52 protein-coding genes and 1 riboswitch (2 of these 53 running past the window's edge) are annotated in these 55,890 nt (G+C 62.8%); of the genes, 26 read left to right on the top strand and 26 right to left on the bottom strand.

The features are described 5' to 3' along the window. Window positions 1–332, top strand: the 3' end of a protein-coding gene (locus J2Z31_RS02020; protein WP_209600205.1) for an ABC transporter permease. It extends 460 nt beyond the left edge of the window; only the last 332 of its 792 coding nucleotides appear in the window; its start codon lies beyond the left edge, outside the window; the stop codon is at window positions 330–332. A gap of 129 nt (window positions 333–461) precedes the next feature. Continuing rightward, window positions 462–1,031 (top strand): S-(hydroxymethyl)glutathione synthase, encoded by a 570-nt coding sequence (gene gfa, locus J2Z31_RS02015; RefSeq protein WP_209600204.1) that lies wholly within the window; start codon window positions 462–464, stop codon window positions 1,029–1,031. Window positions 1,032–1,163: 132 nt separating this feature from the next. On the opposite strand, the gene J2Z31_RS02010 is transcribed toward gfa, so the two are convergent. The 9 genes from J2Z31_RS02010 to J2Z31_RS01970 all read right to left on the bottom strand — a co-directional run bounded on the left by J2Z31_RS02010 (window position 1,164) and on the right by J2Z31_RS01970 (window position 10,579). Continuing rightward, on the bottom strand, window positions 1,164–1,715 hold the full coding sequence (locus J2Z31_RS02010; RefSeq protein ID WP_209600203.1) for a thioredoxin family protein: 552 nt from the start codon (window positions 1,713–1,715) through the stop codon (window positions 1,164–1,166). A gap of 112 nt (window positions 1,716–1,827) precedes the next feature. After that, window positions 1,828–2,520, bottom strand: coding sequence for a ribulose-phosphate 3-epimerase (gene rpe, locus J2Z31_RS02005; protein WP_209600202.1), 693 nt, complete (start codon window positions 2,518–2,520; stop codon window positions 1,828–1,830). Further along, window positions 2,517–3,449 (bottom strand): CbbX protein, encoded by a 933-nt coding sequence (gene cbbX / locus J2Z31_RS02000; RefSeq protein ID WP_209600201.1) that lies wholly within the window; start codon window positions 3,447–3,449, stop codon window positions 2,517–2,519. Before cbbX ends, rpe begins: the two co-directional genes overlap by 4 nt. A gap of 125 nt (window positions 3,450–3,574) precedes the next feature. Next, window positions 3,575–3,964 (bottom strand): ribulose bisphosphate carboxylase small subunit, encoded by a 390-nt coding sequence (locus J2Z31_RS01995; protein WP_209600200.1) that lies wholly within the window; start codon window positions 3,962–3,964, stop codon window positions 3,575–3,577. A 26-nt stretch (window positions 3,965–3,990) separates the two neighbouring features. Next, window positions 3,991–5,451: a form I ribulose bisphosphate carboxylase large subunit gene (locus tag J2Z31_RS01990; protein ID WP_209600199.1), complete on the bottom strand. Its 1,461-nt coding sequence runs from the start codon at window positions 5,449–5,451 to the stop codon at window positions 3,991–3,993. 28 nt (window positions 5,452–5,479) lie between these two features. Next, entirely contained in the window at window positions 5,480–6,559 is a 1,080-nt protein-coding gene (gene fba / locus J2Z31_RS01985) for a class II fructose-bisphosphate aldolase (protein ID WP_209600198.1), read from the bottom strand. A gap of 4 nt (window positions 6,560–6,563) precedes the next feature. Then, window positions 6,564–8,642 carry a transketolase gene (tkt, locus tag J2Z31_RS01980; protein WP_209600197.1) on the bottom strand — a complete coding sequence of 693 codons (2,079 nt, stop codon included), beginning with the start codon at window positions 8,640–8,642 and terminating at the stop codon, window positions 6,564–6,566. A 10-nt stretch (window positions 8,643–8,652) separates the two neighbouring features. Continuing rightward, window positions 8,653–9,522: a phosphoribulokinase gene (locus J2Z31_RS01975; protein WP_209600196.1), complete on the bottom strand. Its 870-nt coding sequence runs from the start codon at window positions 9,520–9,522 to the stop codon at window positions 8,653–8,655. A 10-nt stretch (window positions 9,523–9,532) separates the two neighbouring features. Then, on the bottom strand, window positions 9,533–10,579 hold the full coding sequence (locus J2Z31_RS01970; protein WP_209600195.1) for a class 1 fructose-bisphosphatase: 1,047 nt from the start codon (window positions 10,577–10,579) through the stop codon (window positions 9,533–9,535). 102 nt (window positions 10,580–10,681) lie between these two features. Between J2Z31_RS01970 and J2Z31_RS01965 the strand changes: the two genes are divergently transcribed. The 6 genes from J2Z31_RS01965 to pqqE all read left to right on the top strand — a co-directional run bounded on the left by J2Z31_RS01965 (window position 10,682) and on the right by pqqE (window position 15,270). After that, window positions 10,682–11,623, top strand: a complete 942-nt coding sequence (locus J2Z31_RS01965) for a LysR family transcriptional regulator (RefSeq protein WP_209600194.1) — start codon at window positions 10,682–10,684, stop codon at window positions 11,621–11,623. 398 nt (window positions 11,624–12,021) lie between these two features. Further along, on the top strand, window positions 12,022–12,117 hold the full coding sequence (gene pqqA / locus J2Z31_RS01960) for a pyrroloquinoline quinone precursor peptide PqqA (RefSeq protein ID WP_026187092.1): 96 nt from the start codon (window positions 12,022–12,024) through the stop codon (window positions 12,115–12,117). A 45-nt stretch (window positions 12,118–12,162) separates the two neighbouring features. Next, window positions 12,163–13,074, top strand: coding sequence for a pyrroloquinoline quinone biosynthesis protein PqqB (gene pqqB / locus J2Z31_RS01955; RefSeq protein ID WP_209600193.1), 912 nt, complete (start codon window positions 12,163–12,165; stop codon window positions 13,072–13,074). After that, on the top strand, window positions 13,071–13,856 hold the full coding sequence (gene pqqC / locus J2Z31_RS01950) for a pyrroloquinoline-quinone synthase PqqC (protein WP_209600192.1): 786 nt from the start codon (window positions 13,071–13,073) through the stop codon (window positions 13,854–13,856). Before pqqB ends, pqqC begins: the two co-directional genes overlap by 4 nt. Continuing rightward, window positions 13,853–14,149 carry a pyrroloquinoline quinone biosynthesis peptide chaperone PqqD gene (gene pqqD / locus J2Z31_RS01945; RefSeq protein WP_209600191.1) on the top strand — a complete coding sequence of 99 codons (297 nt, stop codon included), beginning with the start codon at window positions 13,853–13,855 and terminating at the stop codon, window positions 14,147–14,149. The genes pqqC and pqqD overlap by 4 nt, the downstream gene beginning before the upstream one ends. Then, on the top strand, window positions 14,146–15,270 hold the full coding sequence (gene pqqE / locus J2Z31_RS01940) for a pyrroloquinoline quinone biosynthesis protein PqqE (RefSeq protein WP_209600190.1): 1,125 nt from the start codon (window positions 14,146–14,148) through the stop codon (window positions 15,268–15,270). The genes pqqD and pqqE overlap by 4 nt, the downstream gene beginning before the upstream one ends. A 68-nt stretch (window positions 15,271–15,338) precedes the next feature. Here pqqE and J2Z31_RS01935 read toward each other — a convergent pair whose 3' ends face one another. Continuing rightward, window positions 15,339–16,088, bottom strand: a complete 750-nt coding sequence (locus J2Z31_RS01935) for a class I SAM-dependent methyltransferase (protein WP_209600189.1) — start codon at window positions 16,086–16,088, stop codon at window positions 15,339–15,341. A gap of 223 nt (window positions 16,089–16,311) precedes the next feature. Between J2Z31_RS01935 and J2Z31_RS01930 the strand changes: the two genes are divergently transcribed. Next, window positions 16,312–17,397: a patatin-like phospholipase family protein gene (locus tag J2Z31_RS01930; protein WP_209600188.1), complete on the top strand. Its 1,086-nt coding sequence runs from the start codon at window positions 16,312–16,314 to the stop codon at window positions 17,395–17,397. 124 nt (window positions 17,398–17,521) lie between these two features. Here the strand turns inward: J2Z31_RS01930 and J2Z31_RS01925 are convergent, their stop codons facing one another. Together J2Z31_RS01925 and J2Z31_RS01920 are read right to left on the bottom strand one after the other, a co-directional pair. After that, a complete protein-coding gene (locus tag J2Z31_RS01925) occupies window positions 17,522–18,064 on the bottom strand; it encodes a hypothetical protein (RefSeq protein WP_209600187.1) in 543 nt (180 codons plus the stop codon). Window positions 18,065–18,321: 257 nt separating this feature from the next. Beyond that, window positions 18,322–19,608 carry a pilus assembly protein TadG-related protein gene (locus J2Z31_RS01920; protein ID WP_209600186.1) on the bottom strand — a complete coding sequence of 429 codons (1,287 nt, stop codon included), beginning with the start codon at window positions 19,606–19,608 and terminating at the stop codon, window positions 18,322–18,324. A gap of 204 nt (window positions 19,609–19,812) precedes the next feature. Between J2Z31_RS01920 and J2Z31_RS01915 the strand changes: the two genes are divergently transcribed. Genes J2Z31_RS01915 through J2Z31_RS01900 form a run of 4 tightly spaced genes read left to right on the top strand, consistent with a single transcriptional unit; the run spans window position 19,813 to window position 23,316 of the window. Then, on the top strand, window positions 19,813–20,331 hold the full coding sequence (locus J2Z31_RS01915; protein ID WP_209600185.1) for an A24 family peptidase: 519 nt from the start codon (window positions 19,813–19,815) through the stop codon (window positions 20,329–20,331). Between the two features lie 14 nt (window positions 20,332–20,345). Further along, complete coding sequence (gene cpaB / locus J2Z31_RS01910) at window positions 20,346–21,137, top strand: Flp pilus assembly protein CpaB (RefSeq protein WP_209600184.1); 792 nt, start codon at window positions 20,346–20,348, stop codon at window positions 21,135–21,137. Between the two features lie 20 nt (window positions 21,138–21,157). After that, the gene (locus tag J2Z31_RS01905; protein ID WP_209600183.1) at window positions 21,158–22,894 is read left to right on the top strand and encodes an AAA family ATPase; all 1,737 of its coding nucleotides are present in this window, start codon (window positions 21,158–21,160) and stop codon (window positions 22,892–22,894) included. Then, window positions 22,891–23,316: a TadE/TadG family type IV pilus assembly protein gene (locus J2Z31_RS01900; protein ID WP_209600182.1), complete on the top strand. Its 426-nt coding sequence runs from the start codon at window positions 22,891–22,893 to the stop codon at window positions 23,314–23,316. The genes J2Z31_RS01905 and J2Z31_RS01900 overlap by 4 nt, the downstream gene beginning before the upstream one ends. 14 nt (window positions 23,317–23,330) lie before the next feature. On the opposite strand, the gene J2Z31_RS01895 is transcribed toward J2Z31_RS01900, so the two are convergent. Further along, window positions 23,331–23,828, bottom strand: coding sequence for a pilus assembly protein N-terminal domain-containing protein (locus tag J2Z31_RS01895; protein WP_209600181.1), 498 nt, complete (start codon window positions 23,826–23,828; stop codon window positions 23,331–23,333). A gap of 275 nt (window positions 23,829–24,103) precedes the next feature. On the opposite strand from J2Z31_RS01895, the gene J2Z31_RS01890 reads away from it, so the two are divergent. The 4 genes from J2Z31_RS01890 to J2Z31_RS01875 all read left to right on the top strand — a co-directional run bounded on the left by J2Z31_RS01890 (window position 24,104) and on the right by J2Z31_RS01875 (window position 27,953). Continuing rightward, window positions 24,104–24,274, top strand: a complete 171-nt coding sequence (locus tag J2Z31_RS01890) for a Flp family type IVb pilin (protein ID WP_209600180.1) — start codon at window positions 24,104–24,106, stop codon at window positions 24,272–24,274. Window positions 24,275–24,376: 102 nt separating this feature from the next. After that, window positions 24,377–25,807 carry a CpaF family protein gene (locus J2Z31_RS01885; RefSeq protein ID WP_209600179.1) on the top strand — a complete coding sequence of 477 codons (1,431 nt, stop codon included), beginning with the start codon at window positions 24,377–24,379 and terminating at the stop codon, window positions 25,805–25,807. Between the two features lie 163 nt (window positions 25,808–25,970). Beyond that, the gene (locus tag J2Z31_RS01880; protein WP_209600178.1) at window positions 25,971–26,972 is read left to right on the top strand and encodes a type II secretion system F family protein; all 1,002 of its coding nucleotides are present in this window, start codon (window positions 25,971–25,973) and stop codon (window positions 26,970–26,972) included. Between the two features lie 9 nt (window positions 26,973–26,981). Beyond that, complete coding sequence (locus J2Z31_RS01875; RefSeq protein ID WP_209600177.1) at window positions 26,982–27,953, top strand: type II secretion system F family protein; 972 nt, start codon at window positions 26,982–26,984, stop codon at window positions 27,951–27,953. Window positions 27,954–28,026: 73 nt separating this feature from the next. Here J2Z31_RS01875 and J2Z31_RS01870 read toward each other — a convergent pair whose 3' ends face one another. From J2Z31_RS01870 to J2Z31_RS01845, 6 genes are all read right to left on the bottom strand, one after another. Beyond that, window positions 28,027–29,076: a chemotaxis protein CheB gene (locus J2Z31_RS01870; RefSeq protein WP_209600176.1), complete on the bottom strand. Its 1,050-nt coding sequence runs from the start codon at window positions 29,074–29,076 to the stop codon at window positions 28,027–28,029. 7 nt (window positions 29,077–29,083) lie between these two features. Next, window positions 29,084–31,195, bottom strand: coding sequence for a hybrid sensor histidine kinase/response regulator (locus J2Z31_RS01865; protein ID WP_209601039.1), 2,112 nt, complete (start codon window positions 31,193–31,195; stop codon window positions 29,084–29,086). Further along, window positions 31,179–32,822: a methyl-accepting chemotaxis protein gene (locus J2Z31_RS01860; RefSeq protein WP_209600175.1), complete on the bottom strand. Its 1,644-nt coding sequence runs from the start codon at window positions 32,820–32,822 to the stop codon at window positions 31,179–31,181. The genes J2Z31_RS01865 and J2Z31_RS01860 overlap by 17 nt, the downstream gene beginning before the upstream one ends. Continuing rightward, on the bottom strand, window positions 32,819–33,457 hold the full coding sequence (locus J2Z31_RS01855) for a chemotaxis protein CheW (protein WP_209600174.1): 639 nt from the start codon (window positions 33,455–33,457) through the stop codon (window positions 32,819–32,821). The genes J2Z31_RS01860 and J2Z31_RS01855 overlap by 4 nt, the downstream gene beginning before the upstream one ends. Then, on the bottom strand, window positions 33,454–34,350 hold the full coding sequence (locus tag J2Z31_RS01850) for a CheR family methyltransferase (RefSeq protein ID WP_209600173.1): 897 nt from the start codon (window positions 34,348–34,350) through the stop codon (window positions 33,454–33,456). Before J2Z31_RS01850 ends, J2Z31_RS01855 begins: the two co-directional genes overlap by 4 nt. A 212-nt stretch (window positions 34,351–34,562) precedes the next feature. After that, window positions 34,563–35,240 (bottom strand): LuxR C-terminal-related transcriptional regulator, encoded by a 678-nt coding sequence (locus J2Z31_RS01845; RefSeq protein WP_209600172.1) that lies wholly within the window; start codon window positions 35,238–35,240, stop codon window positions 34,563–34,565. Window positions 35,241–35,537: 297 nt separating this feature from the next. Between J2Z31_RS01845 and J2Z31_RS29105 the strand changes: the two genes are divergently transcribed. Beyond that, a complete protein-coding gene (locus tag J2Z31_RS29105) occupies window positions 35,538–35,852 on the top strand; it encodes an EAL domain-containing protein (protein WP_408022004.1) in 315 nt (104 codons plus the stop codon). A 21-nt stretch (window positions 35,853–35,873) separates the two neighbouring features. Here the strand turns inward: J2Z31_RS29105 and J2Z31_RS01835 are convergent, their stop codons facing one another. Together J2Z31_RS01835 and J2Z31_RS01830 are read right to left on the bottom strand one after the other, a co-directional pair. Beyond that, on the bottom strand, window positions 35,874–36,587 hold the full coding sequence (locus J2Z31_RS01835; protein WP_209600170.1) for a substrate-binding periplasmic protein: 714 nt from the start codon (window positions 36,585–36,587) through the stop codon (window positions 35,874–35,876). Further along, complete coding sequence (locus J2Z31_RS01830; RefSeq protein ID WP_209600169.1) at window positions 36,581–38,950, bottom strand: putative bifunctional diguanylate cyclase/phosphodiesterase; 2,370 nt, start codon at window positions 38,948–38,950, stop codon at window positions 36,581–36,583. The genes J2Z31_RS01835 and J2Z31_RS01830 overlap by 7 nt, the downstream gene beginning before the upstream one ends. A 321-nt stretch (window positions 38,951–39,271) precedes the next feature. Here J2Z31_RS01830 and J2Z31_RS01825 point away from each other — a divergent pair, with 321 nt between their 5' ends. Then, a complete protein-coding gene (locus J2Z31_RS01825) occupies window positions 39,272–39,976 on the top strand; it encodes an SDR family oxidoreductase (RefSeq protein WP_209600168.1) in 705 nt (234 codons plus the stop codon). A 112-nt stretch (window positions 39,977–40,088) separates the two neighbouring features. On the opposite strand, the gene J2Z31_RS01820 is transcribed toward J2Z31_RS01825, so the two are convergent. Further along, a complete protein-coding gene (locus tag J2Z31_RS01820) occupies window positions 40,089–40,916 on the bottom strand; it encodes an SIR2 family NAD-dependent protein deacylase (protein ID WP_209600167.1) in 828 nt (275 codons plus the stop codon). A 174-nt stretch (window positions 40,917–41,090) separates the two neighbouring features. On the opposite strand from J2Z31_RS01820, the gene J2Z31_RS01815 reads away from it, so the two are divergent. From J2Z31_RS01815 to J2Z31_RS01790, 6 genes are all read left to right on the top strand, one after another. Continuing rightward, entirely contained in the window at window positions 41,091–41,762 is a 672-nt protein-coding gene (locus J2Z31_RS01815; RefSeq protein WP_209600166.1) for a DUF1236 domain-containing protein, read from the top strand. A gap of 479 nt (window positions 41,763–42,241) precedes the next feature. Further along, entirely contained in the window at window positions 42,242–43,198 is a 957-nt protein-coding gene (locus J2Z31_RS01810) for a TAXI family TRAP transporter solute-binding subunit (protein ID WP_209600165.1), read from the top strand. A 68-nt stretch (window positions 43,199–43,266) separates the two neighbouring features. Continuing rightward, window positions 43,267–45,381 carry a TRAP transporter permease gene (locus tag J2Z31_RS01805; protein WP_209600164.1) on the top strand — a complete coding sequence of 705 codons (2,115 nt, stop codon included), beginning with the start codon at window positions 43,267–43,269 and terminating at the stop codon, window positions 45,379–45,381. Next, complete coding sequence (locus J2Z31_RS01800; RefSeq protein WP_209600163.1) at window positions 45,378–45,752, top strand: DUF1850 domain-containing protein; 375 nt, start codon at window positions 45,378–45,380, stop codon at window positions 45,750–45,752. Before J2Z31_RS01805 ends, J2Z31_RS01800 begins: the two co-directional genes overlap by 4 nt. 54 nt (window positions 45,753–45,806) lie before the next feature. After that, window positions 45,807–47,672: a sensor histidine kinase gene (locus J2Z31_RS01795; RefSeq protein ID WP_209600162.1), complete on the top strand. Its 1,866-nt coding sequence runs from the start codon at window positions 45,807–45,809 to the stop codon at window positions 47,670–47,672. Further along, on the top strand, window positions 47,669–49,006 hold the full coding sequence (locus J2Z31_RS01790) for a sigma-54-dependent transcriptional regulator (RefSeq protein ID WP_209600161.1): 1,338 nt from the start codon (window positions 47,669–47,671) through the stop codon (window positions 49,004–49,006). The genes J2Z31_RS01795 and J2Z31_RS01790 overlap by 4 nt, the downstream gene beginning before the upstream one ends. A 7-nt stretch (window positions 49,007–49,013) precedes the next feature. Here the strand turns inward: J2Z31_RS01790 and crcB are convergent, their stop codons facing one another. After that, window positions 49,014–49,403, bottom strand: a complete 390-nt coding sequence (gene crcB, locus J2Z31_RS01785; protein ID WP_209600160.1) for a fluoride efflux transporter CrcB — start codon at window positions 49,401–49,403, stop codon at window positions 49,014–49,016. Between the two features lie 179 nt (window positions 49,404–49,582). Next, window positions 49,583–49,659, bottom strand: a riboswitch (Fluoride riboswitch). Between the two features lie 311 nt (window positions 49,660–49,970). Continuing rightward, a complete protein-coding gene (locus J2Z31_RS01780) occupies window positions 49,971–51,185 on the bottom strand; it encodes a glycosyltransferase family 4 protein (RefSeq protein ID WP_209600159.1) in 1,215 nt (404 codons plus the stop codon). A gap of 188 nt (window positions 51,186–51,373) precedes the next feature. On the opposite strand from J2Z31_RS01780, the gene J2Z31_RS01775 reads away from it, so the two are divergent. Next, complete coding sequence (locus J2Z31_RS01775; protein WP_209600158.1) at window positions 51,374–53,917, top strand: NAD-dependent epimerase/dehydratase family protein; 2,544 nt, start codon at window positions 51,374–51,376, stop codon at window positions 53,915–53,917. Window positions 53,918–53,931: 14 nt separating this feature from the next. Here the strand turns inward: J2Z31_RS01775 and J2Z31_RS01770 are convergent, their stop codons facing one another. Both J2Z31_RS01770 and ftsH read right to left on the bottom strand, forming a co-directional pair. Continuing rightward, a complete protein-coding gene (locus J2Z31_RS01770) occupies window positions 53,932–54,504 on the bottom strand; it encodes a hypothetical protein (protein ID WP_209600157.1) in 573 nt (190 codons plus the stop codon). 130 nt (window positions 54,505–54,634) lie between these two features. Further along, window positions 54,635–55,890, bottom strand: partial view of an ATP-dependent zinc metalloprotease FtsH gene (gene ftsH / locus J2Z31_RS01765; protein WP_209600156.1) — the 3' portion only. Its footprint extends 589 nt past the window's final position; the window shows 1,256 of its 1,845 coding nt (coding positions 590–1,845); the start codon falls outside the window, past its right edge; the stop codon is at window positions 54,635–54,637.

Raw genomic sequence — 55,890 nt, 5'->3', positions numbered from 1 at the left:
GATTGATGCTCGGCGCCCTGGGGCTGCTGATCTCCTCCACCGTCCGTCAGCTCGAGAATTTCGCCGGCGTGATGAATTTCGTGATTTTTCCGATGTTCTTCCTCTCCTCGGCGCTCTATCCGCTCTGGAAAATGGCGGAAAGCTCGTCGCTCTTGCGCGACATCTGCGCCTTGAATCCGTTCACCTACGCGGTCGAACTGATACGTTTTGCACTCTATGGCGAGCTCAATCTGACCGCGCTCGTCTGGGTCAGCGCCTCATTCGTCCTGTTCATGCTGGCCGCCCTCTGGGGCTATGATCCGGCCCGCGCCATGCTCCGTTCGAAGGGGTAGGTATGGGCCGATCGCAATCGCGTCGCCGTTGAAAACCGACACTTTCCGCTATGTTGCCGCGGTCGGTATTTGCCTCGATCCTATTGGCGGATGAAAGAGGCAAATATGTCCAAAGCCGAGGAGGAACCAATGCTGAAGCTGCATCCGTCCATCGATAATGGCTTTCCGCCCGCCGGTCCGGGCTTTCAAGGCGGCACGCTCAAATGCAAGTGTGCCACCAATCCGGTGACCGTTCAGATCAGTTCCCAGACAGCGCACAACCATGCCTGCGGCTGCACCAAATGCTGGAAGCCGGAGGGCGCGGTCTTCTCGCAGATCGCCGTTGTCGGCCGCGACAACGTGACTGTCACCTCTGGTTCCGAAAGACTGCAGATCGTCGATCCGAGCGCAACGATCCAGCGGTACGCCTGCAGGGATTGCGGCACGCATATGTATGGTCGGATCGAGAACACCAAGCACCCCTTCTATGGCCTCGATTTCGTTCATACCGAGCTCAGTGACGAAACCGGTTGGTCACCGCCGCAATTCGCCGCCTTCGTCTCCTCCGTTATCGAAAGCGGGGTCAATCCCGAAAGAATGCCGGAAATACGAGCTCGGCTGACGGAGCTCGGGCTCCCGCCCTATGATTGCTTGTCTCCGGCGCTGATGGATGCGATCGCCACCCATATAGCCAAACAGACCGGCGCCCTGCCAGCGTGACGCGTCGCGCGCGCCGTGTCGCACGCGCATCGGAGACCTATCGTCTCCTCCCTCGGACTCCGCCAGTTGTTGACCTCCCTCATGGGAGGTCTCCCGACCGGCGGGGTCTGAAGCTTTTTCAACTTTGGTCCGCTACGCCTTCCATTTGATCGAGCAGCCCATGGAGGGCTGCTGTTCGGCCGGGCCTTTGCCGGTCTGCGAAACCATGACCATGGCCTCATAGAGGTCGCGCTTCAGATCTGGGGCGCCGGTCTCCTTGCGCGAGGCGTCCAGTCTACCGCGATATTGCAGTTCCATATCCTTGTTGAAGCCGAAGAAGTCGGGGGTGCAAGCGGCACCATAGGCTTTCGCGACGGTCTGGTTCTCGTCGTAGAGATAGGGAAAGGGCAGAGCGTGCTGCGCCGCGAAACGCTTCATGTTCTCGAAGGAATCCTCCGGATAGGCCTCGGCGTCATTGGCGTTGATTGCAACGAAGCCGATGCCGTGGTCCTCGAGGCCGATCGCGTCCCTGACGATGCGGGCGATGACCGCTTTCACGTAAGGGCAGTGATTGCAGATGAAGGTGACGACAAGACCGTTGGGACCCGAAAGGTCCAGGACCGAATAGGTTCGGCCGTCGGTTGCCGGCAGTCGGGCGTCGACCGCCTTCCAGCCGAAATCGCAGAGGGGTGGGATTGCTGCCATGCCGCCGTCACCTCGCCTTTCAACAACGGAATGAGGAAGTGTACGCGCATTCCGCCCGCTTACCGATCAATTGTGATTGATCACGATCCCGATCTTCGTCGAAGAGCCGGATTCAGCCGACCTGGAGTACAGCCGATCCCGGCTCATCCGCCGCGATGCGCAGCGCGCTTATGTTGCCGGCGTAAGCCTCCCGACCACCCCTGAAAACCGCCGAGCCGGCGACGAGCACGTCGGCGCCGGCCCGGGCGACGAGCGGCGCGGTCTCGGGCGTCACGCCGCCGTCGATCTCGATATGGATAGGGCGCGTGCCGATCATCGCCTTCACACGCCGCACCTTCTCGACGACGGATGGAATGAAGGCTTGGCCGCCGAAGCCGGGATTGACCGTCATCAAAAGGATCAGGTCGAGCCTCTCCAGCACATATTCGATGACGGTTTCCGGCGTCGAGGGGTTCAACGATACCCCGGCCTTGCAGCCGAGGTCGCGGATCGCCTGCAATGACCGGTCGAGGTGGGTGGTCGCTTCGGCATGCACGGTGATGATGTCGCAGCCGGCATCGGCGAAGGCGCCAAGGAAAGGGTCGGCCGGTTCGATCATCAGGTGGCAGTCGAAGATCTTGTCCGTCCGGTTCCGGACCGCCTTGATGACCGGCGGCCCGAAAGTGATATTGGGCACGAAATGGCCATCCATCACGTCAAGGTGGATCCAATCGGCACCGGCCCGACAGACGTCCTCGACCTCGTCGCCGAGCCGCGAGAAATCCGCCGAGAGAACCGAAGGGGCTACGATGGTCTTCCGGCTCATGACGAGATCTCCTGATTGGGCTCGACCATGCTGAAGACCCGGCTTGCCGAAATGTCCCGCGCGGTGATGGTCGACAGTTGCTCCGCGTCGACCGGTCCGGTGCTTTCCTCGAACAGGCGGTTCGCCTGTCGCAGTCGGGCCCGGTCGAGCGCGTTGCGGATCGAACGTGCGTTGGCGAAATGCGGCTGGCGCCGGCGACGGGCGATGTAGTCGCCCATCACGGCGCTCGCCTTGGCGTCGAAGTGGTATCCCTGCCGGCTGAGCAGGCTCTCGGCGATCGACAGCAGCTCCCCATCGTCATAGTCGGGGAAATCGATATGGTGGGCGATGCGCGAACGAAAGCCCGGATTGCTCTCGAAAAACCGGTCCATGCGATCGGCATAGCCGGCGAGAATGACGACCAGGTCTTCGCGGTTGTTCTCCATCACCTGCAGCAGGATTTCGATCGCTTCCTGGCCGTAGTCGCGCTCGTTGTCCGGGCGGTAGAGATAATAGGCTTCGTCGATGAACAGCACGCCGCCCATTGCCTTCTTCAGGACCTCCTTGGTTTTCGGAGCGGTGTGACCGATGTATTGCCCGACCAGATCGTCGCGCGTCACCGAGACCAGATGCCCCTTGCGGATATAGCCGAGCCGGTGCAAGAGATCGGCCATGCGCAAGGCGACGGTGGTCTTGCCGGTGCCCGGATTGCCGGTGAAGCTCATGTGCAGCGACGGTGCCTCGTGGCTGAGACCCATGGCACGGCGGGCCCGCTCGACCAGCAGCAAAGCGGCCGTCTCGCGGATTCGTTGCTTCACGGGTTTCAAGCCCACAAGTTCCCGATTGAGCTCGTCCAGGATGTCGGCAACGCCGGAAGCCTTATATTCCTCCGCGAGATCGACCGATGTCGGCAGGCTTTCAGTGTTTAATAGAGCTTTCGGCATCGCCATTGACCGCTCCTCTTAGATTACGATGATTTTAGGTCGGATCGAGCTAAAGTCATAAACGTGATCGATTCTAGGAAGTTAGCGCGGAATGCGGGCGGAAAACCGCGCACACTTTTCCTCATTCCGCGCTATTGCTGCGTTTCCCAAGTATAATGCTGGCTGCGACCGCGGCTTTCCGTCCGGGTCATCCGTAACGTCGGTTCGTTGTCGGGACGGTTGACGATGAAGGACATCGTCACGGTCTCCAGACCGCGGCTGGAATCGAAGGCGTTGAGGCGAATGTAGTCCTGTGGATGAGCCTTGCGGCAATCCTCCAGCTCCATCATCACGCCCTTTGCGTCCTTCAGGTCAAACATCGGATTGCCCCACATTTCCCAATAGGTGTTGCGGGGATGCGGGTCGTCGGTATGTTCGACGCCGATCGCCCAGCCCTTTGCGAGGCAATACTCCACCTGTGCCGTTATCTGCTCATCCGTCAGGTCCGGCAGGAACGAGAAGCATCCTTGGGTGATACGCATCTGGTCTCTCCTTAGTCCTATGTCTGTCAGGCGACGCTTACGGTCGGGACGAAGTCCGATGAGTCCGTCGGGGTATAGTTGAAGGTGATATTGCCCCAGGTCTCGAGGGCCGCTTCCAGCGGCTTGCACCACTTGGCCGCCGCGCGCAGGATTTCAGGACCCTCATGGGCGATATCGCGGCCTTCGTTGCGGGCGAGCACCATGGCTTCCAGCGCCACCCGGTTGGCGGTCGCGCCTGCCTGAATGCCCATCGGGTGCCCGATCGTGCCGCCGCCGAACTGCAACACGACATCGTCGCCGAAAAGATCGAGTAGCTGATGCATCTGGCCGGCATGGATGCCGCCTGAGGCCACCGGCATCACCTTCTTGATGTCGGCCCAGTCCTGCTCGAAGAAGAGTCCGCGCGGAAGATCGACCTCGTTCTTCATTTCGCGGCAGACATTGTAGTAGCCCTGCACGGTCAAGGGATCGCCTTCGAGCTTGCCGACGGCAGTGCCCGCGTGCAGGTGGTCGACGCCTGCAAGCCGCAGCCATTTGGCGATGACGCGGAAGGAGATGCCGTGGTTCTTCTGCCGCGTATAAGTGCCGTGACCGGCCCGGTGCATGTGCAAGATCATGTCGTTCTGCCGGCACCATTCCGAGATCGACTGGATAGCCGTCCAGCCGACGATCAGATCCACCATGACGATGACTGAGCCGAGTTCCTTGGCGAATTCGGCGCGGCGGTACATCTCCTCCATCGTCCCGGCGGTGACGTTGAGGTAGTGCCCCTTGACCTCGCCGGTGACGGCGGAAGCGTGGTTGACCGCCTCCATGCAGTAAAGGTAGCGGTCGCGCCAATGCATGAAGGGCTGCGAATTGATGTTCTCGTCGTCTTTCATGAAGTCGAGCCCGCCCTTAAGGCCCTCATAGACGACCCGGCCATAGTTCTTGCCAGAGAGTCCAAGCTTCGGTTTGGTGGTGGCGCCAAGCAGCGGTTTGCCGAACTTGTCGAGCCGTTCGCGCTCGACGACAATGCCGGTCGGCGGGCCCTTGAACGTCTTCACATAGGCGACGGGCAGACGCATGTCCTCGAGTCTTGCCGCTTTCAGCGGCTTGAACGAGAAGACGTTGCCGATGACCGAGGCGGTCAGATTGGCGATCGATCCTTCCTCGAACAGGATGAGGTCGTAGGCGACATAGCAGAAATACTGCCCCGGCGTTCCGGGTACCGGATCGACACGGTAGGCCTTGGCGCGGTATTGCTCGCAGGCCGTCAGGCGATCGGTCCACACGACCGTCCAGGTCGCTGTCGAGCTCTCGCCGGCAACGGCGGCGGCGGCCTCGATCGGGTCGACTCCATCCTGCGGCGTGATCCGGAAGAGCGCGATGAGATCGGTGTCCTTCGGCTCGTAGTCTCCGTTCCAGTAGCCCATCTGCGCGTATTTGAGCACGCCGGCCCTGTAGCGTTCCTTGCCCTTGATCTCTGTCTTTGCGTCGGCGTTCATGACAGTATCCTTTCCTCCTCTGGATGAGTCAGGCGGCTTGCGACCGCGCCGTCTGTGTTTTGAGTGAGCCGCTCGCGTAGCGGCGGGCCATATCGGCCATCGGCACGACCCTGATGCGGGATGCGTGGCCGGCGGTGCCGAATGCCTCGAAACGCGCCGTGCAGACGGCCGACATGGCGTCCATGGCGGGTGTCAGGAATTTGCGTGGGTCGAATTCGCTGCGGCTCGTGTCGGCCACACGGCGAATGGCAGCGGCTGCGGCGAGCCGCAGATCCGTATCGATGTTGACCTTGCGCACGCCGAAGCGGATGCCTCGCACGATCTCCTCGACGGGAACGCCGTAAGTCTCCCGCATCTCGCCGCCATGGGCGTTGAAGACGTCCCGCCATTCCTGCGGAACCGAAGAGGAGCCGTGCATGACGATATGGGTGTCCGGCAGCCGATCATGGATCTTCTCGATCACGTCCATGGCGAGCACCTCGCCGGTCGGCTTGCGGGTGAATTTGTAGGCGCCGTGCGAGGTGCCGATGGCGACGGCGAGCGCATCGACGCCGGTCTCGGCGACGAAGCGGGCGGCTTCGTCCGGGTCGGTCAGGAGCTGCGATCGGTCGAGCGCGCCTTCGAAGCCGTGGCCGTCCTCGGCTTCACCATACCCGGTTTCCAGCGATCCGAGGCAGCCGAGCTCACCCTCGACCGAGGCGCCGACGGTATGGGCGAGGCGACTGACTTCCGCAGTGATTGCGACGTTATAGGCGTAGTCGGCAGGGGTCTTCGCATCCTCCTTCAACGAGCCGTCCATCATCACCGAGGTGAAGCCGTGCTTGATCGCCGTGAGGCAGGTCGCGACGTTGTTGCCGTGATCCTGATGGATGCAGATCGGGATGTCGGGATACATCGCTTCAAGCGCTTCCATCATCTTGGCGAGCATGATGTCGTTGGCATAGGTGCGGGCGCCGCGCGAGACCTGCAGGATCACAGGCGCATCGCAGGCGCGGGCCGCTTCCATGATCGCCAGCCCTTGTTCCATGTTGTTGATATTGAATGCCGGCACGCCATAGGCGCGTTCGGCGGCATGATCGAGCAATTGGCGGAGCGTGATACGTGCCATTTGTTCAAGTCTCCTGCGATGTTCGGACGATATCTGTGCCCGTCTGTTGGCTGGCCGTAAGCGGCTTCTCTCGACCCACGCGGCCGAGGAGCTTCAAAGCTTCGGCGACGACATGATCGGCGGTGATGCCGAAATGGCGGTACAGGTCTCCAGCGGGTGCCGAGGCCCCAAAGCCGGTCATACCGACGAAGGCGCTGTCCGGCCCCATCCAGCGGTCCCAGCCGAGGCGGCCGGCCGCTTCGACGGCCAACCGCGGCGCATCTCCGAGGACCTCCATCTGATACGATGGCTCCTGGGCCTCGAATTTCTCCCAGCAGGGCATGGAGACGACCGCCGCCTCTATGCCTTTGTCGGCCTGCAGGCGTTCGGCAGCAGCGACGGCGATCTCGACCTCGGATCCGGTGGCGAGAAGCGTGATGTGGCGGCATCCGCGCGCCTCCTTCAGGACATAAGCACCGCGCGCCGACAAATTCTCGTCCCCGTCCGTGTGGCGCAGCATCGGCAGGGCCTGGCGCGAAAGAGCGAGGACGCTCGGCGTCTTCTTCTCGCCAAGCGCGATTTCCCAGCATTCTGCCGTCTCGATGATGTCGGCGGGGCGAAAGACGTTGAGGTTGGGAGTGGCGCGCAGCATGGCTAGATGCTCGACCGGTTGGTGGGTCGGCCCGTCCTCGCCGAGGCCAATGGAATCGTGGGTCAGCACATAGATGACGGGCAGTCCCATCAGGGCCGAGAGCCGCATCGCGCCGCGAGCATAGTCGGAAAATGCCAGAAAGGTGCCGCCATAGGGGACGAAGCCGCCATGCAGGGCAATACCGTTCATGGCGGCCCCCATGCCATGCTCGCGGATACCGTAATGCAGGTAGCGGCCTTTGAAATCGCCTGGCCCGATGGCCTTCGTCTGAGACGTCATCGTCAGGTTGGAGCCGGTCAGATCGGCGGAGCCGCCAATCGTCAAATCCGTCGCTCCATTGACGACCTCCAGCACCATCTGCGAGGCCTGCCGTGTCGCGACCTTGGTAGCTCTCTTGCGATGCGCCGCTCGGAATTTTGCCAGCGGCTCGGCGATTTCGCCGTCGAGCTGTCTTCCGACGATCTGTTGGTAGCGTTTCTTTGAGCGCGACGCGTCGAGGCGGATTTCCCATGCCTCGCGAGCCATGCGGCCGCGCATCGCCACCCCCTCCCAGGCGGTCTTGATCTCGGGCGAGACGAAGAAAGGCGGATGGGGCCAGCCAAGCTTTTCGCGTGTCGCGGCGATCTCCTTGTCACCGAGCGCCGCGCCGTGGGTCTTGTGCGAGCCTTCCATCGTGGCCGCCCCCTTGCCGATCCGGGTGCGGCAGGCAATGAGCGACGGCTTGCGGGTCCGCTGCGCCCGCGCGATCGCCTTGGCCACCGCCTCGGGATCGTGGCCATCGACGCTTTGCGCATTCCAGCCGGCGGCGCGGAACCGTGCAAGCTGGTTCATCGACGTCGAGAGATCGGTCGACCCGTCGATCGATATTCCATTGTCGTCCCAGAGCACGACCAGCTTGCGGAGCTTCAGATGTCCGGCGAGGTCGATCGCCTCGTGACTTATGCCCTCCTGCAGACAACCGTCGCCGGCAACCACGTAGGTGAAGTGATTGCAGAGCGCGCTGCTGAAGCGGGCGGCCATCATCTGTTCGGCGATCGCCATGCCGACGGCGGTGGCAATCCCCTGGCCGAGCGGTCCGGTAGTGGTCTCGATGCCGAGGGTATGGCCGTATTCGGGATGGCCGGCCGTCTTCGAGCCGAGTTGCCGGAAGGCCGTGAGCTCAGCCATCGGCATATCGGCAAAGCCGATCAGGTGATGGATGGCGTAGAGCAGCATCGAGCCATGGCCGGCCGATAGCACGAAACGGTCGCGATCCGGCCAGTCAGGCAGCGAGGGATCGATCTTGATGAAGCGGTTGAAGAGAACCGTTACTGCGTCGGCCATGCCCATCGGCATGCCGGGGTGGCCTGAATTCGCCTTCTGCACGGCATCCATGGCAAGAAACCGGATGGCATTGGCCATGTTGCGTTCCGATGCGGCGGTACGGGTCTCGATCTGCTGCGAAACATTCATGGTGACCTCCTCACGACATACGGTGTTTGCGCTCGAGCAGCTTGTGGATGAGCGGCGTGAAGATGAGCTGCATGGCGAGATCGAGCTTGTCGCCCGGCACCACGATGGAATTGGCGCGCGACATGAAGCTGTTGTGGAGCATCGACAAGAGATACGGAAAATCGATGCTTTGCGGTTTGGCGAAACGGATGACCAGAATGGATTCGGCGTGCGTCGGTATCCAGCGGGCGATGAAGGGATTGGACGTGTCGACGATCGGCACGCGCTGGAAGTTGATGTCCGTCAGCGAAAACTGCGGGCAGATGTAATGCACGTAGTCGGGCATGCGGCGCAGGATGGTGTCGGTCACGGCCTCGGTGGAGTAGCCGCGCGTCGCCTTGTCGCGATGGATCTTCTGGATCCATTCAAGGTTGATCACCGGAACGACGCCGATCTTCAGATCGCAATGTTGGGCGAGATTGACGGTGTCGGTGACGGCGCAGCCATGCAGCCCCTCGTAGAACAGGAGATCGCTGTCGCCGAACTCCTCCCAGTCCGTAAATGTGCCGGGTTCTGCGCCATATATCCGGGCCTCGGTGTCGTCATGCACGTAGTGGCGCGTACGCCCGATTCCGCGCCTGCCATATTCGGCAAAGACGCTTTCGAGGATTTCCAGTTCGTTCGCCTCGGCGGAAAAATGGGTGAAATCGACGCCCCTGGCTTTTTCCTCGGCTATCTTGCGGCGCATGCTTTCCCGGTCGTAACGGTGGAAGGCATCCCCTTCGATGAAGGATGCGCGGATGTTCTCGCGTTTGAAGATCTTCTCGAATGTGTCCTTGACCGTCGTGGTGCCTGCGCCGGAGGAGCCGGTGATTGAGATGATCGGGTGTTTGGCTGACATGCTTTCCTCCTCACGCCCGAAACAGACCGCGCTTGCCGAAAAGCGGTGCGCGTTCGCCGATCATGTTGGGATCGACGTGGTAGCGGGCGACGCGCGCCACCTCGCGGCGCGAACCGAAAGCCAGAGGCACGCGCTGGTGCAGGTTTTCCGGTATGAGGTCGAGAATGCGCGTCACGCAGCTCGTCGCCGCACCGCCCGCATTCTCGACGAGGAAGGCGATCGGATTGGCCTCGTAGACCAGCCGGAGTCTTCCCTGGTGATAGCCTTTGCGGCCGTCCGCGGGGTACAGGAAAATGCCGCCGCGGCAAAGGATCCGAAAGGCCTCGGCGACCAGAGAGGCGATCCATCGCATGTTGAAGTCCCGCTCGCGCGGGCCGTCCGAGCCTGCCAGGCAATCGTCGACATAGAGCCGGATCGCTTCTTCCCAATGCCGATAGTTCGACATGTTGATGGCGAACTCGCTGGTGCGCTCCGGGATGCTGACCGACTTGCAAGCCTCAACGAAGCATCCGAGCCGACTGGAGAAGATGAAAATCTCCGTGCCCTTGCCGAGCGACAGCACCAAAGCGGTTTGCGGACCGTAAAGAAAGAAGCCGGCCGCCAACTGCCGGTTGCCGGGCTGGAGAAAGGACTGCGTTGGGTCCACGTCCGGTCCCTTGAGCGCGGGCAGGACGGAAAAGATCGTGCCTACCGAGATGTTGGCATCGATGTTGGACGATCCGTCGAGCGGATCCATCGCAACCGCAAGGCGCGCACTCGGCTCGAGCAGGACAGGCTTTTCCAGCTCTTCCGAGGCGTAGCATGCCACCGGTGCTCCCTGCAGACACGACAGGAACAAATCGTCACTGAGGATGTCCAGGTTCTTTCGCAGATCGCCGTCGGCATTGCTCGTACCGCGGCTGGCGTTGGCCGCGCCGAGCGCTCCCTGGCCGACGAGCTTCCGTATCTCGAGGGCCGCCTTAGCCAGCCTCTGGATCACTGCCGCCACGTCCCGTGCGAGATCGTCGCCGTTGGCCGTGTATGAGGCGAGGTAAGCCTCGAGAGTCGCGCCTGACATGATGTCTCCTCCACCGGATGTCCGGGCAAGGATGGCGCAAACAGGGAGTTTGTAAAATTTATTCAATTGACTTGCCGCATTAGAAATATTTACGCTGGGAGCATGCGCCATGTGACCTTTCGCCAACTTCGCACCGTTGAAGCCATCTGTCGGCTGGGCAAAATCAACCTTGCGGCCGAAGCCCTGGGCCTGACCGGTCCGGCGCTAACCCTGCAGATTCAGCAGCTCGAACGGGATGCCGGTGTCTCGTTGTTCGACAGGACGCGCAGCGGCATGGTGCCGACGGCATATGGTCTTGCCTTCCTCCAGGCGGCGAGGGCGGTCGAGGAGAGTCTGGCCGGTCTTGAGGATGCGATCGGCGCCCTCAAAGGCTTGCGAACCGGGCGATTGCGCCTCGGCGTCGTCTCGACCGGCAAATATTTCGCACCGCAGCTGATTGCCGCCTTTCGCGATCAGGTCCCCGCGATCGAGGTCAACCTCTTCATCGGCAACCGTGCCGAGATCATCGCCAAGCTCAGGGATCACGAGATCGATATGGCGCTGATGGGACGGCCGCCACGTGACTTCGAGGTGCGCGCGCAGGTGTTCGGCGATCATCCGCTGGTCTTCATCGCCCCCGCCGGCCACCCGCTCGCCGGCGTGCTGGAGATCTCACGGGAGCGCATTGCGCAGGAACAGTTCCTGGTGCGTGAAAAAGGATCGGGGACCCGTATCTCCCTCGAGATATTCCTCAGCGATACGCCCCACAAGCTCGAGGAAGTCGGCACGGAGATCGCCTCCAACGAGACGATCAAGCAGGCCGTCATCGCCGGTCTGGGGATTGCGTTCATTTCGGCCCACACCATCGAGCAGGAGGTGAAGCTCGGCCGGCTTGTCATTCTCGACGTCGTCGATACGCCAATCCGCAGGCAATGGTTCAGCGTATCGCGCTCAGACCGAGCTACGACTCCGGCGATGCAGGCTTTCGAGCGGTTCCTGCTGGCATCGGGCGCGCGCTATCTGCCGGTCGTCAGCAAACCCTATCCGGCTAACGCGTTCGGCTAGGCCGGGAAGCTCTCCGTCAAATCCTGCGGCCGAGATAACGGCGTTCCGCCCGCTTCTCACCGGTCCATTGCGTACGAATCCAGTGTCGACCGACACCTTGGTCTTAATTGCCGGGCCCCTGGGCGGTTGATACCATTTTGCGCAGAGGAAGATTTGCGTAACGTCTGCCGGGCAGTTGAAGAGCGAGGTCCGTCCGACCAGGCCATCCGGCGCGGCGACGATGCAGATTGCGGGAAACCCGGCGACGGCGACGCCGGGCCATGCCGGGTGGCGAAAGCCGCTCCGGCTTTCACCCAAGCAGCGCTCTTCTGGGCGAAGCTTGTTCAAGTGTCCGACCGGTTTGCAAGGGCGCCGGCAACTCAGGGGTGGACACACCCGTCTGGACCAATGGAGGAGACATGTCCTGGCATAAACCGAAATTCATCGAAGTCAGCTGCGCGATGGAAATCACCCGCTACGCTCCCGCGGACGGGGATGAACCGATCCTCTTCTGACGCCCAGCACCACGGCGGTCGGCTCAGAACTCATTAGGTATACCGGTGAAGCAAAAGTCCGATCTTCGTGTCATCGTTTTGGGGGCCGCCGCCGGCGGCGGCCTCCCGCAGTGGAATTGCGGTTGCCTGAACTGCGCATTGGCCCGCGATCAGGCGTCCTCGCTGCGGCCGCAAACCCAATCGTCGCTCGCGGCGAGCGTGGATGGCGAGACTTGGGCCGTTTTCAACGCCTCTCCGGATATCCGCCAGCAAATCCAGGCCAATCGTCCCCTGCAGCCGCGCCGCCTGCGTCACAGCCCAATCAGCAGCGTTGTGCTGACCAATGGCGACATCGATCACCTCGCCGGACTGCTCGTGCTGCGGGAAAAACAGCCGTTTACCCTGTTTTCGACCGGCGCAGTCGGCCGGATCATTGCCGAGAATTCAGTCTTCGGCGTTCTCGATGCGAAACTGGTTGCAAGGAGAACGGTCGCGATCGAGGAGCCTTTCTCTCCGCTGCCGAGTCTTGAGGCGCGGCTCTTCGCAGTCCCCGGCAAGGTTCCGCTCTTCCTCGAAAGCGGCGAACCGGATCTCAATATCGAGAGCGAAAACACAGTGGGAGTAGAGCTGCGAGCCGGCTCCAGACGCGTTTACTATATCCCAGGCTGCGGCATGCTGAACGACGCCCTCGCCGCGCGTTTGCGCGATGCCGACGCGGTGTTCTTCGACGGCACACTCTTCAGCGACGACGAGATGATCGTGACCGGTACCGGACACAAGACCGGCCGCCGCATGGGCCACATGCCGATTGCCGGGGAAGGTGGCAGCCTCGACGCGCTCGGCGGCCTCGACATCCCCAGAAAGATCTATGTCCACATCAACAACACGAACCCGATCTGGCGGGCCGGAGCCGAGCGCGAGAGCGTCGAGGGCCGGGGTTTCGAAGTCGGTTTCGATGGCATGGAGGTGAGACTTTGACGACGGCAGTCGACAAGACGACAACGGACAGAGAGGCCTTCCATGCGCGCCTTCTGGAGATCGGCAATCAGCGCTATCACGACAAGCATCCCTTCCACGTGATGCTGCATGGCGGTCGCTGCACGACGACGCAAGTCCGCGCCTGGGTTATCAATCGTTATTATTACCAAAGCCGGATCCCGATGAAGGACGCCGCCTTTCTATCCCGTTGCGATGATCCGCAAATGCGCCGCGCCTGGCGCTCCCGCATCGAGGACCATGACGGCGGCATCGACGAGGGCGGCGGGATCCGACGCTGGTTGCGCCTCGCCGAGGCCGTCGGCCTCGATCCCGGCTACGTCGCTTCGACAGGCGGCGTGCTCCCTGCGACCCGCTTTGCCGTCGACGCCTATGTGGGGTTCGTGCGCGAGAGGCCGCTCATCGAGGCGGTGGCCTCCTCGCTGACAGAGCTTTTTGCGCCGAGGATCCACTCGGAACGCATCACAGGGCTTTTGGAGCACTATGCCTTCGCCGACGACGCGGCGCTCGCCTATTTCCGCCAACGGCTGACCGAGGCGCCGCGTGATGTCGAGTTCGGCCTCGCCTTTGTCCTCGATCACGCCGACACGCGGGAGAAACAGGACGCCGCTGCCGCCGCGCTCACCTTCAAGACGGACGTCCTTTGGGCCCAACTCGATGCGCTTTACTCCGCCTATGTCGTCCCCGGCCGCATTCCCCCGGGGGCTTGGGATGGGCGCGAGGGGGTCGTCCGCGAGCCGACAGCGAAGGAGGCTGCGGAATGACTGCCCAGGCGCCGCTGATTTCCGGCTCGAGCGTCGTCAAGCTGGCGCGCGGCGTCAAGCTCCGCGAGGATCCGGTTCGGGGCCATGTGGTGCTTTTGGCGCCGGAGCGGGCGATGGCACTCGATGAGATCGCGGTTCGGATCGTGCGGGCGCTTGATGGCGAGCGAACGCTTGCGCGGATCGCCGCCGACTTTGCCGCGGAATTCGAGGCCCCGGTCGCGGAGATCGCCAATGACATCGAGGCTTTTGTCCGCGAGCTTTCCATTCGCCGCATGCTGGAGTTCGTCGAATGAGCGATGCCGTAACCGCTTCCGTGGGTGCCCCCAGCACCCGTTCGCGACCGCTGCCGCCCATGGCGATGCTGGCGGAGCTGACGCACCGCTGTCCGCTCGCCTGCCCCTACTGTTCGAACCCGATCGACCTGACGAAGGCGAACGAGGAGCTTGCGACCGAGGAATGGATCGGCGTGTTCGAGCAGGCGGCCCATCTCGGCGTGCTTCATCTGCATCTATCCGGCGGCGAGCCTGCCGCACGACGGGATCTGGTCGAACTGACGCAAGCGGCAGTATCTTTCGGGCTCTATTCCAATCTGATCACTTCCGGCGTCGGTTTGACGGAGGCCAGGATCAATAGCCTGGCGGATGTGGGCCTCGACCACATTCAGCTCTCCATTCAAGGCGTTTCCCCGGAAGGCGCCGACCGGATCGGCGGATACAAAGGCGGTTATGAACGGAAGATCGCCGTCGCCCGCTGGACGACCGACGCCGGGATCCCGCTGACCTTAAATGCCGTCTGCCACAGGCAGAACATGTCCGAGATCGACGCCATGATCGATCTGGCAATTCGATTGAAGGCCCGCCGCATCGAAGTGGCCACGGTGCAGTTCCACGGTTGGGCGGAGCGCAACAAGGCGGCGCTGATGCCGACACGCGAGCAGGTCGAACGTGCGACGGAAATCGTCGCGGAGGCACGCGTAAAATATCAGGGCGTGCTGGTGATCGACTATGTGCCGGCCGATTATTACTCCAGCTACCCGAAGGCCTGCATGGGCGGCTGGGGCAGGGTGGGTCTCAACGTCACGCCGTCGGGACGGGTGCTGCCGTGCCACGCCGCCGAGACCATCCCCGGCCTCTCCTTCGAGACCGTGCGCGATCGTTCGCTCGCCGAGATCTGGTACGAAGGCGAGGCGTTCAACGCCTATCGGGGCGAGGGTTGGATGCCGGAACCTTGCCGGAGCTGTGAGCACAAGAAAGTGGATTTCGGCGGCTGCCGTTGCCAGGCGATGGCACTTGCCGGCGATGCGCGCGCGACGGATCCGGTCTGCATTCGATCGCCGTTGCGCGAACATCTGACGCGGGAAACGGAACGGCTTTCGGCAACGGCATCGGCCGAGCTGGTATACCGCGGTCGGTAGCGCCGGTGCGAGACGAAACAGCCGGCCACACCGGAGCGGATGGGAGCTGCCTCCTTTGAGGATGAGCGTCAAGCCTCCAGCACCATGACCACGATCCAGGCTTGCCACTTAAGCCCTGGAATTTTCAGGAGCAGATTATCTACGCGCTCCCCGACAGCCCGGATCGCCCGTCCGGCGGCCAATGTCCGGAATGGAAGCGAGGCGAGCGTCGACAATCCGAAGAACTGCAAGTCGTACCTCGAAAAATGCTGACCTACGATGCTGAAATCGGACTTCAGCAGGGGATGCTCATCGACCGTTCGTGCTTCGGGCGTCCTGCGCCGATAAAGATTGATCGCCGGATTGTGCCCGAGGGGCTCAAAGAAGATCGCGCGGCCCGAGGGACGCAGCACCCGCCGTATTTCCGTGAGCGCTTCCTCAAGATTCAGATGGTGCAGGATGCCGCTGCCGAAGACCACGTCGAAACTAGCCGGCGGAAAATCCATCTTCTCGGCATTGCCGACGCTGAAGCTGACATTGGAGATCGACCTGCGCGCGGCTTCGGCCTTAGCTTGGGCGATCGCCACGTCCGAAATGTCGATGCCGCTGATGTGTTTCGCCGATGGGGCCAAGCGCATGCTGCTTTGGCCGTTAGAGCAGCCATATTCCAGTACGTCCTTGCCTGCGGTCGTCTGCCGGACAAGCTTCCAGTACGCCACGACAGCCGCCTCCGCGGCAAAATAGAAGGTATCCTCCTTCCGTGCTTCCACCGCGCCGAAGCGATCATTGTGGAAGTCCCGTTCCCTTGCGAGGCGATCGTCAGACTGGTTCTGCATCATGCTTGCCTCCTCCTGGAGCGCTCTCGCAAGAGTCCCGAGCCGATGATTGCGCGTGCGGCGGCACAATGGGTGCCCCTGCTCAAACATTGCGCGAGATCGTAAACGAGCGGTCACATCGGCGAAAAGTCGCCCAAAAGTATTAGTTCATGGCATACAGGGTTCCTCCGCGAAGCACAACGTGTATATTGCAACTGTGAGTAGACATGCTCGAGCGGGTGACACCATGGATGCAGTGCGTGGAATCCGGCGCCGTGATCGCGTGAAGGTAGATTTGGCGCTGCAGGGAGGCGGAGCACACGGCGCGTTCACCTGGGGCGTGCTCGACCGGCTGCTGGAGGAGCCGTGGTTACAGCTCGAGGGCATTTCCGGCACCTCGGCAGGCGCGATGAATGCGACGGTGCTGGCCCATGGGCATGCTCGGGGCGGCGCGGCGGAAGCGCGGGCGGCTCTCGAGCGCTTCTGGAGAAAGGTGTCGGAAGCGGCTCGCTTCAGTCCATTCCGGCGTAGCCCGCTCGACGTCCTGCTCGGTCGCTGGACGCTCGACAATTCGCCGTTGTTCCTCGCCATGGACTTGGCGGCCCGGTTGATTTCGCCTTACGACCTAAACCCAGGCGGCGCCAATCCGCTTCGCGCCATTCTTGATGAGACGATCGATTTTGCACAATTGGTGGAGAGCCCGATAAGGCTCTTCATCACGGCAACGAACGTGCGCACCGGCCGCGGCCGGGTCTTTCGCAACGGCGACCTGACGCCTGATGTGCTGCTTGCTTCCGCGTGCCTGCCGACATTGTTCCAGGCGGTTGAAATTGACGGCGACGCCTATTGGGATGGCGGCTATGCCGGCAATCCCACCCTGACGCCGCTCATTCTCGATTGCGCTGCCGAAGACACGATCCTCGTCCAGATCAATCCGGTCGAGCGCCCGGGGACGCCGCGGTCGGCGCGCGAGATTCTCAACCGCGTCAACGAGGTCTCCTTCAATGCCGTTCTGTTGAAGGAGCTCAGGATGATGGGCCTCTTGCGCCGGATGGCGCAGCCGACCGACAAAGAGGGGGCACGCTGGGCATCGATGCGCATGCATCGCATTGCAGGCGACATCATGCTGAAGCTTGGATATTCCTCGAAACTCAACGCCGAATGGCCTTTCCTGACCCTGCTGCGCGACGAAGGGCGCTCGGCCGCCGCAACTTTCCTATCAAAACATGGCGATGATCTTGGCCAGCGTTCCTCGCTCGATCTCGATCTTCTGGTGGAGGGGAGGGAATCGGATTGCTTGGGATCACGACTGACTGAGTTCGGGGAAAAATAATCATACGCTGCCGGGGCCGCTCTGCTTTTCGCCCGTGTCCAACCGGGCAAGGGGAATCCGGCCCCCTCGACCCGCAGCACTGTTGCGGGAGCCGTATCGGCTCCCGCAACGCCTGACCGTCGAACTACATGTTCTTGACGATGTTGCAAAGTTGCGCGACTGACATTACGCCCCCTGCACCTGTCGCTGTGCCGGCCGTACCCGAGGTCGTTCCGGTCGTGGTGCTTGCGGTGGTCTCGCCCGAGGTCGTGCCTGCGGTTCCGCCGGTCGTCGTGCCGGTGGTCGTGCTGGCAGTCGTGTCACCCGAAGGCGTGGTCGTGCCGGTCGTCGTGCCAGTCGTGGTGTCAGTACCGGCCGCTGCGGTCTCGACGGTGTTGCAGTCTTCCTTGATCTGGTTTTGCTGCTCGGCCGAAAGGTTTGCCCAGTTGGTTCTGATTTCCTGTTCGCTGCGCAGCGTCATCTTCGACTGATCGGTAAACAGCGCGTCGGCGATGGGCCCGGTCCAATCGGCCGTCGCGTTCTTTTCTGCTTCCGTCATCTGCATCATGGTGCCGGTGGCAGCGCTTCCTTCGGTGGTGCCAGACGCGGAGCCGGAGGTGTCCTGAGCAATGGCGGTCGAGACCATCGCCATCGACATTGCGCCAACCAGTAGGTGAATCCTCTTCATTTCTGTATCCTTCCTCTGTTGTTGCACCGTGATCACGGTCGCTCCGAACCGGCCGATGCGTGGAAGGTTCCGCTCTCGCCAGATGATTTTTTATGACTGCCGACTGCCATCAAATACCCTCCCCGTTGGCATGTCCCTACTGGCAGAGCGGTCTCGCGCCGTGGCGCACGTATAAGGATAGGTCTAAACTTCTTCGCGGCAATCGACGGTATTCGGCTCCCGCGATGGAAACGATGGGCTGCGGGGCCGATTCCCTGCTATTCGATCAATGCGACTGTCTGGCCGACGATGATTTCCTTCGTCGGCGAGGCACAGGTGCTCATCGTCGAATTGCCCGTGAAGGTGATCCGGTCCGCGACGATCTGCGTGCATCCGCCGGAAACTGTCGTGTTCCCGGTGAATTCAATGCTCCCTGTCGGCGCATAGAGACTTCCATTCAGGGTCCACTCAGAATTGCCCGTGACCTGATGGACCACGCCCGCATCGCGGCGGCTCGCAAAGAAGAGAATTCCGGCAAAGGGGCCGCTGGTTGGGGCCGACAGGTCGATGTCTGCATTGCCGAGCAGCTTGGCAGCCGCCGAGTTGGTGAAATAGAAGGTAACCCCATCGCCCGACAGCTTGGCTCCGGCGGTCACGCTCAATACGCCGCCGTCGATGATGTAGAGGCCCGGCTTCAGGAGGATGGTGCCTTTGATGTCCAGCCCGCCGCAGAACCGGATTGCCTCGGCACCGCTTGCGAGCCGGTCGAGAGTGTAGCTAGAGGTCGTTATGTGGTCCAATGTGCGGCATGGGAGCTGCTCGACGTGAAGCTTCTCGGGCTCGGCAACAGCTGCAAAGGGATCCGCAGTCGGCGGCGCGCGCTCCACGGGAGACGAGCAGCCGGTGAGCTTGAGGCCGGTCGTGGTGACCGCCTCGCCGACGGTGTAGACGCAATCGGTCGACAAGAGGGCGCTGCCGCCCTTCATCAAAAACGCGTCGGCAGCATTCGAATTGGAGACTACGCTGCACCCCGAGAGATTGAGCTCCGTCGAACCCGCCACCGTCACCGCGCCGGACGCGGACCCCGACAGGGCAAGCACGCAAGCCTTCGACCCGCCCTTGATCTCGGCGACCGCGCGGGCCGAGAGGACGATCGGATCCGTGGAAAAAACCGACGAGAACAGGCGTGCATGCGTTTCGCTCAGTTGCACCGTCACCTTCGTGCTTCCCGCGCTCGCTTCGGTTTTCGTGCCGACGGTCAGGTCGCCGGGTGAATAGCCCGAAGCACGCGCTATCCTGGTGGCCGTGCTTTCAAGCCCCTGCTGACCGTCTCCCGCCCGGTGCCGCACCGCTGCCGCATGCGCGGAGACGTCCGCCGCATGCTGAAGCTTGCGCTGTTTCAAATGCCAGTATCCCGTCTCCGCGCCGAGACCCATGGCGCCGACGAGCACCGGAAAGGTGATCGCGGCGATCACCGCCACCGTACCATGCTCGTCCTCGCGCCATCGGCGCGGGAGCCTGCGGAACCGAATGGAGTGTTTCTTGCCGTTGGAAGCGTCGTTCATTCGCGGAAAATCCCCGGAGGTTTGCAGCACAGACGATATATCCCGCCGTGCTTTCCCTTGCGATTCGACCGGTCGGTCTAGTCCGCACCGGGGTCCGGTTCGCGCCGTCTAGGCCATCAGGTCGAATGGAGATTCCGGGCTTTCGGCGGCACATTTCGCGCCATCTGAAACCCGGCCCGATGGCCTCCGCGAAAGGCACCGAAGATGACTTCAACCTTTGCCGCTTGGCTAGGATTCCTCCTGTTCGCCGGAACGATGACCTATGCCGGCGTCAAGGACGTCGCCACGATGACGATCTCCAACCGTCTCGTAGCCGTGCTGACGATCGCTTATGCGGTATTCGCGCCGGCCGCGGGTCTGGGCCTGGAGGCGATCCTCTCGAGCGTCCTCGTCGCCTCCGGTGTGCTTGCCTGCACTTTCGCCTTCTTCGCCCTCGGCTGGATCGGTGGCGGCGATGCGAAGCTCTTGCCGGTGGCGACCCTCTGGCTCGGCGCGGAGCTCGCTCTTCCCTTCCTCGTCTACGTCGCGGCGATCGGCGCGGCGCTGACCGTTGCGCTCCTCCAATTTCGCCGGGTGCCGCTTCCGATTGTACTGAAGAAGCACGCCTGGTCGAACCGGCTGCACGCGCGTGACGCGGGCGTGCCCTATGGGGCGGCCATGGCGCCGGCGGCCTTGCTCTTAGCTCCGGAGAGCCATTGGTTCCCGGCCCTGCTTCAAATCTAGAAATGAGGTGAGCCATGATCCGCATTGCCATTCTCCTGATCGCACTCCTCTCCGGGGGCGCTGCCTCGTGGCTCGCCCTCGGAACCGCGGACCAGCCCTCGGCCGCGGTGGTCGAGATTGAACAGCCACCACGCGAGGAGGTGCTCGTCGCCGCCGCGGAACTCGCAAGAGGGGCGACGCTCGAAGAGGCCAACTTGCGCTGGCAGCCTTGGGAGGGCGATATCCCGCCAGTGTTCATCAGCCGAAGTTCGCGCCCGGATGCGATCGCGACGCTCAAGGGCATGCTCGCCCAGAGCGGCTTCGTGGCCGGAGAACCGATCCGCGGGGACAAGCTTGCCGAACGCGGCAGCGGGTTTCTCTCGAGCCTGCTGCCCTCCGGAAAACGGGCGATCGCCGTTCGGGTGACGGCGGAAAGCACGGCCGGTGGTTTCATCCTGCCGAACGACCATGTCGACGTCATCCACACCGCAACCCGGCCGGATTCCTCCGGAACGGAGGGCAAGGTGGTCAGCCGCACGATCCTTTCCAACATCCGCGTGCTTGCCGTCGACCAGACCGTCTCGCAAGGGGCCGACGGCACATCGGTCATTGGCAAGACCGCGACGCTCGAGGCGGACCCGAAACAGATCGCAACAATTGCGGCTGCGGAAGCTTCAGGAACGGTTTCGCTGGCGCTGCGTCCGCTCGCCGACAATGACGAGCCTTCCATCCCCGAAGCAGAGGAATCGCAAAGGGGCGTCGTACGCATCGTCAGTGGTGGGACCTCGACCATGGTCGAGGTCCCCGCCCGCTCCGACGGCACTTGATTTCAGGGAAACCAGGACAGATGAAAACGCTCGAATCCCAACAGAATTCACCGGCGGCGAGCTCCTCGCTGCCCCCCGTACCGAACGTCGAGATCGCTGTTTTCTGCCGGTCGCAAGGCGTTGCCGCAGCGATTCGGATCGCCGCTGCCGACCGCCGCATGACCCGCGCGGTCGTTACGGTGAAGGACGGCGGCATAGGCGACGCTACTGCCTTTTACCGGGGAGCCACTTCGCCGAACCTCGTCGTCGTCGAGGGCATTGACGGCGAAGACAGGCTGATGGCGGCGCTAGAGGCGCTTGCAGAAGAGTGCGTCACCGGCACCAAGGTAATCGTCATCGGCCGCTCCAATGACGTCGGGCTCTACAAGAAGCTTGTCGATGCAGGGGTGAGCGATTACCTGGTCTCGCCGCTCGCCCCGCTGGACTTCATCGCCGCGGTCCAGCGCTGCTTTCGCGACGGAACGGAGACGAAGCTCGGGCGGATCGTCGCCTTTGTCGGCGCCAAGGGCGGCACGGGGTCATCGACGCTTGCCCATAACGTAGCGCTCGCAATGGCGAAGCGCGGCGACACCGACGTGCTGCTCGTCGATCTCGATCTCCAGACCGGTACCGTCGGGCTCAACTTCGATATCGATAGCGATCAAGGCATGAGCAAGGTACTCGACGGCGCTGACCGCCTAGACGACGTGCTCCTGCAGCGCCTGGCCCAGCCCTATGCGGAGCGGCTTCACCTGCTTCCGTCGGCAGGCAACCTCGACCGGCTCCTGCGCCTGGAGGATGACGATGTCGATCGCTTCCTCGACGTCGTCCGGTCCCGTTCCTGGCACGTCGTCATCGACCTGCCGCATATGTGGACCGGATGGACCCGAAAGGTTCTCCTGGCGGCGGACGAGATCGTGGTGACTGCGACGCCCGATCTTGCCAGCATGCGAAACACCAAGAACCTGGTCGAGTTTCTCAGGGCGGCACGGCCGAACGATGCGCTGCCGAGATTGCTACTGAACAAGGTCGAAACGCCTAAGCTTGCCGAGGTCAGCCCCAGGGAATTCCTTGCAGCCGTTGGGCTGGAAACATGCGTTTCGGTTCCCTTCGACCCGCAGCACTTCGGCAAAGCGGCGAATGATGGTCGTCCCTTGGTCGATACGGCTCCGGACACGAAGGCTGGCCGCGCAATAAGTTTGTTTGCACGCCAGGTCGGCGGCACAAAAGAGCTGCGGGTGCCGAAGAACGGCCTCCTGTCCTTGGCGCAGCGCGTCTTCAAGCGCGCCGCACCGAAGGCGGCACTGACCCTCGGCCCCAAGGCAGGCGAGTTGAAGACCTGCGAAAGCGGGATGTCCGCCGTTGAGTTCGCGCTGATCGCGCCTGTACTGGCTCTGGGGCTCGTCGCCACGGCCGATCTCGGGCTAGCGCTTTACGAAAGAATGACCATTGACCACGTGCTACGGGCCGGGGCACAGGCCGCCATGGCAGATCCGGGGGCGACTCAGGTCGACAAGGTACTGAAGTCGACGCTTGCCCAAAGCGCGACGCCGGCGAACGTCACGCTCAGGCCGGCGAAGCGCTATTGCGCCTGCCCGGAGGATGCGGACGTAATACCGGACGCGGCGCCGGCATGCGGAACGACGCCCTGCGCGGACGCGGCGCAGCAGTACGTCTACTATCGCTTGGAGGCGGCGAAATCCTATCAGCCGATGTCCCTGCCGGAAATGTTTCCGGCCTTTCGGTTGGGCTCCGCAGTACAGGTGCAGGTGCGATGATGTTTCTGCTTGGTACTGCCAGGCGCGCCTGGCAGGGCCAGTCGGGCGCGACCGCGGTCGAATTCGCGCTCGTGTGCTTTCCCCTGCTGCTGCTCGTCCTCGGCATCGTAGAGTTCGGCCGGGCGCTTTATGTGCGCAACGACCTCTCTCATGCGGTAGACGTCGCGGCGCGCAAGGTGCTGATCGGTCAGGTCGCCCGTGAGGCGACCGAGAGCGAAGCGCAGACGAAGATCGAGAGCGCGGTGCGTGATCACTTCGACGGCGGGGATGCGCTGCAGCTGCAGGTCACGGTGGGGAAGGTGAGCGAGAATGGGATTGACTTCCGGGTGCTGACGATCCGCTATCCGCTGACGCTTCTCCTGCCCGGATCGACAGCCTCTCCGATCAATCTTCAACTGACACGACGAATTCCGATCGGCTGAACCCGCGCGGAGTTTCACGGTTCGCCGGCACCCGTCGGGTTGCCGGCGTCGATGGTCTGCGGCGATTCAGCGGGTGGGGCTGGCGGCATTTCGCCCTCGACACGGTCGCAGCGTTCGGTGCAGCTATAGGTGGCTTGGCCGGTACCCTCGTGCACGGTGACGAGACGGCCGCCCGCCGCCACAACGTCGACGACGAGGTTCGCCATTTCCGCGCCGTCGGCGTCCATCACGATGAGGTTGGTCGATCCCGGGGCCTTGCCGGTCAGGACTACGGTCTTGTCGTCACTGAGCGTTGCCTGGGCGATGGAGGGATTGCCGATGATGACGGTCCTTGCGGACCGATCGAGGATGAGCGGCCTTGCGAAGTCGACGACGACCTTGACCACGCCTTCCGCCTGGCGAACGGGACCCTGCGCGGCAGCGGCCCCGAGCGGTTCTTCCTGCGCGTGAGCCGTGCCGATCGCGGCCAGGGCCGCCAAGGCGAGAACAGACCACTTCCCGCTGGTGCGCATCACACCACTCCCCATTCCTGTATGAACGGGCGGATCATCCGCCCGGCTGATCAGCTTACAGAATAGCATCGATCGCGTCACCGTCGATCGGACTAGGCCGACAGGCCGATTTCATCCGGAAGTAGTATCGGCCATCAGGCTGAATGGATCAAAAGGGTTAACAAAGTCTATATGAGGGTCACACAGCAGGCGGGACACGAGAGCAGAACCCCCGGCCCTGTGATGCGAGCTCAAGTCTCGGCGCAATCTCAAACCCACTTGAAGGATCGACCCCCATGAAAAATCTTCTCGTTCGTTTCGTCCGCAACGAATCCGGTGCTACCGCTATCGAATACGGCCTCATCGCCGGTCTGATTGCCGTCGCAATCATCACCGCAGTGGGCGCTGTCGGTACAGACATCGACGCCGCCTTCGACAAGATCGCTGCCTCGCTCAACATCACCTAATCCGAGCGGGCATTCGTCACGTCAAAGCGGAAGGCAAATTGTCTTCCGCTTCCGGCGCTTCAAGAGCCCAGATCGGTCTATTACGGCAACAGAGCGGCAACGATGTTCGGCAAGAAATCCATCCTGGAACAAAAGGCTTTCGAAACGGCAGTCCGGGCCCAGGTAGAGCGTGAACCGCGACCCGTGGCGATGGCGAACCAGGTTCAATTTGCTGCCGAACCTCCGGCGCCTGCCAAGCCCGAAAAGTCCGATCACTACTACAACCTGAAAAAGGAAATCTTCGGTGCGCTGATCGCCACAATCGACGTGGCGGCGCTGTCGGGCATGGACGGCGACGAGGCGCGCCGGGAGATCGGCGTCATCGTCGACGACATCGTCGCGGCGAAGAAGGCAAACCTTTCGAAATCCGAGCAGGACGACCTGCTCGAGGACATCTGCAACGACATTCTCGGCTATGGCCCGCTCGAGCCGTTGCTGGCGCGCGACGACATTGCCGATATCATGGTGAACGGCGCCAACCAGGTCTTCATCGAGGTCGGCGGGCGCGTGCAGGAGTCCGGGATCCGCTTCCGCGACAACGAGCAGCTTCTCAACATCTGCCAGCGCATCGTCAGCCAGGTCGGCCGGCGCGTCGACGAGGCGAGCCCGATATGCGACGCCCGCCTTGCCGACGGTTCGCGTGTCAACGTCATCGCGCCGCCGCTGGCGATCGACGGGCCTAGCCTGACGATCCGGAAGTTCAAGAAGGAGAAGCTGAAGCTGGACCAACTGGTGCGGTTCGGCTCGATTTCCGCCGAGGGTGCCGAGATTCTGAAGATCATCGGGCGCGTGCGTTGCAATGTTCTCATTTCCGGCGGTACCGGCTCCGGAAAGACGACGCTCCTGAACTGCCTGACGGGCTACATCGACCAGGGCGAGCGCATCATCACCTGCGAGGATGCGGCCGAGTTGCAGCTGCAGCAGCCGCATGTGGTTCGGCTTGAAACGAGACCGCCGAACATCGAAGGGCTGGGCGAAATCACCATGCGCAACCTCGTCAAGAACTGCCTTCGCATGCGGCCCGAGCGGATCATCGTCGGCGAAGTGCGCGGATCGGAGGCGTTCGACCTGCTGCAGGCGATGAACACCGGCCACGACGGCTCGATGGGGACGCTGCACGCCAACTCTCCGCGCGAGGCGCTGTCGCGCATCGAGGCAATGATCACAATGGGCGGCTATTCGCTTCCGGCCAAGGCCATCCGCGAAATGATCGTCTCCTCCATTGACGTGATCATCCAAGCGGCGCGTCTGCGCGATGGTTCGCGCCGCATCACCCACATCACGGAAGTGCTTGGCATGGAGGGCGACGTGATCACCACGCAGGATCTCTTCGTCTATGACATCCTGGGCGAGGACGCTAAAGGCAACATCATCGGCCGGCACCGCTCGACTGGTATCGGTCGCCCAGGCTTCTGGGACCGCGCCCGCTACTACGGCGAAGAGGCGCGGCTCGCCGCGGCGCTTGATGCCGCCGAGACAAAGGCGGCCGCCTAAATCGCGGTGACTCTGGGTCAGATCGGCCCTCGGAAAGTACGGCGTGTCCTGAAGGACGGACCGCGCTGCAGAGTCAATTGCAGTGCCCTTCGTCAGTTACGAAGGACGAACGGCGCAGCAGGCGCGCTGACCCCAAGCCACGGTATCGCACGAGGTTCGACCCATGCTGAGCTCTATGCTCTTTCCACTCCTGGTGTTCCTGCTGGCGTCGACGTCCGTTGGCACCCTGATGCTCGCTGCGTTCTACCCGCACGCCGTCAAGGCCACCGCCTATCGGCAGAGGTTCGATCGCGTCGCGGGCAGGGCAGGGGCGGGGCAGGTGGATGCTGCCGACGAGGATGCCCGGGACCGCCGCCGCTCGGTGGAAAAGACGCTGCGCGAAATGGACGAGAAGCAGAAGGAGAACGCCCGCAGGACCGGCAGGCCGAAGCTCGCCGTCAGGCTACGTCAGGCTGGGCTCGCCTGGTCGAACAGGACCTATTGGTTTGTCTCGGCCGGTGCGGGCCTCGCCACCTATCTGGTGATGCTGCTTCCGGGTTTTGGCGCGCTAACGACTGCGGGCTTCGCACTCGCAGGCGGGCTTCTCCTGCCGCATCTCTACGTGAACGGCAAGCGCAAGGCGCGGCTGAAGCGGTTCGCCGACGAGTTCCCGAACGCCGTCGATGTGATCGTCCGCGGCCTGAAAGCCGGCCTGCCGGTGACCGATTGCCTGCGGGTGATCGCGGCCGAGGCCGCGGAGCCGGTCAAAAGCGAATTCGTTACCGTCGCTCAGGATCAGACGCTCGGTCTTCCGGTCGACGAGGCGGTCCAGCGTATGAGCGAGCGCATTCCTCTTGCTGAGGCCAGTTTCTTTGCGATCGTTATCGGCATTCAGAGCCGCACCGGCGGCAGCCTCTCGGAAGCGCTCGGCAATCTCTCGAAGGTGCTGCGCGAGCGCAAGAAGATGAAGGCCAAGATCAAGGCCATGAGTGCGGAGGCGAAATCGTCCGCCGGCATCATCGGGGCGATGCCCTTCTTTGTCGCCGGCGCGATCTATCTTACCAGCCCGGACTACATGACGCTCCTTTTCACCACGCTCACCGGAAAGATCGTGCTCGTCGGCTGCGGCCTGTGGATGGGCCTTGGCACGCTGGTGATGCGCAAGATGATCAATTTCGATTTCTAAGAGGCCGACATGAACATCAGCGCCCACATTCCGGATCCGGAGCAGATTTCCGCGGTGATGGCCGGCATCGCCGTCTTTTCTGCCGTCGTTGCGGTTTCCTGGCCATACATCTTCCGTGACACGCTTGCCGAACGCATGCGCCGGATCGAGGGTCAGCGCGAACGCATCCGCATGCGTGAGCGCAGCCGCCTTGATAGAGAAAAAAGCAAGGTCTCGCTCCGACCCGAGCCCAAGCGTCTCTTCAAGACGATCGTCGATCGCTTCAACCTGGCCAAGCAGGCGGAGGACGGTGAGATCGTTCGCAAGCTGAAAATGGCCGGCTATCGCGGCCATGCGGCGGTGACGACCTTTCTTGCCGTCCGGCTGATCACGCCACTCGTCCTTTCCGCGGCTGCTCTCATTTACCTCCTGCTCGTTATCCGGCCGGACGCATCGCCGCTCACGGTCGCGGTCGTGGCCCTCGGCTTTGGCGCGCTCGGCTATTTCGCGCCGGCGACCTTCATCAGGAACAGGATCACCAAGCGGCAGCAGGCGATCCGTCGGTCCTGGCCGGATGCGCTGGATCTTCTGTTGATCACCGTCGAATCCGGCATGGGTATCGAAAGCGCCTTCCGGAAGGTCGGCGAGGAGGTTGGCACGCAGTCGCCGGAAATCGCCGAAGAGATCCTGCTGACGACGGCTGAGCTTTCCTATCTCCAGGACCGGCGCCAAGCCTATGAGAATCTTGGGCTGAGGACCGGCGTCGAGGGCGTGCGCGCCGTCGTGACCAGTCTGATCCAGGCGGAAAAATACGGCACTCCGCTCGGCCAGGCGCTACGTGTCATGGCACAGGAGAACCGCGATATGCGCATGAGCGAGGCGGAGAAAAGGGCGGCGGCGTTGCCGCCGAAGCTAACGGTGCCGATGATCCTTTTCTTTCTCCCCGTGCTCTTCGCGGTCATCATCACGCCGGCCGCCATCCAGATTACTGCCGTGCAATGAGTTTGGGGGGGCCGTTGCGGCGCCGCGCGCAGGGTCGAGCGTTCGCGGCGCCGCAATGGCTGTGCGTCATGGGTCATCGGCCGTTCGCCCCTTCGCCTCGCGCCAAGGCGACGATCTTGTCGCCGATGTTTTCGAGGGGCACCACGAAGTCCACCAGGCCGGCGCCGATCGCCGATTTCGGCATTCCGAAGACAACGGAACTCGTCTCGTCCTGCGCGATCGCCTTGCCGCCCGACATGCGAAGCGCGCGCAGGCCCTCGGTGCCGTCACTGCCCATTCCCGTGAGAACGACCCCCAGGGCTTGGGCCTTGAAGGCGCGGGCAATCGACCTGAAAAGATAAGAGCCCGATGGCTTGAATCCGTCCACCGGGACGTCGTCGGAGACGCGGATGCGTGAGCGGCCGGTGACGCCGAGTTGGCAACCATCCGGCGCGAGATAGGCCATTCCCGGCCGCAACCGCTCGCCGTCGGTAGCCACCTTGACCTTCATCGGAACGCTGGTATCGAGCGATGCGGCGACCCCGTCGATGAAGCCATTCGACATGTGCTGGACGATCAGGACCGGGGCGGGGAAGGTGGCGGGAAGTTGCGCCAGGATCGACCGTATCGCGGCAGGACCTCCGGTGGAAGCGGCAATGCCGACGATAGCGACCGGTGCATCGCTGCCGCGGGCGCCGGCGTTGTTGCGTTCCGTTGGCTGCTTCTTCGGCCACTGCCGAACGACCTTGACCTGGGCCATGGCCTTGATGGTCGCCAGGAACTTGTCGGTTGCCGCCTTTTCCAGACGGCCCCCGACGACTGGCGGCGCGGGGATGACCGCGAGGGCTCCTGCATCGAGAGCGCGTGACGAAGCAGCCCCAAGGGGCCCGTTGTTCTCCCAGGACACCATGACGATCGGGACCGGCGCCGAGATCATGATCTGCCTGACCGCTTCGTGGCTTTCGCGCTCGTCGAGCCGCAATTCCATGGCCACGATGTCCGGTGAAAGATCCCGCGCCATCCTGACCGTTTCGGCAATGCCGCCTGCGATGCCGACGAGAACCGCCGATTGGTCGGCGTCAACCGACTTCTGGACCAGTTCCCGGAGGTCGAGCCTCGATGTGGCCAGAAGGATGCGGACCATTGCTACCTCAGCGGACGCGACTCATGGTTTCGAGAAACTGCTGTGCGTCGAACCCGCTCTTCTTAAGATATGCATTGGCGCCAAGCCTCAACCCTCGCTGTTCGTCTGCCGGCGTGTCGCGACCGGTGACGAGCACGATCGGCAGGCTGGAATGGCGTTCGGAGCCCCGGATCGTTTCCGTCAGCTCGAATCCGTCCATCGTCGGCATGTCAACATCCGCTACCAGGATGTCGGCGCCGTGGTCGGCAAGATGCGCCAGTGCTTCCGACCCGTCGGCCGCAAGCACGACGTCGTAGCCGGCACCCTCGAGGATCAGCCGCACTAGTGTCCGGATATATTTCGAATCGTCGACGACGAGCACTTTGCGGCGCCCCGGCTTGGCTTGCTGCTCCAGGGAAAGGTCGGGCGCCGGGGTCTCTTCCAGAGTCGCCTCGATCAGCACGGCCGTATTCAGGAGCAGCGCAATGCGGCCATCCGGGAGCACCATTCCGCCGCAGTAGCGGCGGACCCTTGCCAGGCGCGAGCCGAAGGAGCGCGCAAGCAGCTCCTGTTGACCGGCGATCTCGTCGACAAGGATGGCTGCCTGCTTGCCGCCCATCCCGACGACAACCGCCGGCCGCGCCGTCTTTGCGGTGCTTTCGCCCGACGGGCGCAGTCCCAACCATCCGGCGAGATCGATGACGGGTAACGGGCCGTCCTTGGTCCTCGTCAGACGCCTTCCTCCTTCAACCGCAATCTCATCTGCAGCAAGCCTTACGACGCGCTCGACGGAAGCGGTATCGATCGTGAAAGCGTGCCCGGCAGCAACAACCTCCAAAGCCTGCACGGTGGCAAGCGTCAGGGGCAGCGTAAGCGTGAACGTCGTCCCGCCCTCGGATGGCTGCGCCACGGTCGCCGTGCCGCGCATTGCCTCGACGGCGCTTCTGACGATGTCGAGCCCTATCCCGCGGCCGGCGAGGCTGGTGACCACGGGCGCCGTGGAAACACCCGGTTCGAAGACATGCTGGATCAGCTCACCTTCGCCAGGCAAAGCCTGTGAGGCCGACCGTTCGGCGAGCCTGTGCCGCATAGTCGTATCCAGACCACGGCCATCATCCTGCACCATTACCTGCACCCGATCTCCGGCGATCGAGGCCGACACGACCACCAAGCCCGTTTCGGGCTTTCCGGCTGCACGCCGCTCGGCAGGCGGTTCGATGCCGTGGGCGACGGCATTGCGGACAAGGTGCCGTAGCGAGTCCTGAAGGCCGGCGAGAATGGATCGGTCGATCTCGATTTCTCCGCCTCTGATCTCGAGCCTTGCCGACTTGCCGGCCGCCGCCATGTCCCTGACGACGCGTGGGAGCCCTTGGCAGACGTCGCCGAAAGGCTGCGTGCGTGCGTGCCGCACCTCCTGGCCGAGAGCCGTCACCGTGCCGTGCATCAGCCGAGCATCCCGGCGCAGGGACGCGGCAAGCGTCCGCAGATCGCTTTCGATATTTGCCACCTCCGCGTCCGAGCGCGACATCCGGGCCTGGAGCTTTCCTGCCTTCTCCCTCAGAAGAGAGGCCAGTTGTGCATGCTGGCGCAACGCCGCGTGCCAGGAGAGCAGCTCACCGCTCCTGTGAAGAAGAGCATCGAGTCGCTCGGCCGAAACCCGCATGGAACCGTCAATGTCGGTCGAGCGAAATGGAACCTGGAATTCGCTGACGGCCGACTCGGGTGCCGTCCCCTCCCCATCAGGGCGCGACTTGAGCCCCAAGACGACATTCTCCAGCCGCGCAGGCAAGGGCACCTCGCCGTGAGCCAGTTGGCCGGACGCTTCCGTAATCGCATCTGCAGCCTTCAGAAGCAGGTCGACCTCCGTGGGCGCGAGGACGCGGCCTTGCTTAACGGCAAGGGAAAGCGCTTCTTCCATCCAATGGCAGATGGTTTCGACGCCGCGAACCTGTACGAGGCCGGCAGCACCTTTGAGGCTGTGAACCGTCCTCAGCAGCTTCTCCTGGTGCAAGCGCTTCTCAGTGTCCTCGCCGCTGTCCTCGATAGCGATCAATGTTCGCTCGATATCGGCGGCGCGTTCCCGCACTTCGTGCGTGAACATCTCCAACAATTGGCGGTCAATATCATCTGATTTCATCAGCTCGATTTCCGTTGTCGGCAAGCATGTCCTTCAGCCTGCTGCCGAGCTCGTTCAAGTCTCGTGCAGCTTCTTCCGCCTGGCGAATGGCCGAGAGATTCTGGCTGCTCGTCTGATCGATGTAGTGCATTGCGTCGTGTATCTGCTTCATGCCCGCCTTTTGCTGACCGGCCGAGGCGGCGATCTGCGCGACCGAGCGGGCGGAATCGGCAATGATGGATTCCAGCTGGCGGATGGTCTCGCCCGCTTCCCTGACCGCATCGAGCGCTCGGCTGACGCTCTTCGACCCCTCTTCGGCCCCGACCACGGCGGCATTCGTAGACTTCTGGATTTCCATGAGAATGCGGCGAACGCGTGTGGTCGCGGATTTCGATTGGTCGGCAAGCGCTCTGATTTCGCTCGCAACGACGTTGAATCCTCTGCCGTGTTCGCCGGCACGGGATGCTTCGATCGCCGCATTCAGCGCCAGGAGATTGGTCTGGTCGGCGATTTCGGCGACAACCGACACGATTTCGCCGATTTCGAGACTGTTCTCCGCGAGCGAAAGTATGTCACCGGCGATCGCCTCCGTCCGCGCGTTGACGATATTCATCATGGTGACCGTGTCATCGAGGGCCTTGCGGCCCTCCCCGCTGACGGTGACGGCGGTCTCATAGGAGGTGGCCACCTGCTGTGCGCGCTGTGCTGCCTGTTCTGCCGTCTGCAGCACGTCATCGACACTTGCGACCGTCTCGGCCACGGCGGAGGATTGCTCGCGCATGCCCTCCACTTGCTGCGTCGTTCCGGCCAGGATCTCGGCGGCCGAGGAGGAGAGATGTTGCGCCGTGTCGAAAATGGTGGCGAGCAGTTCCTCGAGTCTTTGCCGGTCGGCACGCTCGTTTTCGATCATGCCTGCAAGCTTCGTCGTTACGTGGTTGAAGGCGAGTCCCAGAACCGCGAGTTCGTCGCGCCCGTCGTCGTGGGCTTTCTGCGCGAGATCGCCGACACTCACCTTTTTAGCGATCTCCATCAGAGCGCGCGTTCGCCGGGCAAAGTGGCGAAGCACGCTGAGCACGAGGAGAAGCAGGACCACGGCCAGGCCGGACAGCCCCAGTTGCAGGATCTGCGACCTCTTGAGCCGGGTCGCGGCGTTCTCCTCGATCGAATTTATCTTCTCATCGATCGCGGCTGCATAGGCCCGAACCCGGCTATCGAGCTGATCGAGCGTCGCCTCGCTCGGCGACCTCTGGCTTATCCTTAGCTCGAGCGAGGGACGCACCTGCTCTTCCCAATGCCGCTGAAGCTCTCTGATTTCCGCAAGAGTTTGCGGATCGGACTCCGCGGCAATGCCAAGGGATTTGTCGCCGCCAATTAAACGCGCGAGCATGTTTTCGTTCCGGTCCATCAGTTCGCGTAGTTCCGCCACCGCCGCGCTCCTGCCAGGGTCGTCGGCACTCGGCAGGCGGCCTGCCAGATAGAGCATCTGATAAAAGGCCCGCTCCCTGCTGAGCAGGGCGGTCGCAGTGAGGTCAGCGCGCACTCTTTCGAGCGCGAAGAAACTCGATCCGACGAGCACGGCGGACACTGCCACGAACATGAGCATGGCAAGGCCAAGTGTCCCGTAAAGGCTCCTCGTCCAGGAAACGCTCATGCCTCGCCCTCCCCATTCCCGCTTGCGGCAGGATCTTCGCTATCGAGGAACAGCCGGCGATCACTAAGGAGGAGCGCGCCGTCGAGGACGGCGGTCCCATCCGCTGTCATCGCGCGCGTCCAAGGCCTGTTCATCCCTCGCGGAGCCGCGATTTCACCGGCCGCGATTTCCCCCACTTCCGGAGTGTCATCGGACAAGACCAGAAACTCGGAATGGGTCTCTCCGCAAACGATTGCCCAGGCCGGGTCGCTCCGAGTGGCCCCGGAAAGGCCAAGCAGACCGCGCAGATCGAAAATCGGCAGCAATTGACCGCGCAGATCGTAGATCCCGAGGAGATAGGAGGGCGTTCCCGGAAGCGGGCTGAGGCGTTGGACCAGGAGAATTTCCCAAACGTAGCGGATCTCCAGCGCAAAGCGCTGGCCCGATAAAGCGAAAGTGACCACCTCCGTTGGATGCTCCAGGCCGTCACCCTCCGCTTCGCCGGAGTCGCAGGCGGTCGAGGGCGGCACCCGGGTGGCGGCATCAGGGCGGTTCGGGTCGAGAAAAGCTTCTGTCTGTTCGATCGCCTCCGTTATGCGCCGCTTCAAGGCTTCCCAATCGACGGCGCGTGGCTTGGAGTGCACGGGGGCGTTCATCGGTTCGGTCCATTCAAGCGGGGCGGATCGCGATCCGCCGAGAGATGCGTAGTCTTGCGATAGGCGATACCGCCACAGGTGATCGCGGTCTCGAATGGGGCATGCTTCGAAAGCGGCGGGTCTGTCGCGGCGGTGAGCAGCCATCCACCTTCGGCAAGACAGGCGAAGAGTTCGCCCGCGACCCGCGACACGTCGATTGTTTTCAGATAGACGAGCACGTTGCGGCAGACGATGAGATCGAAATCGGCAAGACTCCGCTCGGGAGCAGGCAGCCTGTCGAAGCCGAGGCTCACTTTCGTGAAACTGACGCCCCGCGTGAGTTCGGGCCGCAGCCTGAAGCCGCTTCCCTCACCGAGGAAATAGCGGCGCTTCAGGCATTCGCTGATATTCCTGAGCGACCATTCGCCATAATGTGCTTCCGCAGCCTCTGCCAGCGCTTTGCGCGATATGTCCGAGGCGACGATCCGGGCGGGTAGACCGAGCTCCTTGCACAGGATGGCGATCGAATAAGGCTCTTCCCCGCTCGCGCAGCCGACGCTCCAGATGCGCGCCGGCGCGTCGGGCGCACGGCCAGAGAATTGCGGGAGGATCGTGTGTCGCAACAGCTCGAGCTGGGCGGGACTGCGGAAGAAGTGCGTTTCCCGCACCGTGGCTTCGTCGATCAGTTCGTCCGCCAGCGCGTCGTCGACTGCAAGGAGAGCGCGGAAACTGCGAGCGCTGCCGATGCCGTGCCGGCTCATCGTCCGTCGAATGGCTGAAATCACGGATGGAGTGCGCGAGACCGCGACACTCAGCCTGATCTGCCGGGCGACATCTGCGGCCAGGGTGGTGCTGACGGGTAGGTCGGGCGCTCTATCGGAACGGTTCGCAACCGCTATTGCTTCCGACGCCATGAATTTCGTTCCGCTTCTGCTCATCTTCGGACCACATCGATTTCGCCGGTACTTAACTACGGCCTCGCTTGCATTTGGGCTATTCGTCCGGTTGGCTTGAAGCGACCTATCCAGACGGCCTAGAGCGGGGCGCACATCCACGCACTACCGCTCAGTTGTTTTTCGATGCACTTCTCGCGGCGCCGGGTGATTCACCTGACTGGCGAAATGCTCTAGCGGTGCCCCTCCTTCAATGGCAGCAACCGCGCTCCCGCCGCGGCCGCCTCCTGGCGGTTTCTCACGCGCAGGCTGCGGAAGAGGGCGGCCATGTGGATCTTCACGGTTCCTTCGCCAAGGCGAAGCTTGCGGGCGATCTCCTTGTTCGAGAGGCCTTCGACAAGGAGCAGGAGCACCTCCCTTTGCCGCGGAGTCAGCGACTCGATTGCCCGTCTTGAAGGGACTTCTACAGCTTGTGATGGGGCCACCTCTGTCGGTTCCGGCGGCCGGCCGGCAAGCGATGGCGGCACAAAGATGGCGCCATTCAGGATCACGCGCAGCGCGGCAGCGAGATCCTGAGCGCCGAGACTCTTTGGCACATAGCCGTGGATTCCGGCGGCCAGAGCGGTCAGAATGTCGGAACGGCGCGAGGATGCCGAAACCACCGCAACCTTGATGTCCGGACGAACCTCGCGCACCGCCCCGACGCTTGCGGCACTCTCCATGCCAGGCATGGTGAGATCGAAAAGGGCGAGGAAACAGTCGTCGCGATCCGCGAGGCGCTCGATCGCCTCGTCGAGAGATCCGGCCTCGAGGACTTCTGCAAAACCGAGCTTGTTTCTAAGAATGGTGGCGAGAGCTATTCTGAAGAACTCGTCGTCATCCGCGACAAGTGCGACGCCATGCGGATTCATCGATGCTCTCCCCGACAGTCAGGCTGCCTCTGACATCCTAGGTCTGCGACAAAGCATGCGGATCGTGCAACTAACGATCGACCCTGCGGTATCTGAGATTGTATCGGATTTCCTCCGCGGTAACAACGAACAGAGGTAGGGCACGCTTCCATGCAGCCAATAGGCGAAATATTGCCTCTCCGCTGCTATCCAGATTGCGCCGCCCCATCCATATTGCGTATCCGAGACCAGGAAGGGCTGCAAACGCAGCATCTTCTTAATCTTCAGCCCCGGCGCAAGGTGCGAAGGCAGAGGTCCATGGAAGCCGACGTGGCGCACCGCGGTCGAACTGAACGCGACGGGCTGGGCTCCGCACCGGGTGCAGTCAATCTCTCGGCGAAAGAATTCCAGAGCCACGACCTGCCCGGGTTGGCCGCCGAGATTCTCAAAGAGAGCGGCTGTCTTTCCGAATGGATCGAAATCGAAATAACGGGAAGCCTGTTGCTCAACGAGAAGGACATGACGCTGAAGACGCGGTCCGAATTGCGGGCGATGGGAATTTCCATCGCCAAAGACGACTTCGGCACGGGCTATTCGGCGCTCAGTTATTTGGCGCTCTTCCCGATCGAGTAACACGTTGCCTTGCCTACTCTGCTACTCGCTTGCCAGGCCGTACTTTTCAAAAACAGCCGCTTGCGTCCCGTCAGCGATAAGGCTGTCGAGGTTCTTTTGCATGTGATCGATCAGCTCGTCCGGAACCGAGGGATTGCACGCGATGGAGTAGATATCCTCCGCCAGGACGACGGTCGCCTCGATCGGCTGACCCTCGCGCTTGAGCCTCTCATAGTATTTTTCCGAAATCGGCATCAGGTCGATACGACCAGTCATCAGCTTCTTGAGCGTCAGCTGCAGGTCCGTGGCGAGATCGATGCGCGGAAAGTCGTTTTCCTCAAGGATGGTTTGAGTGAAATCGTCGCGCTGGGTTCCGACCCGAAAGTCCTTCGCCTCCTCGATGGTCTTGGGATCGGCTGGTGAGCCGGCTTTGCGGATCAGTACCGTGCGGCTCGTCAGTAGGGGCTCCACCCATTTAAACCGGCCATCGCGCTCCTTGTTGTGAACGGTCGTAAAGACGCAATGCATCTCTCGGTTTTCGGCCAGGAAGAGTGCTCGCGCCCAAGGCATCATCTCCATCGCATACTCGATGCCGGCGTACTTCATCAGCAGCTCTACCTGCTCGACGGAAGAACCCTTGTAAGTGCTGCCCTCGCGATAATTGAAGGGCGGGTAGGACTCGGTAACCATCCTGATCTCGGCCGCTTGGGCGGTGATAGGAAAGAGGGCCGCGAGCAGGAGGTAAAGCTTTAGCATGATGCATTCCTTGGCAAAGCACGTCCGAGGTCGGATTCGATGATTTCGATCGCTTGGGGCCGCCCGAGATAGTACCCCTGGGCGTGGCCGACCCCCATCGACACGAGCGCTTGCAATTGCTCCTCCGTCTCGACCCCCTCGGCGACGATGCGGCAATTCAGCTCGTTCGCGACCGTGTTGATGCCCGTCACGAGCATTCGGACCCTCTTCCTGACGGCCTCGTCTTCATCCGTCAGCGAGCGGGTGAAGGATTGGTCGATCTTTATCGTGTTGACGGGAAAATGCAGCAGATAGCTGAGCGACGAATAGCCGGTGCCGAAATCGTCGAGTGCGATCTTGAGCCCTGCGGCGCTCAAGGCCTCGAGCACCTGTCGCACTTCCGGGCTGTGATGCATCAGCACGGCTTCGGTGATTTCGAAGACGATGCGCGAGGGGGTGATGCCCCACTTCATCAAGGTGGCAAAAGTGCTCGCCGGCAATTCCGCGGAGAATTGAAGGGGCGAGACATTGACCGCCAGATAGGAGTTCTCCAGCCCAGGCAGCGAAGACAGGCGGGCGAGATGCGCCACCGCCTTGTCGAACACGCGCTCGCCGATCCGCTTGATCGTGCCCGTCTCCTCGGCGACGCGAATGATATCGGCTGGCGGCAGCAGACCATGTTCCGGGTGGTTGAGGCGCATCAGCGCTTCAAAGCCAACGATGAGCCCGCATTCGAGATCGACGATCGGCTGGAGATGGACGTCGAACCAGTCTTCGCGCAGTCCCGTTTCGATAAATCTCTCGATCTTCAGCCGCTCCTGCGCCACGCTTGCCATCAAGGGGTCGAACAGTTTCGTGCCGTTCTTGCCGTTGTGTTTACGGGAATACATTGCGAGGTCCGACTTCTGCAGGAGCTCGGCTGCTGTCTTTGCTTGTGCGGGATAGACCGAGACGCCGATGCTGGCGCTCAGCGAAAGCCGATTACCGTCAACAAGAATGGGCTTCGCGCAAGCCGCGGCGATGCGCTTCGAAATCTGTAGCGCGGCTTTCTTCGCCTTGGCGGCAGGGATCAGCACGACAAATTCGTCTCCGCCAAGGCGTCCGATCTTGTCTCCCGCGCGAAGCTGCGCGCGGATGCGGCCGGCGATCTGCCGCAGCACCTGGTCGCCGACCGCGTGGCCGAAATTGTCATTGATCGGCTTGAAACGGTCGAGATCGATGAGGAGGCAAGCGAGTTCTCCGCCGCTCTCGGCGGCTTGACGGATGGCGCTGTCGAGCGCCGCCTCGAAGCCAGGGCGATTGAGCAAGCCGGTCAAATGGTCGGTGATCGCCTGGAGATGGTTGCGCTCCTCCGCGCTTTTCAGGTCGGTGACGTCGGTCATGACGGCAAGCGAAAGCGTCTCGCCCGCATCCACCGCCTGAACCTCCTTGATCAGGACATCGATCAGGCGGCCGTCGGCACATCTGAACTTTACCGTGACGCTGCCGGCTTGCACGCCTTCCCTCGTGTGCCGCTTGCGATTTTCATAGGTGCTCCGCGTCGTCTCCTCGAGGAAATCGGCAAATGGCCGGCCAAGGACGCTCGCGCGATCATATCCGGTCGCGAGCAGCCAGTAGTCGCTGACAGCCGTCAGGCGATCGTCGTCGTCTACCGAATAGAGTTTCGCCGGCGTGAGATTGTAGATCCGCGTCGTCCTTGCATGGGCGCGCTTGAGGTCGTTCTCCTCCTGGGCGAGCCGCGCCTGCATCTCGTTGAAGTTGGCAGCGAGTGTGCCCATCTCGTCTGCGGAGACCCAGTCGACCAGATGTCGCGATCCGAGCCGCCGTGTTGCTTCGATGGCCTGGGTCAATCGGAGCAGCGGCCGCGTGACCATCATGCGATTGCCGAGAATTGCGGCCGCCGTGATGATCGCGATCGAAAAGAGGAAAATGCCGACATAAACGGCGTCATCGACCTCGAAGTCCGATAGCAGGTCGCGCTGCCGAATGGTGATTTCCAGACTGCCGACCGTCTTGGCACCGTCGACGGATCGATAATGGATGGGCGTAGAAAGCAGCAGTCCCGGCGGGTCCTGGCTTTTGCCATGATCCGGGAGCTTGATCTCGAGGCCGCCGGAAATCTCGTGCACATGGACCGCCAGGACGGAACGATCGGTGAAAATCGTGCTCGCGATCTGCCGTACGCTTTCCTCGTCGAAATCCCAGAGCGGTTTTCCGAGCGCAAGCGAATTCGCCTTGAGCAAGGCCTGCCCGTGATCGACGACCTCGCGGTAGGCGCGCTCGTTCGAAAGATAGAAGAAGAGCACGAACAGCGGCGCGATCAGCAGCATGAGCGCGCTTGCGACGATCAATATGAAGCGGCTCTCTACCGAATGCGTATTCATCAAACTCGCCCTGACACCGCCGAGCCGAAAGGGGCACCAGGCCGCCGACCTTTCCCTCAGTTCCCGATCTTCGCCTTCTCGCGCCCTTTCCTGCGGAAACCGCTCGGTGATTGCCATCACGATCGGTGGAAAAGCGAGAACCGGATGCGCTAGCCTGTCACTGAAATATTAGCCTTCGGTAAATGAGGCCCCCGCCGCCATAGCCCGATTGCGCGGCGATATCCAGATTGCGAGAGAAGCACGCGTTTTCCGCTTCGCTCTCGGTCGCAACCCATGCCAAACTCCGCTCCAGCTTGGACGAGTGTCTTGAAAGGATATGGCATGGCAAAGGAGAAGGTCGCGATGATAACGGCGGGGGGCAGCGGCATGGGCGCTGCCGCAGCGCGCAGGCTTGCAGCCGATGGCTACCGGGTTGCGATCCTGTCCTCGTCCGGCAAAGGCGAAGCGCTGGCGAGCGAACTCGGCGGCGTCGGCGTCACCGGATCGAACCAGTCGAGCGACGATCTGAAGCGGCTCGTCGACCTCGCCGTCTCGTCCTGGGGCCGGATCGACGTGCTCGTCAATAGCGCCGGTCACGGTCCGCGCGCACCGATCGTGGAAGTCAGCGACGATGATTGGCACAGGGGGCTGGATACCTATCTGATGAACGTCATCCGCTCGGTGCGGTTGGTGACGCCGGTCATGCAAGACCAGCGGGCAGGTGCAATCATCAATATCTCGACCGCCTGGGCCTTCGAGCCTTCGGAGATGTTCCCGACCTCCGCCGTCTTCCGCGCCGGTCTTGCGGCCTACACTAAGATCTATGCGGACACTTACGCGAAGGACAATATCCGCATCAACAACATCCTTCCGGGCTGGATCGACAGCCTGCCGGCGACCGAGGCGCGCCGCGAGAGCGTACCGATGAAGCGCTACGGAACGAGCGAAGAGATCGCCGCAACCGTCGCCTTTCTCGCCTCGGAGGGGGCCGGCTACATCACTGGCCAGAATATTCGGGTGGATGGCGGGTTGACCCGGTCAGTATGATCCTTGTCCATGCGGGAGAGCGGCCAGCGCATCGTTCCTTTGACGCGCCCTCCCTCGCAGTTCGCCCTGTATTCCATGGCGATTTCTCAGTTGGGCGGAGAGTGCATTTCGCTCATCTAGCGCCCTTGTGGACTTCGGCACGCAGCTCGCGCATGAAGGTGACGAGCGCATGCTGTGCATCCCGGCCTTTGCCTTCGATAACCGTCACGCCCCAATTGGCAAGGGTCGCCTGTTGAACGGGATTCGGCCGGAACATGAATACATAGGACTGCGGTCGATCCTTCTCGTAGCCAGACCCTTGCCAGGTGCTCCAGATCCGATGGAGGAGCAGACGAATGTTCATGTCCGACATACTGTAGCCGATAAAGAGGACTGTGGCGCCGAGGGCGTCGCTGCGGAAGCGGACATCCAGCGGAGAGTCGAACGAGAGCCGGTTGAAATAGTCGGTCTCGGTCAGCACCAGCGTGTCCGTGTCGTCGAAGTCGCCGTGATACTTGACGATCTGGGTGATGCCTACCGGGGCGCAGGCGAGGTCTCGCGCGTGACTGATTTTGGTATGGCGTTTGCCGTGGACCTCATAGGCCGTCTCGAGGTTGTCGTCGTAATTGGTCGTGTAGATCACCGGAAAGTCGAGATCGACGATCAGCCGGTGCAGTTCGGATTGCCCGACGCGCTCCGGCGACACGCTCCAATTCTTCCGCATCCACTCGCACAAGGTGCCGATATTCCCGTGTCGCAGCCGGTAGCATTCGGCAATGGTCTGGTAGGTGATGTTGGGGTCCCGCATGAGGGAGCCGTCGAGATGCAGGTCATTCAGCATGTGATCGATCAGCTTCTTCCAGGAGGGCAGGCCGACGCTCATCGACACCCCCGCCCCGACGAAAAGAACGGCGTGACGCAACCGTAAAGCCGTCGCGATTTCTGCGATGTGCTCTTTCATGCGCTCTCCAATTCTGCAGCGCTCAACCCGCCACAATGCGAGATGTTCCGCAGGCAGCGCTTCGCGCGTCCCGCAGCCATTGTGACACGCATGAGGCGTAACTGCCGCGGGAACAAAGGTTCCATCCGGGTGGTTTGGATACCGAAGGGACTTTCGGGACTGGAGAATCTTTCCATGACAAATATCCTCATCAAAAGTGCAATTGCCTTGAGCCTGGGGGTCGCCTACGGACCTGCTTTCGCGCAGACCGAGCAACCGGCGCAGGGCCAAGCAACCGAGTGCCCGGAGGGGACCGAATGTCCGCAAGGTGGAGCGGTTCAGGAAACGCAACCTGACGCTCAAGGCGGGGCCGCACAGACTGAACAGCAGTCCGGAGCGGAGCAAGGCGCAGCCGAAACTGAGGGCGCGGATCCGGCGCAGCAGCCGGAAACAGACGCCACCCAGCAGCAGGGGCAGGCCGAATCCGGGACGCAGCAGCCCGCCGAGGGCGAGAGCCAGCAGCAGGAGGGCCAGACCGGTACCGAGCAGCAGCCGGCCGAGGGCGAAACTCAGCAGCAGGAAGGTCAGACCACGGAGCAAACCACGAACGTCGACGTGACGGTGGAGCAGAAGACGGAAATCACACAGGTCATCCGTGAGGAAAAAGTCGAGCCGATCGATGTCGACTTCGACGTTTCCGTGGGCGTGGCAATTCCGGAGACTGTCAAGGTGAAGCTGAGACCTCTGCCGGAGCGAATCGTCCGGATCGTCCCGGCATACGAGGGTTTCCTGTTCTTCGTTCTGGCGGACGGCCGGATCATCATCGTCCATCCATCGACGCTGGAGATCGTGCTGATCATCGTCTAGCTGAGCATCCACGCGGACGAGCGCCGCTTCCCTCGAACGAGAGGCCTGTCCCAGTGGACAGGCCTCTCCGCGTCAAGTGCGGTTCAGAAAAAGCCCGAGCCAATCTTCCCAGCAACGCGAACGAGGGTTCGACTCAGTTCGCCGAGCGGCTGACGAACAGAAACCCCTGTGCAATTTGCGACCAAAGGCGTGCTGAAGACGCTGGGCTCGGCCCTGCGGCTGAAGCGAGGGCAGCCAAGCGGCGTTTCGCCCGCAAGAAAGCTTCAGCAACGAGGCGCCACCCGACATTCCATTGAAAGCGGAATCTTGCCAGCGGCCAGGAAGAGTCTGGCGGAATTCCGCCAGACTGGAGGTGCGGTTTGTTTCCGCCCTTGCAAATTCAAGCATTTAGACTTGGCCCGCATCTTGCTACTCTATTGACGCGGTCCGGTTCCGCGAGAGCCGTGCTCCGCCCAACGGAAATGGATGGGAGGAATTCTATGAATCCGATACTCAAACGCGCCGCTATCGCGGCAATCGCAAGCACGTCCATTGCCCTTTCGGCAGCTTCGGCCAAAGCGGACGAGTTCATCAATGTCCTGACGGGCGGCACCTCGGGCGTGTACTATCCGCTCGGCGTCGCGCTTTCGAAAATCTACGGCGAGAAGATCGAAGGCGCGCGCACACAGGTGCAGGCGACGAAGGCCTCGGTCGAGAACCTGAACCTGCTACAGCAGGGCCGCGGCGAGATCGCCTTCGCTCTCGGTGATTCCGTCAAACTTGCCTGGGAAGGGAACACCGAGGCCGGCTTCAAGGGGCCGCTCGACAAGCTGCGCGGCATTGCCGCCATCTATCCGAACTACATCCAGATAATGGCTTCCAAGGAATCGGGCATCAAGACCGTTACGGATTTCAAGGGCAAGAGCCTTTCCGTTGGCGCGCCGAAGTCCGGCACGGAACTCAATGCGCGCGCAATCCTTGCAGCAGCCGGCATGAGCTATGACGATCTCGGCAAGACCGAATACCTTCCGTTCGCGGAGTCCGTGGAGCTGATGAAGAACCGTCAGCTCGACGCCACGCTGCAGTCGGCGGGCCTCGGCGTTTCCTCCTTCAAGGATCTTGCGACCTCCGTCGACGTGCAGATGGTTGCGATCCCCGAAGAGATCGCCACGAAACTGGGCGCACCCTATGTCGCCGCCACCGTTCCGGCCGGCACTTACCAGGGCCAGGACAGCGATGTACAGACGGTGGCCGTGGTGAACTTCCTCGTCACCCATTCGGAGGTCTCCGACGAAACCGCGTACCAGATGACCAAGCAGCTCTTCGAGAACCTGCCGGCCCTCCAGGCGGCGCACAGTGCAGCGGCGCAGATCCGCATCGAGGAGGCGCTGAAAGGCATGCCCGTTCCTCTCCATCCGGGGGCCGAGCGCTTCTACAAGGAAAAGGGCCTGCTCTGACGCGACGGGCGGCGGCATAACCACAAACGCTATGCCGCCGCACATGCTCGGATTTTCGGGAGGGATCCATGCTCGACAGCAATAACAAACAAGACCAGATCGCAGCGGCGGAGTTGCACAGGCACGACGCCTTGACGCAGGTCTTTCCAAAGACCTGGGAGGGGCGGGTGTTGTTTGCGATCGCGTTCGCCTTCTCCGTTTTCCAGATCGCGACCGCCGCGCATCTCATCGACCTGCCGAGCCAAATCGTGCGGGCGGTTCACGTGGGCTTCGCCACTGTGCTTGTATTTCCCCTGCTCACGCTGCCTTCGGGGCGCGTCGGCCTTGCCAAGGCCATCGCCTGGGGTTTGGCCCTCCTCGGCGCCGCGGTTGCCTTCTACCAGTGCTATGAATACGCGGCCTTGCTTGTCAGAGCGGGCGACCCCCTGCCGCGCGACATCGTCATGGGCGTCCTTGCTCTCGCGGTCGTGTTCGCCGCCGCCTGGGCCCTGATGGGCCCGGCCTTACCGATCATCTCCGGGCTTTTTCTCGCCTATAGCCTTTTCGGAGAATATCTGCCGCCGCCGCTCGACCATCGCGGCTACGATTTCTCGCAGGTGATCGACCATATGGCCTACGGAACCGAGGGCATTTACGGCATCCCGACCCTGGTGTCGTCGACCTACATATTCCTCTTCATCCTCTTCGGCGCCTTCCTCGAAAAGGCTGGCATGATCCGGCTCTTCACCGACGTTTCGCTGAGCTTCGTCGGCAGCCGACGCGGCGGCCCGGCGAAGGTGGCGATCGTCTCCTCCGGCCTCATGGGCACCATCTCCGGATCCGGCGTCGCCAACGTCGTGACCACCGGTCAGTTCACGATCCCGCTGATGAAGAAGTTCGGCTATCGGCCGGCCTTCGCGGGCGGCGTGGAGGCAACGGCCTCGATGGGCGGTCAGATCATGCCGCCGGTCATGGGCGCGGTTGCCTTCATCATGGCCGAAACGCTCGGCGTCGAATATCACGAGATCGTCAAGGCCGCGATCATCCCGGCGATCCTCTATTTCGCCTCTGCCTTCTGGATGGTCCACCTGGAGGCGGGCAAACACGGCCTGCTCGGTCTGCCGAAAGCGGATCTGCCCTCGGCCAAGGCGGCGATCGCCGAGCAATGGTATCTGATCCTGCCTCTGGCGGCTCTGGTCTGGCTCCTGTTCTCCGGCTACACGCCGCTATTCGCCGGGACAGTCGGTCTCGCCTTCACTGGGCTCCTTATCCTCGGCAGCTCTGCTGCCCTCGGCCTTCCCGCCGGCATCATCCGAATCATCTTCTGGATCGGCCTTGGGCTCGTCGCGGCGGCTTTCTTCCAATTCGGCACCGGCGTAGTCGTTGCCGCCCTGGCGCTGCTGATTGCCGGTAACGCGCTTTCGAAAGGCGGCCGGGAGACGCTGGTCATCTGCCGGGATGCACTCGCCGAGGGCGCCAAGACAGCCTTGCCGGTGGCGGTCGCCTGCGCGCTTGTCGGCGTGATCATCGGCACGATGACATTGACCGGCGCTGCCAACACGTTCGGGCAATTCATCGTCTCCGTCGGCGGCAAGAGCCTGTTCCTCTCGCTGCTCCTCACAATGGTGACCTGCCTCGTGCTCGGGATGGGCATCCCGACGATCCCGAATTACATCATCACTTCCTCGATTGCCGGGCCGGCGCTCCTGGAACTCGGCGTGCCCCTCATCGTCAGCCACATGTTCGTTTTCTATTTCGGCATCCTCGCGGATCTGACGCCGCCTGTCGCGCTCGCCTGCTTCGCGGCGGCGCCGATCGCGCGCGAAAGCGGGCTCAAGATCGCGATCCAGGCGATCAAAGTGGCAGCGGCAGGCTTCGTCATCCCCTTCATGGCCGTCTATTCCCCGGCGCTCATGCTTCAGGATGGTGGCGCCACCGCCGCGGCTATCGGCTACCCCGCTGCTGTCGGCTATATCGTCGTGAAGACCGCTGTTGCGATCGGCCTCTGGGGCGCCGCGGTGATCGGCTTCCTCGCCGTCCGGCTCGGCATCGTCGAGCGGGTGCTTGCGGCCGCTGCCGCCTTCACCTTGCTGGCTGCCCTGCCGCTCACCGACGAGATCGGCTTTACACTGGCCGCCTTGTTCGGCCTCATCGTCTGGCGCCGTGCGCGAGCGGCGGACAAGCCCGCCCCGAAGGTCGCATGAGTGCGCTCCTCTGCATCGCCGCGGGCAAGGCCCTTGCCATTGGCGCCGGCCTCTTCACCCTGAGTTGGACCCATTCGGTCGAGAAGACCGAATGGCAGGAGCGCTGGGCGGTCACGCCCCAAGGCCTCGTTCTTCGGGAGGCGCGGGTCAAGGGTTCCGGCGCGGGTATGGAGCCGGGCGAGAATGCCCACCGCGAGGGTGGCTGGTGGGTCTGGACGCCGGACCTTCCGCCGCTTCGCGAACTGGTGCTTGCGGCCTCGGGGGCGACCGCCTCCGGCTGGAGGCTCTGCGACGCCGCCGGCTGCCGCGAGCTCGGCGGGCGCAAGCAGGAGCCGATCGTGCTCAGGCCGTGCGGCAGCAAGAAGCGTTAGGGTGAACCAACGCGCATCTCGTGTTCTCCGTCGCGGCAAGAGGCGCTACATTCGATGCATCGATTCCAATCTAACGAAACCCGCGGCAGGCAGGCCGGCTCGGCAATGATGCGCAATATCGGCAGAATGACGGTGCTGATGCTGGTCCTTACCTGCATCTTGCCGTTCGTCGCCTATCACCTGGCAGGCGGTGCCGCGATCAGCGCACTCGAGGGTCAGCTTCAGCGCAGCCTGGTCCTCACAAACAGAGGGATCGCCACAGAAATCGAGCGCTTCCGCTATCTGCCGCTCGTCATAGGCGAGGATGCCCGCATACGCGCCCTTGCCGACCGCAAGCGAAGCGCGGCCGCTCTCGCGGCGGCGAACCTCTATCTCCAGACCGTGGTGAAACAGGCCGGCGCTGCGGAGCTCTACGTGCTCGACGACCGCGGCATCGCGCTTGCCGCCAGCAATTTCGCAACGCCCGAAAGCTTCGTCGGCCACGACTACAGCTTCAGGCCGTATTTCCAGGATGCGCTTCTGACCGGCGAGGGACGCTATTACGCAATCGGCGTTACCACCAGGAAGCCCGGCTATTTCCTGACGTCGCGGATCGACGTGCCCGGCCACCCGCCAATCGTCGTGGTCGTCAAGGCCGATCTGCTGCCGCTCGAAGTGGCCTGGAAGGCGGCCGGCGTTCAGACCGCGATCGCCGACCGATGGGGCATCGTCTTCCTTTCGGGCAATCCGGACTGGAAGTACCGGCCGCTGTCTGCGCTTTCCGCTGAAGCCCTTGAGCGGCTTCGGAAAGAGCGGACTTACGATGGCGCAGATCTCGGCGCGACGGCGCCGATCCTGCCGCAAAGCGTGACGCCGCCGGCGGGCGAGACGGATGCGCCGGCGCTACAAGTGGAGCAGGGCGGTCAGCAACTGCTGGCGAGGTTCTCGCGCGTCGAGCCGGACGGTTGGCTGGTGCTGGCCGCCACGAGCACCGCGGACACCGGCAAGGTAGCGGGTTTCTGGGCGCTCGCCGTCCTGATCGCCGGCCTTGTCTCGACCGGCACGCTCTATTTTCTCCACCAGCGCACACTCCTGATCCGGATGCGGCTGCGCCACAGCGAGATGCTCGAGCAGAAGGTGGCGGAGCGCACGCAGGACCTCGCCCGCGAGATCGACATGCGCAGGCGCACGGAGGACGAGCTTCGCCGCGCGCAGGAAGGGCTCATCCATTCCGAGAAGATGGCGGCCCTCGGCCGCATGTCGACGGCGATCGTGCACGAGGTGAGCCAGCCGCTCGCGGCGCTCGAAACGACGCTCGCGACCGCCGGCGTCCTGGCCGAGAAGGAGGCGGCGGACAAGGTCGGCGAGCGGCTCCTGGATGCGCGTGCCCTCGTCAAACGGATGCAGCGGACGGTCAAGCATCTGAAGACCTTTGCCCGCAAGGACGCCTCCGATCTTGAGGCGGTCAACATCGATACCGTCATCCGCAATGCGATCGATCTGGCAGTGCCAAGGGCAAAGACGCTCGGCCTCACGCCAGCACTCGAGGCCGAGGGACCGGCCCCGGTCGTGACGGCCGTCGCGGTCAAGCTCGAACAGGTGATGCTCAATCTGATTTTGAATGCGCTCGACGCGGTCGAGGGCAGGCAGACCCCGTCGATCACCGTACGGCGGGCAGTGGAGGCCGGCCGGGTGTCGGTCGCCGTAATCGACAACGGCTCGGGCATCGCGCCGGAACATCGCGACCGCATCGCAGAGCCATTCTTCACCACCAAGCTGACGGGCGAGGGCCTTGGCCTTGGCCTTTCCATCGCTACCGCGATCGTTCAGGAATTCGGCGGTGAGTTGATATTTGCGGAAGCCCCCGGTGGCGGCACGATGGCGACCGTTTCGATGCCGCTTGACAATCGCCCCGCCCTGCCGCTCGAGGCGGCGCAATGAGCCGCGGACGAATTCTCCTCGTCGACGATGATGGCGACCTCCTGAAGGCTGCCGCCGATTGGCTCGAGGTCAGCGGTTTCACCGTGTCCGCCTTTCCTCGCCCCGAGGAGGCGTACCAGCAGGTGATGCGCGAGGATCCGGACGTCGTCGTCACCGACATCCGCATGCCGGGCGTCGACGGCATGACGCTGTTGAATTCGATCGTCCGGCAGCGGAGCGACGTGCCGGTCATTCTGATGACCGCCCATGGTGACGTCACGCTGGCGGTCAAGGCGATGAAGCAGGGGGCCGAGGACTTCATCGAGAAGCCCTACGATGCCGATCATCTTCTTTCCATTCTCGATAAGGCCGTCGAGAAGCGCCGGATGAAACGGGAGATCGGCCGCCTTCAAGGGCTCGTTCGGGAGGGTGGCGGCGCCGAGATCGTCGGCGACAGTCCGGCTATCCGGGATCTCCGCAACCGTGTCCGGACGCTCGCGGACGTCGATATCGACGTCCTGATCATCGGCGAGACCGGCACCGGCAAGGAACTCGTCGCGCGGTCGCTGCATCGGCAAAGCCGCAGGTCCGCCGGACCTTTCGTCGCGATCAATTGCGCGGCGCTGCCCGAAAGCATCTTCGAAAGCGAGGTCTTCGGCCATGCGAAGGGGGCCTTCACCGGTGCGCTTTCGGACAGGGAGGGCAAGTTCGAACATGCCGCGGGCGGAACCGTCTTCCTGGACGAGATCGAATCCATGCCCCTGGCCCTGCAGGCGAAGATCCTGCGGGTGCTGCAGGAGCGGACGATCGAGAGGCTCGGCGAAAACCGCCTGCGACCGGTCGACATACGGATCGTCGCGGCCGCGAAGAGCGACCTCTCCGGGGAGATCGCTGCCGGGCGCTTTCGCGAAGACCTCTTCTATCGGCTTGCGACCGTCGACGTGCGGATACCGCCGCTTAGAAACCGCAAGGAAGATATCGGCCTGCTGTTCGGCCACTTCGCCTCGCTTGCCGCTCATCGCTACGGCCGCGCCGAGCGAAGCATATCCGCTGATCTCATGGCGCGGCTGCGGCAGGAGGACTGGCGCGGCAATGTTCGCGAACTCAAGGCGCACGCCGAACGCTTCGCGCTCGGCCTAAACGAGGCCTTTTCGGGCGACGAGGGTCCGTCGACTGGCGATGCCGCGAGCCTGCCCGAACAATTGGCGGCGTACGAGGCCGATCTGATCCGACGGGCGATCGAGGAGAGCGAAGGCAACACCGCCAAAGCGGCCGCAAGGCTAGGCATTCCTCACCGCACGCTCAACGAAAAAATCGCCCGCCTCGGTTTGCGGCAGAGGCGAACCGAGCTTTGATGCTTCTTCAGGCCGCCTGCCCTTGCACGAGCAGGCGAACGAGCACCAGGCCGGCAACGAGACCGAGGAGCGAGAAGGCGACTGACGTAGCGGCGTAGCTTGCCGCCGCGAGCCACTGGCCGCGCTCCCAAAGGCTGATCGTGTCGAGCGAGAAGGTGGAGAAGGTGGTGAAGCCGCCGAGAAAACCGGTCGTCAGGAACAGCCGGACCTCCTGCGGCAGTTCGCTCTTCAAGGCGAAGTATTCGGCAAGCAGCCCCATCGCCAGGGAGCCGAGAACGTTCACCGTTAGAGTCCCATAGGGAAAGGCGACGCCGAGCATGCGTGCGGCGATCTGGTTGACGCCGTGGCGCATCGCGCCACCCAACCCGGCGCCAATAAAAACGATGAGATAGGGCATCAATAACACCTTGTTGGAGCTATGCTTTTCAATGTTCACGCCGTCACGGGTGCTTGGCTCGTCGGAGCGCGCATAATCCCGCGATTGGATATCATCCCAGTGAGAAGCAACAGGCGGGGAGGCACAGCGGGGGGCAGTTTGGCTCGGCTCAGGCACGACTCTACTCTCTCGCTCAGCGACAATGAGTAGGAGTCATCAGCTTCGACTGGGAAGCGGTTCGGCCTGACGCCCGGTAGATTCCATTACCGATGCGCTCATTACAAGTAGGTCGGCGATCCTGTCAATACCGCCGACCCACGAGGGGGATGATCGCGTCGAGAAGATTACGGCGACCGTTCGGTTCCCAGGCGGCGCCGGACAAAGTGGCCGAGCGGCCGCCGCATTAACGCGGTCCTGCGCCGGCTACAGCGCCGCGCGTCTTATCAGACGCGCAAAGGTCGCTGTCGCACCTTGAAATGCTGCATGTCTTTGTCCTTAAATCGAGGTCGATTTAAGGAGACATGCAGTAGAGGTTTTAGGGGTCGCGAGCGCATGTGAGCGCATCGCGCTCCAGCCGGGCAACGCCACCTACCGGCCGGAGCGATGCCCGATCGCGTCTCCGGCGGCGCCAGACGGATCAAGCATCACCGGCACCGCGGCACCTGGGGTGGCCGGCCAGATTCTCGGTTCCTCCGCCGGCAGGTCCTGCCTTTCCCGTGGGCGCGGTGCCACCTCCCTTTCCCTTATTGCTTGTTCCACGCGTTCCCGCGCACGGACGCCCGGAAGCGCACGATAGATGTCCAAGTAGTCGCGCGTCATGCGCTCCGCGGTGAAGCGCCGCTCGAAAGCTGCCCGCACCTTTCGTCTATCGAGCGCGAGCGCTAGCCCCAGTTTGTCGACCGCTTCCGCGACCGTGTCGACCAGTATACCGGATACGCCATCTTCGATGACTTCGGGGGCTGCGCCGTAGCGGAAACCAAGTACGGGAGTGCCGCAAGCCATGGCTTCGATCATTACAAGACCGAAGGGCTCCGGCCATTCGATGGGGAACAGCAGCGCCGCTGCTTCGCCGAGGAAATCCGCCTTCTGCCGCTCGTCGATCTCACCGATGAATTCGACGTTGGGATGGCGCTCGACAAGTGGCTTGACGACCGCCTCCCAATAGGCGCGGTCCTGGGCGTCCACCTTCGCAGCCATCTTCAGCGGCATTCCGGCCCGCGTCGCTATCTCGATCGCCCGGTCGGGCCCCTTTTCCGGCGAGATGCGCCCGAGGAATGCCAGATAGTTGCCGTCGGGCTTGTCCTTGAACGGCAGCAGCTTGCGATCGAGACCGTGGTAGACGGTGCCTCTCCAGTTGACCGGCGAGATTGGTCGCCGCTGGTCATGCGAAATCGACACCAGCGGAACGTCCGGAAAGGCGCGGTAGAAAGGCTTGAGATCCGGCAGATCGAGACGCGTGTGCAGGGTGGTGACTGTGCGATCGGCAAAATCCCTGACGAGCGGAAAGTGCACGAGGTCGATGTGAAAATGCAGGACGTCGAATTCATTCGCGCGCCGGCCGACTTCTTCCAACTGGACGATAGTGTAGGGGAGGAAGTCCTTGACGTCCGAATTCAACCTGAGTGCGACGTCGCAACAGCGCACGAGCTCGGCACTCGTGATCGAGTCGCCGCTCGCAAACAGGGTAACGTCATGGCCGAGCTTCACGAGCTCTTCGGTAAGGCAATAAACAATGCGTTCCGTTCCGCCGTAAAGTTTTGGGGGAACCCTTTCTGCAAGAGGGGCTATTTGTGCAATCTTCATTGCAATACTCCTGTTGTGAGGCGGCGTCGAAGGCGGGATGCATTCAATCGACGGCCGGCACGATCTCACCTGCAACAATTGCCGAGAGCCTCCTCTTGTTCCCGGCGGCGGCTGCCTAAGCCGCAGAACAGGCGGAACTTCCCGTCTGATGAGACGTTTGCGAAACGAACTCCCGCAAAGGTTTCCAGATGCCGACAGAGACTACTCGTCCGACTGTGCTCATCACCGGTTCGAGCGGCTTCCTCGGACAGGCCATCGCCCGCGGCCTCAAAGAGCGATACGCAGTGATCGGCTTCGACGTGGCATCGCCGAAGAAGGCACAGCAGAACTTCGAAACGATCGAGATCGATCTCACCTCCGACGAGAGCGTGAAGGAGGCGGTCGAGGCGGTACGTGACCGCAGCGGCGGGCGCCTGGCCTCCGTGATCCATCTCGCCGCCTATTACGACACGACGGGCGAGGACAACCCGAAATACAAGGCTGTCAACGTCGACGGGACGCGCCGCCTGCTCGCCGGATTGAAGAGCCTCGACACGGAGCAATTCATCTTTTCCAGCACCCTGCTCGTCCATGCGCCGAGCCCGCAGAAGGGTGTGTCTATCGATGAGGACTCACCGCTCGATCCCGCTTGGGCCTATCCGCAGTCGAAGGCGGAGACTGAAGCGGTGATCGCCAGGGAACGCGGCAGCATCAAGGCGGTCATCCTGCGGCTTGCCGGCGTCTATGACGAGGATTGTCGCGCCGCCTTCATCGCGCAGCAGATCGCCCGCATCTTCGAGCGGCTCCCGACGGCCTATCTGTTCAGCGGCGACCTTGAGGCGGGGCAGCCTTACCTGCACAAGGACGATCTCGTCGATGCTTTCGTGCGCGCCGTCGATCGCCGAGCCGAACTGCCCGACGAAAGCGTGATGCTGATCGGCGAAGAGCAAACCCTCTCCTATGGCGAGTTGCAGGGAACCTTCGGGAAACTCATTCACGGGGAGGATTGGCGCACCTACGTTCTGCCTCAGGGGCTCGCCAAGGCCGGCGCCTGGATACAGGCGGAGGTGCTCGACCAGGATACCGACATCAAGCCCTGGATGATCGAGAGTGCCGACGATCATTACGAGATCGACATCTCCCGCGCTCGGGCGCTCCTGGGGTGGGAGCCGAGGCGAAGCCTCGTCGGCACCCTGCCGGAGATGACCCGGCGGCTGAAAAAAGACCCGACCGACTGGTATCAAAGGAACAAGCTGGAGCCTTTCGCCGTCGCTGCTACGACGCCCGAGATCGAGCAGGCCGGAAGGCGGCTTCGCGAGCCGCTCGAGCGCGGCGACGAAGAGGTCGAGGCCGCCATCGAGCGCCACCGCCTGTTTACGCTTTGGGCGCCCCTGGCAAATGTGGCACTGGGCCTGTGGCTCCTCGCCTCGCCGATGACGCTCGGCCTCTTCGATCCCGTCGAGGTTCCTCCCCCGCCCGCGCTCGGACACGAGCTTGCCGACGCCTCGATCCGCAACGCGCGCCTGGGCATGAGCGAAATCGTCTCCGGCCTGCTCGTCATAACCTTTGCTTTTCTGGGCATGTACCGGCGCTGGTCCTGGGCCCAATGGATCACTTCCGGCATCGGCGTCTGGATCATGTTCGCGCCCCTCGTCTTCTGGACCACGAGTGCCGCCGCCTATGCTCTCGATACGCTCGTCGGCATGCTGATCCCGGTCTTCGCCGTGATGATCCCGCCAACCCCAGGGATCAGCCGGCGGGCGCTCGCGGCCGACGACGACCGCCCGCTCGGGTGGAGCTATTCGCCTTCCTCCTTCACCCAGCGCATGCCGATCGTCGCACTCGCTTTCGTCGGCCTCTTCGTCTCACGCTATCTCGCTGCCTATCAGATGGGGCATATCGACGGCCTATGGGATCCGATCTTCGGGCCGGGCGGGGCTCCGACCGACAATGGCAGCGAGGCGGTTGTGACATCGTGGGTGTCGAAGGGTTTCCCGATCGCCGATGCGGGCCTTGGTGCTTTCGCCTATGCGCTTGACATTCTTGCCGGTTCAATCGGCGACCGCCGGCGGTGGCGCACCATGCCATGGATGGTGCTGCTCTTCGGCCTGCTGATCATCCCGCTCGGCGCCGTCAGCGTCTCGTTCATCATCATTCAACCGCCGCTGATCGGCGCCTTGTGTACGCTCTGCATCATTCAGGCGGCCGTCACCGTCGTGTTGATCCCCTATTCGGTCGACGAGGTGCTGGCGGCTGTGCAGTATCTGTGGCGGGCGAAGCGGGCGGGCGAACCCTTCTGGCGGACGTTCTGGGCGGGCGGTCCGGCGCTCTCGGAAAACCAGACTCCGGGACTGGATCTCGATCGACCGGCAGCCGAGGTGATCAGGGAATTCGTCACCGGAGGCGTGAATTTTCCCTGGACACTGGTCGCAAGCGTTCTGCTCGGGGTCGTATTGCTGGCGACGCCGTTGATCTTCGGCAGCGAACCGCCGCTCTATCACAGCGACCACGTCGTCGGCTGTCTCGTGATCATGATCGCGGTCACGGCGATGGCGGAGGTCGTCCGGCCCTTGCGTTTTCTGAACGTGGCACTCGGCGCGTGGGTTGCGGCATCGCCCTTCCTGCTTTCGGGGGGCGGGATGGTCGCCATCGTCTCGGATATGGCGATCGGGTTGGCGCTCATCCTACTCAGCCTGCCGCGTGGCACGCGCAGCGAAGAGCACTATGGCGGCTGGGACCGGGCAATAATCTAATCGGCAAAGCGAAATCACGATATCTCCGACATGACTTCCAGGCGGCGCACGCCCCACCAACCGCCGATCCAGGCGGCCACAGCGCCGAGCAGCAGGGAGAAAAAACCGAAGAAGGCGCCGGTCGAAACCATGGCTGCGGCCGTCTCTGCGGTCTCGACGGTGCGGCCGGCATCGCCCACCACGGCGGAGAGGCCACCCAGTGCTCCGCCGACCAGGGCGCCCGCGGATGTGCTCAACAGGTAGACGACGATCAGCGTCGTCACCGCCCAGGCAGTCAGGCCATGAAGGACGCCGGTCGTCGTGCCGGCCCGGCCCGAGAGACGGCTTGCCGCGAAACCGCCGGTCAGGGCTGCGATTACGCCTGAAAGCGCAAACCAGAGGCCGCTTGCGATCGAGACGCTCCCGCCTCCATCAAGATCGAAAACGGCCGCGCCGACGCCGACCCCAAGCAGGTTTAGAAGAAGCTGCACCGCGAGCGCCAACGCAACGCCGGCGAAAATTGCCGGCCAGGAGACCCTGTTGACCGCCACGAGTACGGAGGGCTCGGTGGGCGCCGCGGGGGACGGTTTATAGAGCGGATCGGTCATCTCAAGTCCTTCGAATGTCTCTGCTCGGCGGTAGCTTCTAACCTTGCGCGAATGGATTCGTTCCTGCCGGGGACGCTGCGGCAGGTCCGCAGGCAGGACCAGCTGCGCGTCAATTCTCGGGCGTGGAGGCTCAGGCCTGCCGGGCGACGGTTTCCGTCGCCGGCTGGTCTCGACCATCGGCGAGGCTGCGCAGCTCGTCTTCGGTGATTGTCTCCCGCTCGAGAAGAAGCTTGGCCGACCGCTCCAAAAGAGCACGCCGCTCCTTGAGCAGCGCGACAGTGCGCTCGAATGCATTGTCGACGATTCTACGGACTTCTTCATCGAGGATTGCTGCGGTCTTTTCGGAATAATCCCGCTCGCTGGGGCCTTGGTAGACGGGATCGGGTGTCAGCAGCGACCGGCGATCGCGCTCGAGCGCGACATGGCCGAGTTTCTCCGTCATGCCATAGCGAGCAACAATGGCCCGGGCGATGTCGGTCACCTTGACGAGATCGTCGGATGCCCCCGTCGAAAGATGGCCGAAGACCAGCCACTCGGCGGCGCGTCCGCCGAGCAGTACCGCCATCTTGCTTTCCAGTTCCTCCTTCGTCATCAGGAACCGATCCTCCGTCGGCCGCTGGATCGTGTAGCCGAGCGAACCGATGCCGCGCGGAATGATCGAGACCTTGTGCACGGGATCGACGCCCGGTAGCGCCATCGCCACCAGTGCGTGGCCCATTTCGTGATACGCGACGATCTCGCGCTCCCGCGGATTGAGCAGCCGGTTGCGCTTCTCGAGGCCCGCTATGATGCGTTCGACCGCATTGTTGAAATCGTCCATTGTGACCGCATCGCCTTTGCGTCTGGTTGCAAGAAGCGTTGCCTCATTGACGAGATTGGCGAGGTCCGCACCGGTGAAGCCTGGCGTCAGCGCCGCGATTTGCTCCGGCTGCACGTCGGCCGCAAGCTTCGCCTTCTTCAGGTGAACGTTGAGGATCTGCACGCGGCCCTGCTTGTCGGGGCGGTCGACGAGGACCTGGCGGTCGAAGCGCCCGGCGCGCAGGAGCGCCGGATCAAGGATCTCCGGCCGGTTGGTGGCGGCAAGCAGCACAAGCCCGGTCGAGGGATCGAAGCCGTCGAGCTCGACCAGCAATTGGTTGAGGGTCTGCTCCTTCTCGTCATGTCCTCCGGCCATCGGGCCGATGCCGCGGGCGCGGCCGAGCGCATCGAGCTCGTCGATGAAGATGATCGCGGGAGCCTTCGACCGGGCCTGCTCGAAGAGATCGCGCACCCGGGCGGCGCCGACGCCGACGAACATTTCCACGAATTCCGAACCGGAAATGGAGAAGAACGGCACGCCGGCTTCACCGGCGACGGCTCGTGCAAGAAGCGTCTTGCCGGTACCGG

Origin of the sequence: Sinorhizobium kostiense (genome assembly GCF_017874595.1) — a bacterium.
Taxonomy (GTDB): Bacteria; Pseudomonadota; Alphaproteobacteria; order Rhizobiales; family Rhizobiaceae; genus Sinorhizobium; species Sinorhizobium kostiense.
Note: the sequence above shows the minus strand (reverse complement) of the source record. Positions and strands in the feature narration are given on the sequence as shown.

Excerpts from the sequence above, each read along its gene's own strand:
- gfa (WP_209600204.1), top strand. The coding sequence starts at position 462 with ATGCTGAAGCTGCATCCGTCCATCGATAATGGCTTTCCGCCCGCCGGT.
- J2Z31_RS02010 (WP_209600203.1), bottom strand. The coding sequence starts at position 1,715 with ATGGCAGCAATCCCACCCCTCTGCGATTTCGGCTGGAAGGCGGTCGAC.
- rpe (WP_209600202.1), bottom strand. The coding sequence starts at position 2,520 with ATGAGCCGGAAGACCATCGTAGCCCCTTCGGTTCTCTCGGCGGATTTC.
- cbbX (WP_209600201.1), bottom strand. The coding sequence starts at position 3,449 with ATGGCGATGCCGAAAGCTCTATTAAACACTGAAAGCCTGCCGACATCG.
- J2Z31_RS01995 (WP_209600200.1), bottom strand. The coding sequence starts at position 3,964 with ATGCGTATCACCCAAGGATGCTTCTCGTTCCTGCCGGACCTGACGGAT.
- J2Z31_RS01990 (WP_209600199.1), bottom strand. The coding sequence starts at position 5,451 with ATGAACGCCGACGCAAAGACAGAGATCAAGGGCAAGGAACGCTACAGG.
- fba (WP_209600198.1), bottom strand. The coding sequence starts at position 6,559 with ATGGCACGTATCACGCTCCGCCAATTGCTCGATCATGCCGCCGAACGC.
- tkt (WP_209600197.1), bottom strand. The coding sequence starts at position 8,642 with ATGAATGTTTCGCAGCAGATCGAGACCCGTACCGCCGCATCGGAACGC.
- J2Z31_RS01975 (WP_209600196.1), bottom strand. The coding sequence starts at position 9,522 with ATGTCAGCCAAACACCCGATCATCTCAATCACCGGCTCCTCCGGCGCA.
- J2Z31_RS01970 (WP_209600195.1), bottom strand. The coding sequence starts at position 10,579 with ATGTCAGGCGCGACTCTCGAGGCTTACCTCGCCTCATACACGGCCAAC.
- J2Z31_RS01965 (WP_209600194.1), top strand. The coding sequence starts at position 10,682 with ATGCGCCATGTGACCTTTCGCCAACTTCGCACCGTTGAAGCCATCTGT.
- pqqA (WP_026187092.1), top strand. The coding sequence starts at position 12,022 with ATGTCCTGGCATAAACCGAAATTCATCGAAGTCAGCTGCGCGATGGAA.
- pqqD (WP_209600191.1), top strand. The coding sequence starts at position 13,853 with ATGACTGCCCAGGCGCCGCTGATTTCCGGCTCGAGCGTCGTCAAGCTG.
- pqqE (WP_209600190.1), top strand. The coding sequence starts at position 14,146 with ATGAGCGATGCCGTAACCGCTTCCGTGGGTGCCCCCAGCACCCGTTCG.
- J2Z31_RS01935 (WP_209600189.1), bottom strand. The coding sequence starts at position 16,088 with ATGATGCAGAACCAGTCTGACGATCGCCTCGCAAGGGAACGGGACTTC.
- J2Z31_RS01930 (WP_209600188.1), top strand. The coding sequence starts at position 16,312 with ATGGATGCAGTGCGTGGAATCCGGCGCCGTGATCGCGTGAAGGTAGAT.
- J2Z31_RS01925 (WP_209600187.1), bottom strand. The coding sequence starts at position 18,064 with ATGAAGAGGATTCACCTACTGGTTGGCGCAATGTCGATGGCGATGGTC.
- J2Z31_RS01920 (WP_209600186.1), bottom strand. The coding sequence starts at position 19,608 with ATGAACGACGCTTCCAACGGCAAGAAACACTCCATTCGGTTCCGCAGG.
- J2Z31_RS01915 (WP_209600185.1), top strand. The coding sequence starts at position 19,813 with ATGACTTCAACCTTTGCCGCTTGGCTAGGATTCCTCCTGTTCGCCGGA.
- cpaB (WP_209600184.1), top strand. The coding sequence starts at position 20,346 with ATGATCCGCATTGCCATTCTCCTGATCGCACTCCTCTCCGGGGGCGCT.
- J2Z31_RS01905 (WP_209600183.1), top strand. The coding sequence starts at position 21,158 with ATGAAAACGCTCGAATCCCAACAGAATTCACCGGCGGCGAGCTCCTCG.
- J2Z31_RS01900 (WP_209600182.1), top strand. The coding sequence starts at position 22,891 with ATGATGTTTCTGCTTGGTACTGCCAGGCGCGCCTGGCAGGGCCAGTCG.
- J2Z31_RS01895 (WP_209600181.1), bottom strand. The coding sequence starts at position 23,828 with ATGCGCACCAGCGGGAAGTGGTCTGTTCTCGCCTTGGCGGCCCTGGCC.
- J2Z31_RS01890 (WP_209600180.1), top strand. The coding sequence starts at position 24,104 with ATGAAAAATCTTCTCGTTCGTTTCGTCCGCAACGAATCCGGTGCTACC.
- J2Z31_RS01885 (WP_209600179.1), top strand. The coding sequence starts at position 24,377 with ATGTTCGGCAAGAAATCCATCCTGGAACAAAAGGCTTTCGAAACGGCA.
- J2Z31_RS01880 (WP_209600178.1), top strand. The coding sequence starts at position 25,971 with ATGCTGAGCTCTATGCTCTTTCCACTCCTGGTGTTCCTGCTGGCGTCG.
- J2Z31_RS01875 (WP_209600177.1), top strand. The coding sequence starts at position 26,982 with ATGAACATCAGCGCCCACATTCCGGATCCGGAGCAGATTTCCGCGGTG.
- J2Z31_RS01870 (WP_209600176.1), bottom strand. The coding sequence starts at position 29,076 with ATGGTCCGCATCCTTCTGGCCACATCGAGGCTCGACCTCCGGGAACTG.
- J2Z31_RS01860 (WP_209600175.1), bottom strand. The coding sequence starts at position 32,822 with ATGAGCGTTTCCTGGACGAGGAGCCTTTACGGGACACTTGGCCTTGCC.
- J2Z31_RS01855 (WP_209600174.1), bottom strand. The coding sequence starts at position 33,457 with ATGAACGCCCCCGTGCACTCCAAGCCACGCGCCGTCGATTGGGAAGCC.
- J2Z31_RS01850 (WP_209600173.1), bottom strand. The coding sequence starts at position 34,350 with ATGGCGTCGGAAGCAATAGCGGTTGCGAACCGTTCCGATAGAGCGCCC.
- J2Z31_RS01845 (WP_209600172.1), bottom strand. The coding sequence starts at position 35,240 with ATGAATCCGCATGGCGTCGCACTTGTCGCGGATGACGACGAGTTCTTC.
- J2Z31_RS29105 (WP_408022004.1), top strand. The coding sequence starts at position 35,538 with ATGGAAGCCGACGTGGCGCACCGCGGTCGAACTGAACGCGACGGGCTG.
- J2Z31_RS01835 (WP_209600170.1), bottom strand. The coding sequence starts at position 36,587 with ATGCTAAAGCTTTACCTCCTGCTCGCGGCCCTCTTTCCTATCACCGCC.
- J2Z31_RS01830 (WP_209600169.1), bottom strand. The coding sequence starts at position 38,950 with ATGAATACGCATTCGGTAGAGAGCCGCTTCATATTGATCGTCGCAAGC.
- J2Z31_RS01825 (WP_209600168.1), top strand. The coding sequence starts at position 39,272 with ATGGCAAAGGAGAAGGTCGCGATGATAACGGCGGGGGGCAGCGGCATG.
- J2Z31_RS01820 (WP_209600167.1), bottom strand. The coding sequence starts at position 40,916 with ATGAAAGAGCACATCGCAGAAATCGCGACGGCTTTACGGTTGCGTCAC.
- J2Z31_RS01815 (WP_209600166.1), top strand. The coding sequence starts at position 41,091 with ATGACAAATATCCTCATCAAAAGTGCAATTGCCTTGAGCCTGGGGGTC.
- J2Z31_RS01810 (WP_209600165.1), top strand. The coding sequence starts at position 42,242 with ATGAATCCGATACTCAAACGCGCCGCTATCGCGGCAATCGCAAGCACG.
- J2Z31_RS01805 (WP_209600164.1), top strand. The coding sequence starts at position 43,267 with ATGCTCGACAGCAATAACAAACAAGACCAGATCGCAGCGGCGGAGTTG.
- J2Z31_RS01800 (WP_209600163.1), top strand. The coding sequence starts at position 45,378 with ATGAGTGCGCTCCTCTGCATCGCCGCGGGCAAGGCCCTTGCCATTGGC.
- J2Z31_RS01795 (WP_209600162.1), top strand. The coding sequence starts at position 45,807 with ATGCATCGATTCCAATCTAACGAAACCCGCGGCAGGCAGGCCGGCTCG.
- J2Z31_RS01790 (WP_209600161.1), top strand. The coding sequence starts at position 47,669 with ATGAGCCGCGGACGAATTCTCCTCGTCGACGATGATGGCGACCTCCTG.
- crcB (WP_209600160.1), bottom strand. The coding sequence starts at position 49,403 with ATGCCCTATCTCATCGTTTTTATTGGCGCCGGGTTGGGTGGCGCGATG.
- J2Z31_RS01780 (WP_209600159.1), bottom strand. The coding sequence starts at position 51,185 with ATGAAGATTGCACAAATAGCCCCTCTTGCAGAAAGGGTTCCCCCAAAA.
- J2Z31_RS01775 (WP_209600158.1), top strand. The coding sequence starts at position 51,374 with ATGCCGACAGAGACTACTCGTCCGACTGTGCTCATCACCGGTTCGAGC.
- J2Z31_RS01770 (WP_209600157.1), bottom strand. The coding sequence starts at position 54,504 with ATGACCGATCCGCTCTATAAACCGTCCCCCGCGGCGCCCACCGAGCCC.